This is a genomic window from Streptomyces sp. NPDC048389, assembly GCF_040706335.1.
GTDB lineage: Bacteria > Actinomycetota > Actinomycetes > Streptomycetales > Streptomycetaceae > Streptomyces.
In genome coordinates, this window is sequence record NZ_JBEZKP010000002.1 from 113817 (window position 1) to 169532 (window position 55716).

Sequence of the window (55716 nt, forward strand, 5' to 3'; positions counted from 1 at the left end):
GCCGATGTGCTGATCACCGCAGGCGGACAGTCGGCGCTGACCACCGCACTGCGCGCGCTGGCGCCACCCGGCGCGCGGGTCCTCGTCGAGTCGCCGACCTATCCGGGCATGCTGGCCATCGCCCGCGCCGCCGGACTGCGGCCCGTACCGGTGCCCGTGGACCCGGAAGGCGTGCGGCCCGACCTCCTCGCGGCGGCGTTCCGGGCCACCGGTGCGCGCGTCTTCGTCTGCCAGCCGCTCTTCCAGAACCCGACGGGCGCGGTCCTCGCACCCGAGCGCCGCGCCGGTGTGCTGCGCATCGCCCGCGAGGCCGGGGCCTTCGTCGTCGAGGACGACTTCGCCCGCCGTCTGGTCCACGACGATGCGGGCCCCCCGCCTCCTCCTCTGGTGGCGGACGACCACGACGGCGTCGTCGTGCACGTCAGTTCGCTCACCAAGGCGGCCTCGCCCAGCCTGCGAGTGGGCGTCCTCGCCGCGCGTGGCCCGGTGCTCGAACGGCTCCGCGCCATCCACGTCGTCGACAACTTCTTCGTTCCCCGCCCCTTGCAGGAAGCCGCTCTGGAGCTGGTCGGTGCGCCCGCGTGGAGCCGTCATCTGCGTACCGTCTCCGCCGAGCTGAAGAGCCGCCGCGACACCATGGCGGCCGCCCTCCGGCTGGAGCTGCCCGGACTCGCCCTGCCCCACGTCCCCGCCGGCGGCTACCACCTGTGGCTGCGGCTGCCCGACGGCACCGACGAGACCGCGCTCGCCGCCGCCGCGCTGCGTGCGGGCGTCGCCGTGGCCCCGGGCCGCCCCTACTTCTGCGCCGAGCCTCCCGCCGGACACGTCCGGCTGAGCTTCGCGGGCGTGGCGGGCCCGGCCGAGATCACGGAAGGCGTCCGCAGGCTGCGCGCCGCCTGCGGCGAGGCGGCGCACTGAGGCCGGCCGCGGCCCGGCTCCGCCCGGCTGCCCCCACGGCCACCCCCCGGTCCGGGGCGGGCAGTGCCCCGATCGGCAGGCGGCGGGCACGGCGGACACGAGACGCGCGGCGGCTGTGCCGGGAAACGTCCGGTACCCGTCGGTTTCCGCAGGCTGCGACCCCTTGACCTGTGCGGCGTCGGACCGCACCATCACGCCATGAGTGTCCGGGTCACATTGGTCGCAGCCGCGCGCACCTCCGCCCTGCTCACCGAGCGCTTCGACGACGAACGGCCGCTCGACTAGGCGGGCTGGCACGAGGTGCAGCTCGCCGCCCACGCTCTCGTACCGCTCAGCGCCGCCGAGCTGCGGTACTGCTCGCCGACTCCGCGAAGCCGGGCGACCGGTGAGGCCCTCGGCTTCGCGCCCCTGGCCCAGCCGGCGCTGCGGGACTGCGACATGGGCCGCTGGCGCGGGTTCACGCTCTCCGAGGTCACTGCCAGGGAACCCGCCGCCGTCGACGCGTGGCTGGCGGATCCGCGCAGCGCCCCGCACGGCGGGGAACCGCTGCTGGCGTTCATCTCGCGGATAGGGGGCTGGCTGGACACCCGTCCCGCGCTGGACTGCGGCTCCATCGTCGCCGTGGCAGAGCCCGCCGTCGTCCGGGCGGCGTTCGTGTACGCGCTGCGGGCGCATCCCTCGATGTACTGGAACGTGGACGTCCGGCCGCTGTCGACCGTCACACTGACCGGCGTACCGGGCCGCTGGCACCTGTGCCTCGAAGCCGCCGCCTGAGGCCCCTCTACCCGGGCCACCGCGACCGCGCGGTGGCCGCCTGAGGCCCCTCTACCCGGGCCACCGCGACCGGGCGGAGGGGCGCGCTACGGGGCCGGGCCGATCGCCGCCACCTGGTCGTGCAACGGCAGGACCCGGTGTTCGTCGGTCGACGCCGCGTCCGCCGCGTCACTGCGGAGGGCGTGACCGCTGCCTGATCCGGTACGGCCACGGCGTGCCCGGTCAGGCAGCGGGGCCGTAACCCGCTGGACGAGTTCGGCCTCCCGCAGCGTCCGTTCCCAATCCGGCAGGCACCGGGCCGTCACCGGCTCCCGTCCGTGCCGGACCCGGCCACCGGCTACGACCGGCGGCGGGGTTTGCCGCGCTTGCTTCCCTTGCCGCCCTTGGCGCCGGGCGATCCGCCGCGTGTGCGCTTCGCCCCCGGGGAGCCGGCCGCCGAGGCCCCGCGACGGGCCGCCCCCGTCCCGGGGCGCTTGGCCTTGGGCTGAGCCTCGGCCGGGGCGCGGCCCCGTGTGCTGTTGACCGTCCGTCCGCGGACGATCCCGATGAACTGCTCCACCAGATCGGTGGTCTCCTCCTCCGGCCACGACAGTGCGACGCGCGACTCGGGGGCGTCGGAGACCGGCCGGTAGGTGAGGTCGCGCCGGTGGTGCAGGCGGGCCAGCGACTGGGGGACGACCAGGACTCCCACCCCGGCCGCCACCAGCTCGATCGCGTCGGCCGTCGTGGCGGGGCGTTCGACGGCGGGCCGGCCCGGCAGGTGCTCCCACGCAAGTGTGTCGTCGAGCGGATGCAGCACCACGTCGTCGGCGAGATCGGCTGCGGTCACCTCGTCGACCGCGGCCACGAGGTGGTCCTTCGGGACCACCACGACCGTCGTCTCGGTGTAGAGGGGGATCGCGCTGAGCCCGGTCCGGTCGATCGGTGAGCGTACGAGTCCGGCGTCGGCGTCGCCGCGCCGCAGCACGCCGGGCGCTTCGGCGGCGGGCACCGCGACGAGGGTGAGGGGAACGTCGGGCACTCGCTCGTGCCAGATGCGGACCCACTTGGCCGGCGTCACACCCGGGACATAGGCGAGCCGGAACGAAGGGGGTGCTTCCGAGCCTGTCACCCCGCCAGGTTACCGGTCGTGCCCGCGGCCTCCGTGGCCGGAGGCATCGTGCACGCTCGATACCCTTGACCCCATGACCTCGCACCAGAGCACCCAGACGATGAAGGCCGCGACCGCGGCGAAGAAGCTGGGTGTGTACCTCCCGGCCACACCCACCGAGTTCCAGGAGGGCGTCGTCTCGCGCAGCGAGCTGAACGCGCTGCAGGCCGATCCTCCCCAGTGGCTGCAGGAGCTGCGCCGCAACGGCCCCCACCCCCGGCCCGTGGTCGCGGCGAGGCTCGGCGTCTCCATCGCGGGCCTCGCCCGCGGCGGGGTCACGGAACCGCTCACCACGGAGCAGATCGACGAGCTGAAGCGGGAGCTTCCGGGCTGGCTGCGGCAGGAGCGTGCCACGCAGGCCGAGGTCCGCAAGGAGGCCGAGCGCATCAAGGAGAAGAACGCGGCCCGGGAGGACCGGTCCTCCGAGGCGCGCTGACGGACGTCACCGGCCCCGTGCCGCGCGACCGCCCCGGCCCCGTGTCGGCGGAAGACTGTACGGCCCCGCGCATGTGCGGTGGATGGCGTCCCTGCCCCCACCGCTCCGGTGCGGGCCGCCACCGGTACTCCATTGCATAGATCTGCATTGCTGCGTATAGTCATGCCATCGCTGAGGAGGATTTCGATGACGGTACGAGCGGCAGTCGCAGGGGCGAGCGGATACGCGGGCGGGGAACTGCTCCGCCTGCTCCTGGCCCACCCCGAGGTCGAGATCGGCGCCCTGACCGGCAGCTCCAACGCCGGCCGGCCCCTCGGCGGCCTCCAGCCGCACCTGCTGCCACTGGCCGACAGGATTCTCCAACCGACCACCCCCGAGGTGCTCGCCGGCCACGACGTCGTCTTCCTGGCGCTCCCGCACGGGCAGTCCGCCGCCGTCGCCGAGCAACTCGGTGACGACGTGCTGGTCATCGACATGGGCGCCGACTTCCGGCTGAAGGACGCCGGTGACTGGCAGGCGTTCTACGGCTCCGAGCATGCCGGCACCTGGCCCTACGGCCTGCCCGAACTGCCGGGCGCCCGCGCCGCGCTGGAGGGGGCCAGGCGCGTCGCGGTGCCCGGCTGCTACCCGACAGCCGTCTCGCTCGCGCTGTTCCCCGCGTACCAGGCGGGGATCGCCGAGCCGGAGGCCGTGATCACGGCCGCCACCGGAACCTCCGGCGCCGGGAAGGCGCTCAAGCCGCATCTGCTCGGCTCGGAGGTCATGGGCTCCATGAGCCCGTACGGCGTCGGCGGCGGCCACCGCCACACGCCCGAGATGATCCAGAACCTGAGCGCGGTCGCGGGGGAGCGGGTCACCGTCTCCTTCACGCCCACGCTGGCGCCCATGTCCCGCGGCATCCTCGCCACCTGCTCCGTGAAGGCCAGGCCCGGAACCACCGCGCAGGACGTGCGGGCCGCGTACGAGAAGGCGCTCGCCGACGAGGAGTTCGTCCACCTGCTGCCGGAGGGCCAGTGGCCCGCCACCGCCTCCGTCCACGGCTCGAACGCCGTCCAGGTCCAGGTGGCGTACGACGAGAACGCCGGGCGCGTCATCGCCATCAGCGCCATCGACAACCTCACCAAGGGCACCGCCGGCGGTGCGGTGCAGAGCATGAACATCGCTCTCGGACTCCCCGAGAGCACGGGTCTTTCCACGATGGGAGTCGCGCCGTGAGCGACGCACGTGCAGCCGCCGGTCGGCAGACGAAGACGATGCCCGCGCTGTCGCTCCCCCTGCCCTCGGCGGCCGGGGCCCACAGCGCGGCCGGAATCGGGATTACCACCCAGGCGTCGGCTCTGGGTAGGAACGGAGAAGCACAGTGAGCGTGACCGCAGCGAAGGGATTCACGGCGGCCGGTATCGCCGCCGGAATCAAGGAGAGCGGCAACCCAGACCTGGCCCTCGTGGTCAACACCGGGCCGCGCCGAGCCGCCGCGGGCGTGTTCACCTCCAACCGCGTCAAGGCCGCCCCCGTCCTGTGGTCCGAGCAGGTCCTCAAGGGCGGCGAGGTGGCCGCGGTGGTGCTCAACTCCGGCGGCGCCAACGCCTGCACGGGTCCCAAGGGCTTCCAGGACACCCACGCCACCGCCGAGAAGGCCGCCGACGTGCTCGGCCACAGCGCCGGCGAGGTCGCCGTCGCCTCCACCGGCCTGATCGGTGTGCTGCTCCCCATGGACAAGCTGCTCCCCGGCATCGAGCAGGCCGCCGCCCAGCTGTCCGAGTACGGCGGCGAGAAGGCCGCCATCGCCATCAAGACCACCGACACCGTCCACAAGACGGCCGTCGTCCAGGGGAACGGCTGGACCGTCGGCGGCATGGCCAAGGGTGCCGGCATGCTGGCCCCCGGCCTCGCCACCATGCTCGTCGTCCTCACCACCGACGCCGACCTCGAGTCCCCCGCCCTCGACACGGCGCTCCGCGACGCCACCCGGCAGACCTTCGACCGGATCGACTCCGACGGCTGCATGTCGACCAACGACACCGTGCTGCTGCTGGCCTCCGGCGCGAGCGGGACCACCCCCGAGCAGGCCGACTTCGCCGAGGCCGTACGAGCCGTCTGCGACGACCTCGCGCGGCAGTTGATCGGCGACGCCGAGGGCGCGTCGAAGGACATCCGCATCGAGGTGATCAACGCGGCCACCGAGGACGACGCCGTCGAGGTCGGCCGGTCCATCGCCCGCAACAACCTCCTCAAGTGCGCCATCCACGGCGAGGACCCGAACTGGGGCCGGGTGCTCTCCGCCATCGGCACGACCAGGGCCGCCTTCGAGCCCGACCGGCTCAACGTCGCCATCAACGGCGTCTGGGTCTGCAAGCACGGCTCCGTCGGCGAGGACCGCGAACTGGTCGACATGCGCTACCGGGAAGTCAAGATCACCGCCGACCTCGCCGCCGGTTCCCGGTCCGCCGTGATCTGGGCCAACGACCTCACCGCCGACTACGTCCACGAGAACAGCGCGTACAGCTCATGAGTACGTCCCACAGCCCCACGAGGAAGCACACCGCACTGCCCAAGGCGCAGATCCTCATCGAGGCGCTGCCCTGGCTGACGCGTCACAACGGGAAGACCGTCGTCATCAAGTTCGGCGGCAACGCCATGATCGACGAGGACCTGAAGGCCGCCTTCGCCCAGGACGTCGTCTTTCTGCGCCAGGCCGGCCTCAAGCCGGTCGTCGTCCACGGCGGCGGACCGCAGATCTCCGCCGCGCTCGACCGGCACGGCCTGGTCAGCGAGTTCAAGGCCGGGCTGCGGGTCACCACCCCGGAGGCGATGGACGTCGTACGGATGGTGCTCGCAGGGCAGGTGCAGCGCGAACTGGTCGGCCTCCTCAACCAGCACGGCCCGCTGGCCGTCGGAATGACCGGCGAGGACGCCCACACCATCACCGCCACCAAGCACCAGCCGCAGATCGACGGTGAGCTCGTCGACATCGGCCGGGTCGGCGAGATCACCGCGATCGACACCGGCGCCATCACCGCGCTGCTCGCCGACGGACGCATCCCGGTCATCTCCTCGATCGCGCGCTCCCAGGACGACGGACATGTCTACAACGTCAATGCTGATACGGCGGCTGCGGCACTCGCTGCGGCGCTGGGTGCCGAGACCCTCATGGTCCTCACCGACGTCGAGGGCCTCTACGAGGACTGGCCCGACAGCGACGAGGTGATCAGCCGGCTCACCGCCGCCCAGCTCGAGAAGCTGCTGCCGGATCTGTCGAGCGGCATGGTGCCCAAGATGGAAGGCTGCCTGCACGCCGTGCGCAACGGGGTCAACACCGCCCGTGTGATCGACGGCCGGGTCCAGCACTCGATCCTGCTGGAGATCTTCACCGACGAAGGCATCGGCACCATGGTCGTGCCCGACGGACAGGGGGAATCATGAGCAACGACGAACTGACACGGCGCTGGCAGAGCGTGATGACCGACAACTACGGCACGCCGAAACTGTCCCTGGTACGAGGGGAGGGGACCAAGGTCTGGGACGCGGACGGCACCGAGTACACCGACTTCGTCGGCGGCATCGCGGTCAACGCGCTCGGCCACGCACACCCGGCCGTCGTCGAGGCCGTCACCCGTCAGATCTCCTCCCTCGGCCATGTCTCCAACCTGTTCGTGGCCGAGCCGCCCGTCGCGCTCGCCGAGCGGCTGCTCCAGCTCTTCGGCCGTCCCGGCCGGGTCTACTTCGCCAACTCCGGCGCCGAGGCCAACGAAGCCGCATTCAAGATCGGCCGGCTGACGGGCCGTCGGCACATGGTCGCCACCACCGGCGGCTTCCACGGCCGCACGATGGGTGCCCTGGCACTCACCGGCCAGCCCGCGAAACAGGAGCCGTTCCTGCCCCTGCCCTCCGACGTCACCCACGTCCCGTACGGCGACGCCGAGGCGCTGCGGGCGGCCGTCACCGAGGACACCGCGTTCGTCATCATCGAGCCCGTCCAGGGCGAGAACGGCGTCGTCGTCCCGCCCAGGGGCTACCTGGAGGCCGCCCGCGCGATCACCCGCGCCACGGGCACGCTGCTGGTGCTCGACGAAGTCCAGACCGGTGTCGGGCGGACCGGGCACTGGTTCGAGTACCAGGCGCACCAGGGCGTCGAGCCGGACATCGTCACCCTCGCCAAGGGGCTGGGCGGCGGGCTGCCCATCGGCGCCACCGTCGTCTTCGGCGAGGCGGCGGACCTGCTCAAGCCCGGTCAGCACGGCACGACGTTCGGCGGCAACCCCGTCGCCTGCGCCGCCGGACTCGCCGTCCTCGACACCCTTGCCGCCGACGGGGCGCTCGACTCGGTCAAGCGGCTCGGCGAGAAGTTGCGCGACGGAATCGAGGGCCTCGGCCATCCGCTCGTCTCCCACGTCCGCGGCAGCGGCCTGCTGCTGGGTATCGTGCTCACCGAGCCGCTCGCGCCGAAGGCGCAGCAGGCGGCTCAGGACGCCGGTTTCCTGGTGAACGCCCCCGCACCCGATGTCGTACGGCTCATGCCGGCCCTGACCATCGGCGACGCCGAGGTGGACGCGTTCCTCCGGGCACTGCCGGGCATCCTCGACGCGAGCAACGGGGAAGGACGAACCGGGGAATGAGACGACGATGACCGACGCGCAGGGCAACGAGCACGCCGGGCCCGCCGTGCCGCAGACCCGGACGGCCCGCCACCGCCGGATCGTGGACATCCTCAACCGGCAACCGGTGCGCTCCCAGAGCCAGTTGGCGAAGCTGCTCGCGGACAACGGCCTGCACGTCACGCAGGCCACGCTCTCCCGCGACCTCGACGAACTGGGCGCGGTCAAGATCCGCAACACCGGCGGCGAGCTGATCTACGCGGTGCCCAGCGAGGGCGGCTTCCGCACGCCGCAGGCGCCGCTCGGCGAGTCGGCGAAGGAGGAGCGCATGCGGCGCCTCGCCGGTGAACTGCTGATCTCCGCGGAGGCATCGGCCAACCTCGTCGTCCTGCGTACTCCGCCGGGCGCTGCGCAGTTCCTGGCGTCGGCCATCGACCAGGCGGAGCTGCACGACATCCTGGGGACGATCGCGGGAGACGACACGCTGATGCTGATCAGCCGTGACCCGGGGGGCGGGCAGGCGCTGGCGGACCACCTACTGCGACTGGCGCAGAACGACCGCTGACGTACGGCGCGGTCCGGGGGCCGAGCCCCCGGATCCGCGTTCCCGCGGCTTGATCCCGGCGCCCGTTGTTGTGGCTACGCCCCCCCGGGGGCCCGCGGGCTTCCGTCGCCCCCTATGACCCGGCGGCCGTGGGGCGGGCCCCCGCTCCAGCGACGTCCAGCAGGCCGGGTCGGCGAAGGGCAGCACTCGGTGCGGCGCCAGTCCCTCCAGCAGGTACCCGACGGCCTCTCGGCCCGCCGCATTCGTCCCAGCGCCTGCCCGTACCCCACGCCCCCTCGCTGTCATCCCGTCGCGCCACCGTAGGAGTCGCGGCACACCCCTGGCCGGCGCTTTTCACGGTCGATTGACAAAGCATACGGAGGACTGCATAGTTATACCCATCAGCGTATGCACCGTAAGGAGAAACCCGTGACCGAGCGCGTCGTACTCGCCTACTCGGGCGGCCTGGACACCTCCGTCGCCATCGGCTGGATCGCCGAGGAGACGGGCGCCGAGGTCATCGCCGTTGCCGTGGACGTCGGCCAGGGCGGCGAGGACCTGGACGTCATCCGCAAGCGCGCGCTCGCCTGCGGTGCCGTGGAGGCGGAGGTCGCCGACGCCAAGGACGAGTTCGCCGAGGAGTACTGCCTCCCCGCGATCAAGGCCAACGCCCTCTACATGGACCGCTACCCGCTGGTCTCCGCGCTCTCGCGGCCCACGATCGTCAAGCACCTCGTCGCCGCCGCGAAGAAGCACGGCGCGACCACCGTCGCCCACGGCTGCACCGGCAAGGGCAACGACCAGGTGCGGTTCGAGGCGGGCATTGTCGCCCTCGCCCCCGAGCTGCGGTGCATCGCCCCGGTCCGTGACTACGCGATGACCCGGGACAAGGCGATCGCGTTCTGCGAGGAGAAGCGGCTCCCGATCGCCACCACCAAGAAGTCGCCCTACTCCATCGACCAGAACGTCTTCGGGCGGGCCGTCGAGACCGGCTTCCTGGAGGACATCTGGAACGGGCCGATCGAGGACATCTACGAGTACACCTCGAACCCGGCCGAGCAGCGAGAGGCCGACGAGGTCGTCATCTCCTTCAAGGCCGGCGTCCCGGTCGCCGTCGACGGCAAGCCCGTCACCGTCCTGCAGGCGATCCAGCAGCTCAACGAGCGGGCCGGCGCCCAGGGCATCGGCCGGATCGACATGGTGGAGGACCGGCTCGTCGGCATCAAGTCCCGCGAGGTCTACGAGGCCCCGGGCGCGATCGCGCTGATCACCGCCCACCAGGAGCTGGAGAACGTCACCGTCGAGCGCGAACTCGCCCGGTACAAGCGGCAGGTCGAGCAGCGCTGGGGCGAGCTGGTCTACGACGGCCTGTGGTTCTCCCCGCTCAAGCGGGCGCTGGACGGCTTCATCAACGAGGCCAACGAGCACGTCACCGGCGACATCCGGATGACCCTGCACGGCGGCCGCGCCGTCGTCACCGGCCGGAGGTCGGACGAGTCGCTGTACGACTTCAACCTCGCCACCTACGACTCGGGCGACACCTTCGACCAGTCGAAGGCCCAGGGCTTCATCGAGATCTTCGGCCTGTCGCAGAAGATCGCGGCCAAGCGCGACCTGGCGTAACCCCTACGCGTTGTACAGACCGCCTCCCCCGCGCCGCAAGGAGAGGGTGAGGGTTCCCGGGGCGGAGCTCCGGGGGAGGCGGCACATCCACCCTCTTGAGGACTCCGAGGAGTTTCAGCTGTGAGCAGCAACAACGGTGACGTCCGGCTCTGGGGCGGCCGCTTCGCCGACGGCCCCGCCGAGGCGCTGGCGAAGCTCTCCGCGTCGGTGCACTTCGACTGGCGTCTCGCGCCGTACGACATCGCCGGCTCCCGTGCCCACGCCCGTGTCCTCAACAAGGCGGGTCTGCTCACCGACGACGAGCTGACCCGCATGCTGGCCGGGCTCGACCGGCTCGAGGCTGATGTCGCCGACGGCTCCTTCACCGGCACCATCGCCGACGAGGACGTCCACACCGCTCTGGAGCGGGGGCTGCTGGAGCGGCTCGGCCCCGACCTCGGCGGCAAGCTCCGCGCCGGCCGGTCCCGCAACGACCAGGTCGCCACGCTCTTCCGGATGTACCTGCGCGATCACGCCCGCGTCATCGGCGGCCTGATCGCCGACCTCCAGGACGCCCTGGTCTCTCTCGCCGAGGCCCATCCGGACGTCGCCATGCCGGGCCGTACGCACCTCCAGCACGCTCAGCCCGTCCTCTTCGCCCACCACGTCCTCGCGCATGTGCAGTCGCTGTCCCGGGACGCGGAGCGGCTGCGGCAGTGGGACACCAGGACCGCCGTCTCCCCGTACGGCTCCGGTGCGCTCGCCGGCTCGTCGCTCGGGCTCGACCCGGAGGCCGTCGCCGCCGACCTGGGCTTCGAGCGCGGCTCGTCCGGTAACTCCATCGACGGCACGGCCTCGCGGGACTTCGTCGCCGAGTTCGCGTTCATCACCGCGATGATCGGTGTCAATCTGTCGAGGATCGCGGAGGAGGTCATCATCTGGAACACGAAGGAGTTCTCCTTCGTCACCCTCCACGACGCCTTCTCCACCGGCTCCTCGATCATGCCGCAGAAGAAGAACCCGGACATCGCGGAGCTCGCCCGGGGCAAGTCCGGCCGCCTCATCGGCAATCTGACGGGGCTGCTGGCCACCCTCAAGGCCCTGCCGCTCGCCTACAACCGCGACCTGCAGGAGGACAAGGAGCCGGTCTTCGACTCCTGCGACCAGCTCGAGGTCCTGCTCCCGGCGTTCACCGGCATGATGGCCACCCTCACCGTCAACCGCGAGCGGATGGAGGAACTCGCCCCGGCGGGCTTCTCGCTCGCCACGGACATCGCCGAGTGGCTGGTCAAGCAGGGCGTCCCGTTCCGCGTCGCGCACGAGGTCGCGGGCGAGTGCGTCAAGGAGTGCGAGCAGCAGGGCATCGAACTCGACCAGCTCACGGACGAGCAGTTCGCCAAGATCTCCGAGCACCTCACCCCGGAGGTCCGCACCGTCCTGAACGTCCCCGGCGCGCTGGCCTCCCGCAACGGCCGCGGCGGCACGGCCCCCTCGGCCGTCCGGACCCAGCTCAACGAGGTCAAGGCCGATCTGGTGATCCAGCACGCCTGGGCCGGCGCCAAGAAGTAGCCCCACGCCGGGAAACAGCCCCACGCCGAGAGGCAGTCGACGGCACTACAGCGCCGCCGCCCAGTCCGCGAGCGTGTCGAAGTCCGGCCGGGTCAGACCGATCCGCGGGTCGATGCGCAGCAGCAGGGCGGCGGCGAGGTGGTTCTGCTCCACGTACTCGTGGTCGAACCGGTTGATGTCGTCGTCGATCCACGCGAACGGGCGCCCGGACGCGTACTGGAGGATGTACTGCGTCTTCCAGAACGTGCCGCGCGGCGCCCGTCCGTGCATCTGCGGCCAGTCGATGAACGGCAGCACGGGCAGTCCGAGATGCGGGCCTATCCAGTCGTTCGCCTCGCCCTTCCAGGTGGTCGCCCACACCAGCTCGTAGTGCTCGGCGAGAGCCAGCAGCTCCACGCCGTGGCCGTGGTCGAGCCACACCCGCAGCGGCTTGCCGTCCGTCCAGCCCGTCGGCCGCATCCGGTGGGTGCTGTAACCCTCCGGCCTGCGCTGCGCCTTCGCGGCATACGGATTGAGCGGGCCGTCGACGTCGATCAACAGCAACGGCTTCACGGGCGCACCCCTGGAGGACTGGAAGGGTAAGCGGCTCAGTCGATCCACTCGCAGATGTCGGTCGTCGGTCCGTGGGCCAGGGTCACGGTCTTGCAGCCGGACGAGCTGATGTCCATGGCGTACACGCCGGCGGCGATGTACAGGCCCCGGTCGAGACTACCCGCGCCCTCCCCGACGCCGACGAGCACCGGTCCCGGCACCGCCCAGAACCGCGAGCCGTCGGAGCGGTGGGCGACGAGCGCCGAGCCGCTCACGTCCGCGTCGTGGGCCGCGCACCTGCATCGGCCGGCTCCGCGCCCGGCCGGGGCCGTACGGACTACGCGTCGGCACCCGGCACGGGGAGGGGATGCGGCCGGCTGTTCCCGGACGACAGCGGGCGACGCAGATGGTGCAGCCTCGGGACCTGCGGAGATGAGACATCCAGCTCCTGAATGAGACATTGGTGTCTCATATGGTTTACAGTCGTCCCATGGCTATGGATCGAGAGCACGTCCTGCGCGCCGCCGCCGCCCTCCTCGCCCGTAAGTCGACCGCGACCATGGACGAGGTCGCCCGTGCCGCGGGAATCGGCCGAGCCACCCTGCACCGGCACTTCGCCGGTCGCGACGCGCTGGTCAGGGCACTGGAACAGCACGGCATCCAGAAGTTCGAGGCAGCCCTCGACAAGGCGCGCCTCGACGAGGGCGGCGCGGGGGTCGCCCTGCGACGGCTGATCGGTGAGGTGGAACCGGCCGCCGACCTGCTTGCCTTCCTCTGCACCGAGAACCAGCTGTTCGAGGGCGACGAGGTCGACGAGGGCTGGGCCCGCCTCGACGCCCGCGTCTCCGCCCTGTTCCGGCGTGGCCAGGAACAGGGCGAGTTCCGGATCGACCTGACACCGGCCTGGCTGACCGAGGCGCTCTACGCCCTCATCGGCTCCTGCGCCTGGGCCGTCATGGACGGCCGCGTCGCCCAGAAGGACTTCCAGCACATGACCGCCGAGCTGCTGCTCGGCGGCGCAGTACGGAGAGTGGATCAATGACCAGCACCGTCCGGGCCACCGGCGGATCGGACAAGACCGCGTACCGCCCCGGGCGCTGGCCGGCGCTCGCGGTCCTGGTCCTCGCCGTCCTGCTGGTGGCCGTCGACGCCACCGTCCTGGGTCTGGCGACCCCCTTCCTCAGCGAGGACCTGAAGCCGACCGGGGCGCAGCTGCTGTGGATCGGCGACGTCTACTCGTTCGTTATCGCCGGCCTGCTGGTCTCCATGGGCAGCCTCGGCGACCGCATCGGCCGCAAGAAGCTGCTGCTGACCGGCGCCGTCGCCTTCGGCGCGGTCTCCGTGCTCAACGCGTACGCCACCACTCCCGAGACGATGATCCTCGCCCGTGCGCTGCTCGGCGTCGCCGGCGCGACCCTGATGCCGTCCACCCTGGCGCTCATCCGCAACATCTTCCACGACCCGAGGGAACGCAGCCTCGCCATCGGCATCTGGGGAGCCACGGCGTCCGCGGGCGCGGCAGTGGGCCCGGTCGTCGGCGGCCTGCTGCTGGAGCACTTCTGGTGGGGGTCCGTCTTCCTGATCAACCTCCCCGTGATGGCGGTCCTGGTCGTCGTCGGCGTCAAGCTCCTGCCGGAGTCGAAGAACCCGGTCACCGGTCCCTGGGACCTGCCCAGTGTGGCGTTGTCCCTCGTCGGCATGGTCGCCGTCGTCTACGCCGTCAAGGAGGCCGCCACCCACGGAGCGAGCTGGGAGACGGGCGTGGCGGCGCTCGTCGGCGTCGCCGGCCTGTACGGATTCGTCCGGCGCCAGCTCACGCTGAGCGCACCGCTGCTCGACATGCGGCTGTTCCGGCACCGGGGGTTCTCCGGGGCCGTGCTGGCGGATCTGCTGACCATCCTCGGTCTGTCGGGTCTGGTGTTCTTCCTGTCCCAGTTCCTGCAACTGGTCCAGGGCCGCCAGCCGTTCGAGGCGGGGCTGGCCGAACTGCCCGCGGCGATCGGCGCGGTGGCCACCGGCCTGGTGGCCGGCAAGGTCGCCCGCCGGTTCTCCGTGCGGGCGGTGGTCGCGGGTGGCCTCGCGGCGGTCGGGCTGTCGCTGGCCGTGCTGACGCTGCTCGGCAAGACCACGGGCTACCCGCTGCTCGGTGCGGCCCTGCTGGTCGTCGGCGCGGGCGCGGGATTCTCGTTCTCGGTCACCGCGGACGTGATCCTCTCCAGCGTCCCCAAGGAACAGGCGGGCGCCGCCTCGGCGGTCTCCGAGACCGCCTACGAACTGGGGGCCGCGCTCGGCATCGCCCTGCTGGGCTCCATCGTGACAGGCGTCTACCGCGACTTCAGCGCACCGGACGGCACTCCGGCGGGTGTCTCGTCGGCCGCCCACGAATCGCTCGGCGGCGCCGTGGAGGCGTCCGCGGTGCTGCCGCCCGCACAGGCGGAGGCGCTGGTGGGTGCGGCGCAGGAGGCGTTCGTCGACGGACTGCGGCTCGCGGCGGGCGGGGGAGCGGTGGTGCTGCTGGCAGCGGCGGTGGCCGCCTGGTTCCTGCTGCGGGGTCAGACACTGGCGGACACGGTCGACCACTGACGCCCCTGCGGTGCGTCTGCGGGCATGTTGCCCTGGCCGCCCCCTGCCCGCCGCACCGGATGTGCGGCTCGCCGTGCAGCGGGCTCCGTCGGCGGGGTGTCCTGGGCTTGGTGCGGGCTCCGTCGGCGAGGTCCTGGGCTTGGTGCGGGCTCCGCCTCCGGGGTTCCGCTTTACGGAGAGCTCCGGCCTCCGGGGCCCGGGCTTCCTGGGGACTCCGCCCCCGGGTCCCGCCTTGCGGAGGGCTCCGCCCCCGCACCCCCGCGCCTCGGTCTCCTCCTCCGCCCGGTCGGCCGTGGCAGGTGCCGCAGCGAGGCGCACATGCCGCGCAGCGGCATTTCAGCCCGTCCGGCGATCGAGGACACCGCGGGCAGCGCGGTACCGGTCCGGGCGGAGCCCGGTTCGGGAAGGGGCCGGGCCGGGGGAGACGCCCCCGCGAAGTGCAAGCGCTACGCGGCCTTCGCCTTCGTCGCGTACATGTCCACGTACTCCTGCCCCGACAGCCGCATGACCTCCGCCATCACGGAATCCGTCACCGCCCGCAGCACATAGCGGTCCCGGTCCATCCCCTCGTACCGCGAGAACTCCATCGGCTCGCCGAAGCGGAGCGTCACCCGGCCCGGCCGGGGCAGACCCGCGCCGCCCGGCTGGAGCTTGTCGGTGCCGATGACGGCGAACGGGACGACCGGCGCACCGGTCATCAGGGTGAGGCGTGCGATGCCCGTGCGTCCCCGGTAGAGCCGGCCGTCGGGGGAGCGGGTGCCCTCCGGGTAGATGCCGAAGGCTTTGCCCTCCTCCAGCACCCGGCGGCCCGTCATCAGCGCCGCCACGCCGCCGTTGGCGCCGTCGCGGTCGACCGGGATCATGCCGCTGCCGGTGAAGAACCAGGCCATCGCGCGGCCCTTGACGCCCTTGCCCGTGACGTACTCGTCCTTGCCGATGAAGTACACCGGGCGGTCGCAGACCAGCGGGAGGATCATCGAGTCGATGAAGGTGAGATGGTTCCCGGCGAGGATCACCGCCCCGTCCGCGGGGATGTTCTCGGCGCCTTCCACACGGGGGCGGAACATCAGGCGCAGGATCGGCCCCAGCACTGCCTTGATGAGTGTCAAGCGGGACAACGGGTCCTCCGGTGTCATGGGACGGGCGGTTATGACCGTGAAATCTCTGCAGGTGAGGACGATACTCGCGGGTCGCCCCCGATCGCACATCGGGTTCACGCAGGCGACACGCCGTGTTGACACGCGTTTGCACGGCGTTCGTGCAGGGTCTGCCGCAGGTAAGACGCAACTGCCTACCATCAGGCGTCGCTTGGCAGGTGCGGGACATCACAGGACAACGCATGGAGGAACGTTTCATGACACAGGGTGCGAGCAGCAGTCCGGCGCGCCGCAGCGTGCTGGGAGCAGCCGTCGGGACCACCGCCGCGCTCGGCGTCGGCGTCGGCGCGGCGGCGACGGCGCGGGCGGACGGACGTCACGGCGGTGGCCGCCCGTCCGGCAGGGGCCGGTGGCAGCTGCCCGTGCCCGCGGTGATCGCCCACCGCGGCGCGAGCGGCTACCGGCCCGAGCACACGATGGGCGCGTACCGGCTCGCCCTCGACATGGGCGCGCACGTCATCGAGCAGGACGTCGTGCCCACGAAGGACGGCCATCTCGTATGCCGACACGAGAACGACATCACGGGCACGACGGATGTCGCCGACCACCCCGAGTTCGCCTCCCGCCGGACCACCAAGTCCGTCGACGGTGTCAGCCTCACCGGCTGGTTCACCGAGGACTTCACGCTCGCCGAGCTGAAGACGCTGCGCGCCAAGGAGCGGATCCCGGGCACCCGCCAGGAGAACACGCTCTACGACGGCCGCTGGACCGTGCCCACCTTCGAGGAGGTGCTGCGGTGGGCAGAGAAGGAGGGCCGTCGCCGCGGCCGCCCGGTGTGGCTCCACGTCGAGACCAAGCACCCCAGCTACTTCCGGGGCATCGGCCTCGGCCTGGAGGAGCGGCTGGCGAAGCTGCTGCGCCGGTACGGGCGGCACCGCGCGGACTCGCCGACGTTCCTGCAGTCCTTCGAGCCGACGAGCATGGAGCGCATGGCGCGCCTGGTGGCCACCCCGCGGGTCGTCCTGCTGTGGACGCCGGACGACCGCCCGTGGGACTTCCGCGAGGCGGGCGACCCGCGCACGGTCGCCGACCTGATCACGGGTGAGGGCCTGGACTGGATCGCCCGATTCGCCCAGGGAATCGGCCCGCTGCTGGACCTCGTCATCCCCAAGGACGCGGACGGCCGGCTCACCGAGCCGACGACGCTGGTACGGGACGCCCACGCGCGCGGCCTGGTCCTGCACCCGTACACCATGCGCAACGAGAACACCTTCCTCCCCGCCGACTTCCGGCGCGGCACCGACCCGGACGCCTACGGCGACGTCTTCGGGGCGTACCGGGCGTACTTCGCGACGGGTATCGACGGCATCTTCACCGACAACCCGGACACCGGCCTGCTCGCCGCGTCCGACGTCAGGGGCTGAGGCCCCGGCGCCGGAGCGTCAACACCCGGCGATCCGTGAGGTTGACGCGCCGTCACCGCCGCGGGCACCGGGAAGCGGCGTTCGCAGCGCCGCCGTACGGGTGACGGCGGCCGGACCGGGCAACCGGAACACGGTCCGGCGCCGTCCCGCCCGGCATGACCGCATCCCGAGAAACAGCCACCTCCGGCCAGGTCGTCGGCGCCCTCCAGGCGCTGGTGAGCGCCGAGGCGACAGCGGAAGCGTCCGCCGCCGCGATCGAAGCGGGCGACCTGGAACAGGCCGTCTGGGTACGGCTCCTGGAGCGGCTCGACGGCGACGGGCCACCGGCCGACGCCGCCCGCTGGGTCAGGACGGCCGTACGGGCGGAGGCGCGCCGCGCCCGCCGCACGGCCCGGCGGGAAACGCCGCACCGCCACGACCCGTCCGCCGACGGCGCGTGCGGCCCGGAACGTGCCGCGCTGCGCAGCGAGCGCCGCCGCGCGCTGCGGGCCGCCGTCGCGCGTACCCCGGGCAACTGCCCCCGCCTGCTGACTGCGATGTTGTCGCCGCAGGACCTCACCTACCGGGAAATCGCAGGGACGTTGGGTATCTCACAAGGAAGTCTGGGGCCGATGCGTTCCCGTTGCCTGGGATGTCTGCGCAGAATGCTGACGGCAGAGGTTGCAGCTCCTGAACATGTGGGAAAGGAGCGGTAGACAACCGGCGGTGACAGGTGAGCGGGAGGCATGCGCACATGGGCATGAGCGTGACCATCTCGGCGGCGGCGGAGGCCGACGCGGAGCACATCCTCAAGCTGCAGTATCTGTGCTATCAGACCGAGGCCGAGCTCTACGGCGACTACGGCATCGAGCCGCTGACCCAGTCGCTCGCCGGCCTCCGCGCCGAGCTCATCCAGGGCCCCGCGCTCGTGGCCAGGCTCGGGGACGAGGTCGTCGCCTCGGTACGCGCCAGGATCGACGACACCGGGACGGCCCGTATCGCCAAGCTCATCGTCCATCCGCGGATGCAGCGGCACGGCCTGGGCGGTCGGCTGCTCGACGCGATCGAGGCCCGCTTCGCCGGGGACCCGGCCGCGAAACGGTTCCAGCTGTTCACCGGCCACCGCAGCGAGAGCAATCTGCGGCTGTACCGCAGCCGCGGCTACGTCCCGGTCTCCCGCGAGCAGACGGGCCCGCGGCTGACCGTGGTCACGCTGGAGAAGGAGTCCGAAGCCGGCTCGTACGTCACCAGTACCTGAGCTGCCCCTCGGGAAGCCGGCAGGCTGTCAGGAGGACCGGGAGCGCCGCAGCCAGAGCATCCCGGTCACCGGCAGCAGCACCGGGATGAAGACGTAGCCCATCCCGTAGGCCGACCACACCGTCGAATCCGGGAACGCAGAGGGCTCCAGCACCGTCCAGGTCCCCACGATCAGGACGCCCGCCAGCTCGGCGGCGCAGCACACCAGCGCCGCCTTGCGGGCCGTCTCCCCGCCCCGCACCAGCGTGTAGGTGATGAACGCGTACACGACGGCCGCGACGGCCGACAGCACATGAGCGAGCGGTGCGCTGCCGAAGTCGTCGATGATCTGGTAGACGGACCGGGACACGGCGCCGACGGACATCACGCCGTAGAGCCAGACCAGCAGCAGCCCGGGCCCCTTGACCAGCTTCGTCCGGTTGTCCTTCGCGGCGACCCGGGTCACTGTCAGCCTCCCCAGATGTCGTGGAGCCGCACTTCGAGCACCGCCAGCACCACCGCGCCGGCAGCGACCGTCGCGGACCCCCAGCGGGTCCGCTCCGCCAGCGACAGGAACCCGGCCGCCGGTACGGCGAGGGCCGAGCCGACGAGGTACGACACGAAGATCGCGGTGCCCTGCCCGGGCTCCTCGCCGCGCGCCAGCTGCACGATGCCGACGACCAGCTGCGCCACCGCCAGTACCGTCACCACGGCCATGCCGATGAAGTGCCAGTCCTTGGTGGGCTGGTCCCGGAAGGCGGCGAGGCCGCACCAGGCGGCGAGGGCGAGCGCGGTCACAGCGACCGCGACCGTCAGGGCGTCAAGCATGGGCCCGAGGGTATTACGGGCCAAAGGCCGCGATGCGCGCGGCCCCGGTGCAGGACGGACGGCCCCGACCCGCTGGGCGCGTACCCGCTCCCCGGTGCGGGACCGCCGCCGCCGCGCTGCCCGGCCCGCAGCCTGCCGAGCCGCTCGCCCCGTCCCTCGCCGACCCGCGCCGGACCCGACACCGGCACCGCCGTTCCCGACCTTGCCGCGGTGTCGGTACAGGTGGCGCCGGAGGGCTTCGGGATCACCGCGGCGGAGTGATCCGTCCACATGGCGCGACGCTTCCGTCCGCTATACGGACAGGGGCGGAGCCCTGTCGGGCCTGTCTGTTTTACTTGCGGCCATGACCACGACGAGCAGCCGCACCCCTGCGACCGAGGCGGACACGACGCCCGGTGCTCGCCGTATGTGTCGAATGTGCGCCATCTGAGGGCCCCCTGCCTGTGACGGCACCCCGGCCGAAGGCCGGGGGCTCGCGCCCCGAAGCGAGACCGACAGCCGCACCGCGTCCGACCGTTCCCGTAGATCGGGAACGTCCCGGACCGAGCCTGCCCCGCGCACGCGTCGCCCCGGCCACCGGCCGAGCCCGCCCGTGCCGTGTCGGAACCGAAATGCCCCGTGCCCGGCGGACACCTCGCCGTGCACTCGACAGTGACGGAAAACCTGTGATCACCACTACGGGCCTGACCAAGGTCTACCAGTCGCGAGGCGGCCGCGAGGTCACCGCTCTGGACGGCGTCGATCTGCACGTCCGCGAGGGCGAGGTCTTCGGAGTCATCGGACAGAGCGGCGCCGGCAAGTCCTCGCTGATCCGCTGCGTCAACCTCCTCGAGCGCCCCACCTCCGGCACCGTGACCGTCGCCGGTGAGGACCTCACCGCGCTGGCCGGCCGCGGCCGGCGCGCCTCCAGGGAACTGCGCCAGGCGCGCAGCCGCATCGGCATGGTCTTCCAGCACTTCAACCTGCTGTCCTCGCGCACCGTCCGGGACAACGTCGAACTGCCCCTGGAGATCCTCGGCGTCCCCGGCGCCCGGCGCTCCCGCAAGGCCCTCGAACTCCTCGACCTGGTCGGCCTCGCCGACAAGGCCGGGTCCTACCCGGGGCAGCTCTCCGGCGGACAGAAGCAGCGCGTCGGCATCGCCCGCGCTCTCGCCGGCGACCCCAAGGTGCTGCTGTCCGACGAGGCGACCAGCGCCCTCGACCCGGAGACCACCCGCTCGGTCCTCCAGCTGCTGCGGGACCTCAACCGGCAGCTCGGCCTCACGGTCCTGCTGATCACCCACGAGATGGACGTCGTCAAGACGATCTGCGACTCGGCCGCCCTGATGAAGAAGGGGAAGATCATCGAATCCGGAACGGTGAGCGAACTGCTCGCGACCCCCGGCTCCGAACTCGCCCACGAACTCTTCCCGGTGGGTGGTGAGGCGTCCGGCCCCGACCGCACCGTCATCGACGTCACCTTCCACGGCGAGGCCGCCACGCAGCCGGTCATCTCCCAGCTGTCACGCACCTACAACATCGACATATCGATCCTCGGTGCCGCCATGGACACCGTCGCCGGCCGGCAGATCGGCCGGATGCGCATCGAGCTCCCCGGCCGCTACGAGGAGAACGTCGTCCCGGTCGGCTTCCTGCGCGAACAGGGCCTCCAGATCGACGTCCTCGACACCGATGCCGCCCCCGCCCCGGCGCAGAACCGGCCCGCGCTGGTCAAGGAGGCCGCGAAGTGACCTGGTCCGAGATGCAGCCCCTGCTGAGCCAGGGCACCCTGGACACCCTCTACATGGTGCTGTGGTCCACCCTCGTCACCGTGGCCGGCGGACTGCCGCTCGGTGTGCTCCTCGTCCTCACCGACAAGGGCGGACTGCTCCAGAACACGCCGGTGAACAAAGTCGTCGGCGTGATCGTGAACATCGGCCGCTCGCTGCCGTTCATCATCCTGCTGATCGCGCTCATCCCGTTCACCACTCTCGTCGTCGGCACCTTCATCGGCCCCACCGCGATGATCGTGCCGCTCGCCGTCGGCGCCATCCCCTTCTTCGCCCGGCTCGTGGAGACGGCGGTCCGCGAGGTCGACCACGGACTGGTCGAAGCGGTCCTGGCGATGGGCGGCTCCGTCCCCACCGTCGTGCGCAAGGTGCTGCTCCCGCAGGCCCTGCCCTCCCTCGTCTCCGGCGTCACCACCACCGTGATCGTCCTCGTCGGCTACTCGGCGATGGCCGGCGCGGTCGGCGGCGAGGGTCTCGGGTCCAAGGCCGTCACCTACGGGTTCCAGCGCTTCGAGACGCAGTTCATGCTCATCACGGTCGTGATCCTGATCGCCCTCGTCACGATCGTGCAGCTCGTGGGCGACGGTGTCGTACGGCTTCTCGGCCGCCGCGGACACGCCGCGAGCTGATCCCGCAGACCTTCTCCCCACACGGCCCGCACTCCTTGTCCGGGCGACGCACCACCACAGAAAGAGGCACTTTTCGTGCGCAGCAACATCAAGTTCACCGTGGCCGCCGCCGCCACCGCCGCCCTCTCCCTCGGCATCACCGCCTGCGGCACGGCCTCCGACCCTGCCGCAAAGGCCGATTCCGGGTCCAAGGGCGACGCGTCCAAGGCCCTCGTCGTCGCCGCGTCCCCGACGCCGCACGCCGACATCCTCAACTACGTCAAGGACAACCTGGCGAAGGAGGCGGGCCTGACTCTCGAGGTGAAGGAGTTCACGGACTACGTCCTGCCGAACACCGCCACCCAGCAGGGCCAGGTCGACGCCAACTTCTTCCAGCACAAGCCCTACCTGGACGACTTCAACAAGAAGAACGGGACGACCATCGTCCCCGTCGTCGACGTCCACCTCGAGCCCCTCGGCCTCTACTCCAAGAAGGCCAAGGACATCAAGGACATCAAGGCCGGCCAGACCGTCGCCGTCCCCAACGACACCACCAACGAGGGCCGCGCGCTCGCCCTGCTCGCCGACAACGGCCTCATCACCCTCAGGGACGGCGCCGGCACCGACGCCAAGCTCTCCGACATCGCCGACGCCAAGGGCCTGAAGTTCAAGGAGCTCGAGGCGGCGACGCTGCCCCGCGCCCTGAACGACGTCGACGCCGCCGTCATCAACGGCAACTACGCCATCGAGGCCGACCTGGAGCCCGCCGAGGACTCCCTGGCGCTGGAGAAGGCCGACGGCAACCCGTACGCCAACTTCCTCGCCGTCAAGGAGGGCAACGAGGACGACGTTCGCGTGCAGAAGCTGGTGAGGCTGCTCAACTCGCCCGAGGTGAAGAAGTACATCGAGGAGAAGTACGCCGGTTCCGTCGTCCCCGCGTTCGGCGCCGCCAAGTAGGGCCCCGGCACCTCCACTTGACGGCGGCCCCGCGCACCTACCAAGGTGCGCGGGGCCGCGGCGTACCCCCACCCGGCCATGCGCGGCCCGCACCCGATGTTGCATGCTGTGCCTTTACGGCTACGGCAACCCAACGGCTTTGACCATTTATCGACAGTCTTCGGCATGGAGCTGCGCATGACTACCACCTTCCCGGACGTGTCCATCAGCACGGAGCGGTTGGTGCTGCGCCCCTATGAGGACGCGGACATCGCGGCCCACACCGAGATGATGAACGACGAGATGGTCACCGCCTGGACCTCCGTGCCGCACCCGTACACGACGGCGAACGCCGAGGACTGGGTCCGCAGGATCGCTCCTGCCGAACGGACCGAGGGGCGCGGCATCGTCCTCGCCGTCACCGAGTTCCTCACCCAGCGGCTCGTCGGCGTCGTCCACCTGCGCAACACCGACTGGCGGACCCTGTCCACCGAGGTCTCCTACATCACGGCCCCCTGGGCGCGCGGCGAGGGGTACGCCACCGAGTCGGTCCTCGCCGTCGCCCAATGGCTCTTCCGCAACCAGAAGTTCGAACGCATGGAACTGCGCACCGCGGCCGACAACACCGCCTCCCAGCAGGTGGCGCAGAAGATCGGCTGCATCAGTGAAGGCGTCCTGCGCAACGCCTGGATAGCGCGCACCAGGCCCGACGACGGCACCGGGAGCTGGACGGACATCCGCACCGACCTGATCGTCTGGAGCCTGCTGCCGGAGGACCTGGAGGCCGACCGGATGGCCGAGGCCGGCTACCGCTCCTTCACCGACTGGAACTGACTCCCCCCGGCGACGGACGCCCTCCGCACGGCCCCCGGCCACAGCCGACAGGTACGCTCACGGAGCGACGCATACCCGCGGTACTGCCCCCACCTGCGACAACTGACGGAGACTGACGACGATGGCCGACCGGGTCACGGTGATCGGCTGGGACGGTTCCCCGCTCGGCCGAGCAGCCGGGTCCGCCCTCTCCGCCGCCACTCTGGTGGCCGGCGCCGCCCACCACCTGGCGCTGCCAGAGGTCCCGCCGACCGCCGAGCGCATCCGGCTCGGCAGCGTCGGCCTCGCCGCCCGGCGGATCGCCGGACACCGCGGCAGCGCCGTCGTCCTCGCCGACGGCGACCCGGGCTTCTTCGGCGTGGTACGCACCCTGCGCGCGCCCGAGTACGGCCTGGAGGTGGAGGTCGTCCCCGCCGTATCGTCCGTGGCCACGGCTTTCGCCAGGGCGGGTATGCCCTGGGACGACGCCCAGATCGTCGTCGCACACCCCCGTACTCTGCGCCGCGCGGTCAATGTGTGCCGCGCCCACACCAAGGTCGCGGTCCTCACCTCGCCGGGCGCCGGCCCCGCCGAGCTGGCGCTCCTGCTCGACGGCATCCACCGCACCTTCGTCATCTGCGAGAAACTGGGCACGGCCCGCGAGCAGGTCACCGTTCTCACCTCCGACAAGGTCGCCGACCACATGTGGCGCGACCCCAATGTCGTCATCGTCATCGGCGGCACCGGCAGCGCGTCCTCCCTCACCCGGGCCGGTGGCTGGATCGCCGGCCGGGACCCGGCCCACCCACCGGCAGAACGCGGCTGGGCGCTGCCGCCCGCCGAGGTGCCCGCCCGCAGCGAGGGCGAGTACGCCGGGCTGCGGGCCGCCCAGCTGGCCAGGCTCGGCCCCCGCACCGGCGACCTCGTCTGGGACATCGGCTGCGGCAGCGGCGCGTTCGCCGCGGAAGCCGGCCGCTTCGGCGCCGCCGTCATCGCCGTCGACAACGACCCGGAAGCCTGCCGCCGCAGTGATGCGGCGGGCCGGCGCCTCGGTGTCCAGCTCCAGGTCGTGCACGGGCGCGCACCCCACGTGCTCGAACGGCTGCCCGAACCCGACGTCGTACGCATCGGCGGCGGGGGAGTGCCGGTGGTCACCGCCGTCGCCGACCGCAGGCCGGAGCGCATCGTCACCCATGCCTCCACGCGCGACGAGGCGGAGGCCCTCGGCGCGGCCCTCGCCGCCGGCGGATACACCGTCGAATGCGCGCTGCTCCAGTCCGTCGAAATGGACACCTCCGACTGGTCGGAGCGGGAGCGCTCCGTGGTCTTCCTGCTGTGCGGAAGGCAGTCCGGCCCTCGGCCCCGGGCCCCCGTGACAGACGGTCCGGGGTAGGCTGGCCGATCGTCGTACCGCAGCCGGGCGTTCGTCGCTTCGTTCGTCAATGTCCGGAAAAGGGAGTCACTTTGGTTCCCGTATGTGGTACGTCGGTACCGGGGGGTCGCGCGACGTGGCGCAGCCCACAGCGAACCACGGCGGATCTTGCTGCCGTGGTGGCGAACGACCGCGACAATGCTTTGGTCCGTGGGTCGATCGTGCCGCGCGGCGCACACGCTCGTTCTTGTTCACGGGCGTCAGGTGTGCCGCTGTCGGACGCCCCGGGCGAAGGGCGTAAGGAGCAACCGATGGGCGAGGGGTACGCGCATGACTGACACCGGCCAGATCCCGGGCGAGGGGCTGCCGGAGAACGCAGGCATGGTGGAGCAGCCGGGCATCCCCGCTCCGGGCGCGTACACCTACCTCGACAACTCCGAGAACAGCCCCGAAGAAGACGACCTGCTGCTGATGCCGGGCTCCCAGGGGGCGTGGAGCGACGCCCAGCACGCGCCTCCCGCCCCGGGCGCGCACGCGCAGAGCGCGCCTGCCCCCGATCAGTACGCGGCCGCGCCCGCGGCCGTTCACGCGACGGCGCATCACGAGGCCGGACCGCAGCACCACAGCGGCGAGTACCGGACGGACCACGGCGCGACGGGCTATACGCCCCACGACTACCAGGCCGCCCCGGTCGTGCACGGAGCGCATCAGCCGGCGGCGGAGCCCGTACATCAGGGCACGGAGAACGCCGCCGCGCCCGCGCCCGAGTTCCCCGAAGGCACTCAGGCAGCCGGAGCCTCCGGTTACGCACAGCAGCCCGGGTTCCACGAGGTCCAGGCCCAGGAGGCGGCGGCCCACGAGTCGCTGGCACAGGTGCAGGGGACCATGTCGGTCGTTCCGGGCGTGGCTCCGGCGGACGCCGAGCCCGCGGTTGCCGCGGAGGGCGCGGCGGTCACGGAGGCCGCACCCGTCATGGAGGCCGCGTCCGCCGTGGAGTCCGCGGCCGTCGCGGAGGGGACACCCCGGCAGGCAGCCCGGTCCGTGGCGGCGGAGGCCGCGGCGCAGGCGGTGGTCCACGAGACCGGGGCCCACGAGGCGGGCGGCCGTGATTCCGGCGCCGTGGACCTCGGTGCCGTGCGGACACCGGCCGCCGCGACCTCCGCCATGCCGACGCCGGCGCCGGCGCGCCGCCCGCTCCACATGGGACCTCCCGTGCCCGACACCTCGATCGGTGTGGTCCGTTCGCTGGCCGACCGGGGACCGGCCGGTACGCCGCCGCACCCGATGGTCGTCCGCGCTCTGCAGACCCAGGCCGCCACCACCGGCGTGGAGTACCTCGACGTGCCCCGGGAGGACCCGGCCGCCGAGCTGCCCGGGCCCCAGCTGGGCGAGATCCCGCCGCAGGCCGGCGCCCCCTGGGACCCCCAGCCGCCCCAGGAGCAGGCCGCGGCCCCCGCAGAAACGGTCGTCCCGTCAGCCCCGGAGAACGCGGAAGCCACCGTGCCCGCGCCCCGGGCCGGCAGCGCGGACCCGTCCGTGGTCCCTGAGAGCGCCGTGCCGGACGTGGCCGCCGCCGCGGACCCGTCCGTGGTCCCGGAGATCGCCGTACCGGACGTGGCCGCCGCCGAGCCGGACGTCCCGACGCCCGTCGCGACGCCGGCTCCGGTCGCCGAGCCGGTCGCCCCGGCCGTGGCCGACACGCCGGAGAACGCCGAACCCGAGACCGCCGTGGCTGCGGCGTCGACCGCGCAGGCCGAGAGCTCCGCCGAGGCGCAGCCGGCGCCCGCCGCGCCGGAGGCGGTGGCCACCGCCCAGGCCGCGGTCTCCGAGCCGGCACAGCAGCCGGAGCAGCAGGCAGACGCGCCGGAAGCCGCTGCCGCTCAGGGCGTCCCTGTGACGGCCCCGGCGGGCGGCACGGTGCCACCGACGCAGGACCCGGCGCCGGCCACCCCCGATACGCACGGTGCGCAGCCCGTTGCCGCCGCCCCCGCAGAGACGGAACCGGAGCCCGTCCCGGCGGCCGAGGCCCCCGCGTCCGGCACCGCGCCGGCACCCGAGGCGGCCGCGTCCGCCGTGCCGCCCGGCGACTCGCAGACACCGGAGGCACAGCCCGCGGTGGCTGCGGTGGCAGCGCCCGGCGACACGAGCCAGGCAGGCCCGGACGCGCCCGACGCGCGGCCCGCGGGCGAGGTGAGCGAGCCCGCTCCCGTGGACGCCCCGGCCCTCGTGGACACCCCGGCCCCCGCGCCCGCCGACGACACCCGGGCGCCGCACGCGGCACAGCCCGCCGCCCTCCCCGCCGCCGAGGCGCCCGTGCCCGCAGAGGCCGGCCAGGAGGCAGCGCCCGGGTCCGGCGACGCCGGACCGGGCGACGCGGCATCGCCGGAGAGCGGTCCCGACGCCGCCGCGCAGACCGAGCCCGCCCCGGCCGATGCCGAGTCGTCGCCCGCGACCCGCCCCGTCGGGCCACCGGCGCCCGGCTACGGCGACGCCGAACGCGAGGCCGTTCTGCGCGTCATGCGCGAACGGCGCGACATCCGCAACGGCTTTCGCAGCGACCCCATCCCGCACGACGTCCTGCTTCGCGTTCTCGAAGCCGCCCACACGGCGCCCAGCGTCGGCCACTCCCAGCCGTGGGACTTCGTCGTCATCCGCTCGGCGGAGACCCGTCGCACGATGCACGAACTGGCTCAGCGCCAGCGCGAGGCGTACGCCAAGTCGCTGCCCAAGGGCCGGGCGAAGCAGTTCAAGGAACTGAAGATCGAGGCCATCCTCGACACCCCGGTGAACATCGTCGTCACCGCCGACCCCACCCGCGGCGGCCGCCACACCCTCGGCCGGCACACCCAGCCGCAGATGGCCCCGTACTCCTCCGCCCTCGCCGTCGAGAACCTGTGGCTCGCGGCCCGCGCCGAGGGACTCGGCGTCGGCTGGGTGTCCTTCTTCGACGAGCGTGAAATGGTCCGTACACTCGGCCTGCCCGAGCACCTCGAGGTCGTCGCCTACCTCTGCGTCGGGTACGTCGACGAATTCCCGGAGGAGCCCGAACTGATGCAGGCCGGCTGGTCCAAGCGCCGTCCGCTGTCCTGGGTGGTCCACGAGGAGACCTACGGCCGCCGTGCGCTGCCGGGCGAGGAGCCCCACGACCTCCTGCGGGAGACCGTCACCAACATCCGTCCGCTGGACGCCAAGGCACTCGGCGAGGCGTGGGAACGCCAGAAGCGGATGACGAAGCCCTCCGGCGCGCTGGGCATGCTGGAGATCATCTCCGCGCAGCTCTCCGGGCTGTCCCGGATGTGCCCGCCGCCGATCCCGGAACCCGCGGCCGTCGCGATCTTCGCGGGCGACCACGGCGTGCACGCCCAGGGCGTCACGGCCTGGCCGCAGGAGGTCACCGGGCAGATGGTCGCCAACTTCCTCGGCGGGGGAGCGGTCTGCAACGCCTTCGCCAACCAGGTGGGTGCCGAGGTCTGCGTCATCGACGTCGGCGTGGCGTCCGACCTGCCCGCCACCCCGGGCCTGCTGCCGCGCAAGGTCCGCGCCGGCACCGCCGACTTCACCACCGGGCACGCCCTGACCCGTGAGGAGGTCCTCTCGGCGATCGAGGTCGGCATCGAGACCGCCCGTGACCTGGTGGCCGCCGGTAACAAGGCGCTCCTCACCGGCGAGATGGGCATCGCCAACACCACCACGTCCGCCGCGCTCATCGCCGTCTACACGGGCGTCGACCCGTCGGAGATCACCGGCCGCGGCACGGGCATCAACGACGAGATGCACGCCCGCAAGGTCGACGTCGTCCGCCGTGCCCTCGAGCTCCACCAGCCCGACCCGGCCGACCCGATCGGCGTCCTGTCGGCCGTAGGCGGCCTGGAGCACTGCGCGCTGGTCGGCCTCATCCTCGGCGGCGCGTCCCTGCGCACACCGGTGATCCTCGACGGTGTCAGCACCGGCGCCGCGGCCCTGGTCGCCCGCGCCATCGCCCCGGAGGCGCTGGCCGCCTGCATCGCGGGCCACCGCAGCGCCGAACCGGGCCACGTGGCGGCGCTGAACAAGCTGGGCCTGCGCCCCATGGTCGACCTGGACCTCCGCCTCGGCGAGGGCACGGGAGCCCTGCTGGCGCTCCCGGTGGTCCAGAGCGCCGCTCGGGCCATGCACGAGGTGGCGACGTTCGACTCGGCCGGAGTCACCGAGAAGTAGCACGAGCCCCGCGCCACGCGTCTGCGGCACGCACCCGGTCCGCCTGGCACCGGGTGCGTGACGAACTCGGAGGCTACCGTTCCGCAACGGCCCCGACAGCTCGCTGAACGGGGCCGTATCGTGGTCGCCAGGACCCCTCACCCGTCCCCACCAGCCGCTCCACCGTCGCAGCGGCGTCACTCACGCACTGCCCCGCCCGAGGAGCCGCACCGCCATGGCTGAGCACGTCCCGCCCGCCGAGTACCCCGCCTACCCCGTCGGCCTGCGACTCGCCGGGCGCCGCGTCGTCGTCATCGGCGGCGGGCAGGTCGCCCAGCGCAGGCTCCCCGCCCTGGTGGCGGCCGGTGCCGACGTCACCCTGATCTCCCCGTCCGCGACACCCTCCGTCGAGGCCATGGCCGAGTCCGGCGAGATCACCTGGACCCGTCGCCGCTACGAGGACGGCGACATCGCCGACGCCTGGTACGCCCTCGTCGCCACCAGCGACCCCGACGCCAACATCCGCGCCTCCGAGGAGGCCGAGCGCACCAAGACCTGGTGCGTACGCAGCGACGACGCGGACGCCGCCACCGCCTGGACCCCGGCCACCGGCCGCAGCGACGGGGTCACCGTCGCCGTCCTCACCGGCCGCGACCCGCGCCGCTCCGCCGCCGTGCGCGACGCGATCGTGGAGGGGCTGCGCGACGGCACCCTCGCCGCGCCGCACCGCCGCAGCCGTGCCCCGTTCGTCGCCCTCGTCGGCGGCGGTCCGGGCGACCCCGACCTGATCACGGTCCGGGGCCGCCGCCTGCTCGCGGAGGCGGACGTCGTCATCGCCGACCGGCTCGGCCCGCGCGACCTGCTGGACGAACTTCCGCCGCACGTCGAGGTGATCGACGCGGCCAAGATCCCGTACGGGCGGTTCATGGCCCAGGAGGCCATCAACAACGCGCTCATCGAGCACGCGAAGGCCGGCAAGGCCGTCGTACGGCTGAAGGGCGGCGACCCCTACGTCTTCGGCCGAGGAATGGAGGAGGCCCAGGCGCTCGCCGAGGCGGGTATCCCCTGCACGGTCGTCCCCGGCATCTCCAGCTCCATCTCGGTCCCGTCCGCGGCGGGTATCCCGGTGACCCACCGCGGGGTCGCGCACGAGTTCACCGTCGTCAGCGGCCATGTCGCCCCCGACGACCCGCGTTCACTGGTCGACTGGAAGTCCCTCGCCCGGCTGCGCGGCACGCTCGTGATCCTCATGGGCGTCGACAAGATCGGTGCCATCGCCCAGGCGCTCATCGCGCACGGCAAGGCGCCCGACACCCCGCTCGCGCTCGTTCAGGAAGGGACGACCGCGGCCCAGCGCAGGGTGGACGCCACGCTCGCGACCGTCGCGGAGACCGTCAAGGCACAGGACGTGCGTCCGCCGGCCGTCATCGTCATCGGCGACGTCGTCTCCGTCGGCCTACCCGAGTAACCATCGGTAACCCGACTTTGCGGGAACCGTTGGCACCGCACATCCAAGAAGGCAGTATCACCCCGTGGCCGATCTCATCACCATCGACGACCCCGACGACCCCCGACTGCACGACTACACGGGCCTGACCGACGTAGAACTTCGCCGCCGCCGCGAACCGGCGGAGGGGCTGTTCATCGCCGAGGGTGAAAAGGTCATCCGCCGTGCCGGACAGGCCGGTTACGTGATGCGCTCCATGCTGCTCTCCGCCAAGTGGGTCGACGTCATGCGCGACGTCATCGAAGAGGTCCCGGCCCCCGTGTACGCGGTCGACCCCGCCCTCGCCGAACGCGTCACCGGCTACCACGTGCACCGCGGCGCCCTCGCCTCCATGCAGCGCAAGCCACTGCCGGACGCCGGGGAGCTGCTCGGCACGGCGCGCCGGGTGGTGGTGATGGAGTCGGTCAACGACCACACCAACATCGGCGCCGTCTTCCGCAGCGCGGCGGCCCTCGGCATGGACGCCGTACTGCTCTCGCCGGACTGCGCCGACCCGCTCTACCGCCGCTCGGTCAAGGTCTCCATGGGGGCGGTCTTCTCCGTCCCGTACGCCCGCCTCGACACCTGGCCCAGGGGCCTCGAAGCGGTCCGAGACGCAGGCTTCAGACTGCTCGCCCTCACCCCCGACGAGAAGGCGTCCTCCATCGACGAGGCCGCCCCGCACCGCCTGGGCCGTGTCGCACTCATGCTCGGCGCCGAGGGCGACGGGCTGTCCACCAAGGCACTCATGGCCGCCGACGAGTGGGTACGCATCCCCATGGCGCACGGCGTCGACTCGCTCAACGTGGGCGCGGCGGCGGCCGTAGCCTTCTACGCGGTCGCCACCGGCCGCCCCGCCTAGCCGCTACAGCTTCTGCGCCGCGGCGATCCCCAGCGCCACGATCAGGGTCACCACGAAGAAGACGGTGATCCGCTGGCGCAGCAGCCTCGGATTGGCCGGCCGTCGGCCGGTCGACGTCGTCCGCACTCCCGGCCGGGTGCCGCCGCCCTGACGGCCGTTCGTACGGCCCGCGGTACGCGGCCGCTGAGGCCGGGAACCGCCGCCCGTGCGGGCGGGCGCCTGCGGCCGCGACGACCCACCCGTCCGCCGCTCGGTGCGGTCCGTCCGCTCCGGGTAGCGCGCGGTCGGCCGGTTCGACTCGACCCGCTCCCGCTCACGGTCCCGCTGCGAAGGCGGCCGGGCGTCGTGCTGCAGCCCGTGCGCCTCCCTCGCCGCGATCTCCTTCAGCCGCATGGACAGTTGCAGTGTGCTGGGCCGTTCCTCCGGGTCCTTCGCCAGGCATGCCGACACCAGCGGTGCCAGCGCGTCGTGGACCCCGTGCAGCTGCGCCTCCTCGTGCACGACGCGGTACAGCATGACCTCGGAACTGCCGTGCCCGAACGGAGAGTCACCCATCGCCGCGTACGCCAGCGTCGCGCCCAGCGCGAAGACATCCGTCGCGGGCGTCACCGCCGCGCCGCGTACCTGCTCAGGCGCGAGGAATCCGGGAGAGCCCACGGCCGTGCCCACATGGGTCAGCGTGCTCGCGCCCGTCGCCCAGGCGATACCGAAGTCGATGATCCGGGGCCCCTTGGGGGACAGCAGGATGTTCGACGGCTTCAGATCACGGTGCACCACACCGGCCTCATGGACCGCCACCAGCCCCTCCGACAGCGCGGCCCCCACCGCGGCCACGTCGGCGGCCCGCAGCGGGCCCTCCTCGAGCACCTTGTCGTGCAGCGACGGTCCCGGGACGTACTGGGTCGCGAACCACGGGCGGTCCGCCTCCAGATCGGCGGCCACCAGCCGGGCGGTACAGCCGCCGCGGATACGCCGCGCCGCCGACACCTCACGGGCGAACCGCGACCGGAACTCCTGGTCCTCCGCCAGGTCCGGCCGGATCACCTTCAGCGCGACCCGCTGCCCGCGCCGGTCGGAGCCCAGATACACGACACCCATGCCGCCCGCACCGAGCCGCCGGTGAATCCTGAACGAGCCGACGACTCGCGGGTCCTCGCGCCGGAGCCGCATCATCGCCATGTCCGTCCCCTACCTACGGTGGGGAGGCCCCACCCCGCTGCCCGGTCGTCCGCTTGTGACGTGCCACAGCTTACGTACCCCCGAGCCGGTGCGCTCATAGGCCGCGCCCTCCCGGCCGGATCGATTGTCAGTGCGCGATGGGACACTTGAGGGGTGGTCAGAGGAGGGCGGATCTCCCTCCTTCGACCCGTGCGAGATCTCAACGACTCGTCACAGAAGGGGCATTGGATCGATGAAGGGCGACCGCGTGGAGATGGTCGTGGACGCGGGGGACACGACGCGTACGTACGAAGTGGTGGCAAGCCGGGCGGGCCGCAGGGTGGAGACCGCGGTGCGCAGAGGAGCGGTCGAAGTGAGCGAAGTCACTCGCTGCGGCTCCGTCGTCCGCACGGCCCGTTTCATGGCGACCCGGGTGCTCGCCCTGGTCGAACAGCCCGTCCCGCGCGAGGACACCACCGACTGACCGGGCCCCTTCCGGGAAGACCCCAAGACCCGGAGCCCCGTCTCCACCCAGGGGAGTACACCGGGGGGTGACGGCTCATCCTCCGGGAGGCCAGGCAATCGGTACGAGGGCATGACGTCCCGGCCCCGCCGTTTCCCTAGTGTTGATGTCAAGCGGCGGGTGCAGTAACTCGTCCCCCGAGGTCAGACACCCGCCGCTGCCAACCACGACAGGAGAAGGATCATGGCGGACACGGCATCGCGGACGGTGATCCGCACGCAGGGACGCAAGGCATCCGCCGCGTTCGGCGGCCGTCAGTCCGGCACGCGCCACCCGCTGGTGGCGACGGCCATGGTCCTTCCCCTCGCGGCACTGCTCGTGGTCGTCTTCGGCGGCTGGGAGGCAGTGGTCACACAGGCGTCGTCCGTGGGCGTGATGCTGGGGCGCTGAACAGCGCCCCGGGCCCGGAAGAGCGGTCCGGGTCGGGGACATCCGGCCAACAACCCCGTGGGGACGGGGGTGCGGCGGACGGCAGCGTTTGGCCGGTCAGCTGGGGAGCTGACCGGCCATCGCGCGTTGCCCTTGCGCGGGCGGACCGGCCGGATCACGTCTCCGGGCGCGGTCGGCCCGGTCCGGGTCCGGAGCTCCTGGAGAGGGGCCCGGCTGGTCCTGGCTGTGTTTCCGACGTGGCCGGTCCGGGGAAGCCCGCGGCGCCACCCGGAGCAGTGTGCCTCTTCGCCGGCTGTGAAGGACAACTTCCGCCTCCGGACGTCGAAGTCCCGCCCGCATGTCGACCACGGACATCCCCGCTGGGCTCCCGCACCGCGGTGGTGCGCCCACCGGGGCCGGCGCCGAGAAACGACAGCATCGAGGTGCGCGCCCGTACCCGGCGCCGCAGGGCCCGGACGCCACCCTGACGCTTCGCGGGCCCTCGTCGCACCCCGCGACGGGACTCACCGGCTACGCGCCGTAGGTGACGGTGGTCATCATGCCGGATTCCGAGTGGTAGATGTTGTGGCAGTGGAGCATCCAGTCGCCGGGGTTGTCGGCGTCGAAATCGAGGACGAGCTTGTTGTGGGGCAGGACGGTGGCGGTGTCCTTGCGGGCGCCGCTGGAGTCGATACCGGCGAGGGCGTAGGTGTGGCCGTGCAGGTGGACGGGGTGCCACATGTCGGTGGCGTTGACGACGACCAGCCGTACCCGTTCGCCGCGTTCGATGCGGTGGACGCGGTCGGGGGAGTAGGGGCGGTGGTCGGTGCCCCAGTCGAATTTCTCCATACCGCCGGTGAAGGTGACTCTGACGATGCGGTCGGGTCTGCGCCGGTCGAGTTCGACGGATTCGTGCGGCCTGAGCCGGCGGGCCGAGGGCAGGACGGCGCGCCGTAGTTCGGCGGGACGGGTGGCGGGGCCGGGAAGCGCACCACTCGCTGTGCGCAGGACGGCCATCGCGGCGCCGTTCTTGCCTTCGGCCAGTGCGGTGAGCGGGAAGACGCCGTCCTTGGCGGTGATCAGTACGTCGTAGCGTTCGCCCATGCCGAGGAGTAGGGAGTCGGTCCGGTGGTGGCGTACGGGAAAGCCGTCGCTGTGGGTGACTGTCAGCCGGTGTCCGCCGAGGGCCACCCGGAACGGGGTTTCTGCGCCCGCGTTGATGATGCGCAGCCGGATCCGGTCGCCGGGTCTGGCCCGGAACTGGGTCGGGTCGTCGGGCGTGCGCCCGTTGATCAGGTAGTGCGGGTAGGCGATGTCGCCGGCATGGCCGCCGAGCAGCGGGCTGCTTGCGCCGGTCAACAGCCGGCCGGGGCCTCTGCTCCGCTCCGGTGAGGGCGACACGTCGTCGCGGGCCGGCGCGTCGCCGGGCTGTGGCGCGTGGGCGCCCGGCGGACCGTATCCGGCCGCGATTCCTCCGGAGGGTTTGGCGGGCCGGGCGCCGTGGTCGTGCCCGCGCTGGTGCGTGGAGCCGTGTCCCATGGCGGGCTTGCCCTTGCGAAGCTGGTCGAAGACGTCCTCGGGGCTGGAGCCGCCGACCCCGTCGATCCAGTCGTCCAGCAGGACGATCCACTCCGCGTCGTAGGGGAGGGGCTCGTTGGGGTCGTCGACGATCAGCGGCGCGTACGTTCCGCGGTCGATCTGCAGGCCCAGGTGGGGGTGGAACCAGTAAGTGCCGGGGTGCGGCACCTGGAAGCGGTAGGTGAACCTCTTGCCCGGCGCGATGGGCGGCTGCGTCAGGTCCGGCACGCCGTCCATGTCGTTGCGCAGGGCGATGCCGTGCCAGTGGACCGTGGTGGGTTCGGGCAAGTGGTTGGCGAGCGTCAACTCGAGAGTGTCGCCGGCGGTGATCCGTACCTCCTTGCCGGGCAGTTCGCCGTTGTAGGTGGCGGTCCTGACGGTACGTCCGCCACCGATCTCGACCGTGGCCGGTGTGGCGGTGAGGGTGAGGCCGCGGAGTTTGCCCTCGGGGCTGGGTGTCCAGGTGGGCCGCACCTTCGTGCCCGCCGCGGAGTCGGAGCCCCGGGGGCCGGCGGCCCCCTTTCCCGCTGAGGAGTCCGCTCCGCTACCGGAGCAGGCGGTGAGCAGCGCAGATCCCACTGCGGCGATCCCGGCGCCGAGCACAGCGCGCCGGGTGGTCGAGGTCGGACTGGGGTGATCCTGCCTGTACATGGTCCTCCGGTCGTCGAACATGCGCGCATTCCGCCCCGGGTGGGCCTGACGCGGGCAGGACCAGCATGGTGCACGGCGCCGGAAACATCTGGTAAGTGACTATCTGCCTGTCTTGTCTGCCTTGTCGGGTAGGCCGCCCACCGGCGGCGACGGGGCGACGGTGTCGTGCGAGGGCCCCTGCGTGCGGTGGTGTGCGAGGGGCCGCCGCCGGCCGCGGCCGACTTGCCGGGACGCGCACCCGGCCACCGCCGTCCAGCAGTCATGCGCGAGAGTGCGCGAGACGGTCGTGCGGTGTGATCGGTCTTGCCGGCCTTTGGCAAGCGGCTACGTGCGAACCTTCGAGCACGTGTTCAACCTGCCCGGCACGGCGGCCGCCCGGCCGACGCCCAAAGGGGCCCCGGCGTCAACGGCCCGGGCCCGCCTCCCCGGTGAGGGGGAGACGGGCCCGGGCGCGTGCCGGCTGCCGGTGCCGGCGGTCACTTCTCCGGGTGGAGCACGACTGGCAGTTCCGCGAGGCCGCGGAAGGCGGGGAAGGGGACTTCCATCCACTTCGGCAAGGCATCGGGTGCGGCCGGAGTGATCCCGGGGAACCGGCTGAACAAGCTGGTGAGGGCCAGCTGCATCTCCAGCCGTGCCAGCGGGGCGCCCAGGCAGTAGTGGCTGCCGTGGCCGAACCCCAGATGGGTGCTCTGCGCGTTCCCCGGCCGCCGCACATCGAACTCGTTCGGGGAGTCGAACTTCAGCGGGTCGCGGTTCGCCGAAAGCAGCGAGATCTGCACCAGGGCTCCCTTGGGGATCCTGGTGCCGCCGATCTCCACGTCCTCGGTGGCGTACCGGAACGTCGCACTCTCCACCGAGCCGTCGTAGCGCACCAACTCGTCCACCGCGGGGCCGAACAGCTCCGGGTCCTCCTGCACGGCGCGCAGCTGTGCGGGATTGGCCAGGAAGTGGTACACGGCGTTGCCGATGAGGTACGCGGTCGTCTTGTGCCCCGCGAACATCAGCAGGAACGCCGTCGAGACCAGCTCGCTCTGCGTGAGGCCGCTGTCCTTGCCCTGAACGTCGGTGAGTGCGCTGAGCAGGTCCTCACCAGGGTGCTCGCGCTTGCGCGCGACCAGGTCGGTGAAGTAGGAGTGCAGGTCCTCCTCCGCCTTCTGCTGCGCCTGCTTGGACTCCTTGCTGAAGCCCGTCTGCGCCACCGTGGTGGACAGGTGCTGCATGTGGGCCCGCTCCTCGGGCGGCACGCCGAGCAGTTCGCAGATCACGGTGATCGGCAGCGGGAACGCGAACGCGGGCAGCAGGTCCAGCGGTTCACCGGTGGGGCACGCGTCGAGCAGCCGGTCGATGATGTCCTGGATCTTCGGCCGCAGCGCCTCGACGCGGCGCGGGGTGAACTCGGAGCTGACGAGTCTGCGCAGCCGGGTGTGTTTGGGCGCGTCGGCGTTGAGCATGTTGTCGTCCAGCGAGACCGACGAGTCGCCGAAGATCCTCCGGTAGGCGTCCATGGCCCCGTACATGTCCTTGCTCAGCCGGGGGTCGGACAGTGCGGCACGGGCGTCCTCGTACCGTGTGATGAGGTACGTTTCGACGCCGTGCGGCGGCTTCATCGGGCAGACGGGCGCCGTGTCCCGGAGGGCGGCGTAGACCGGGTGCGGGTTGCGCCGGAAGTCGGCGGTGCACAGCTCGGCTGTGGTGACGGGGTCCTGCGTTGTCGTCACGGACGGCTCCTGAGGTCGAAGAGGGCCTCGGCGTTGCCGCCGAGGATGAGCTGCTGGGACGCCTTGTCCACAGGCAGCTTCTCGATCATGTGGATGAGGTCCTCCAGCGGCGCCGACAACGGCGGCGAGTCGCTGCCGAAGAGCATCCGCCCGGGTCCGAGGACCTCCGCGTTGAGGCTCAGGTGCGCCGCGCTGAACGGGCTGGTGTCGACGTACATGCGCTGCAGGGCCGCGGCGGGGTCGGCAGATGGCGGGGCGGAGGGCGCGGCGGGGTCCGCCGGCCGGGTGGCCGGGGCGGCGGAGGGCTGTGCTCCGCCGCCCCAGTGCCTGGGGCGCGCCGCCGTCAGTAGGCGCTCCGGCAGCAGCGCCACCGCGCCGCCGCCGGTCGCGCCGATCAGCCGCAGGTCCGGGTACTTGTCCAGCCATCCCGCGAACGCGATCATGGCCATGCCCAGGGTGACGTCGCCGAACCGGCCGATCTGCTCCACGAAGCCGACGGTGCCCACCTTCTCCGTGCCGACCGGTTCGGCCGGTGCGTGCACCAGGACCGGGACTGCCGCCTCCGCGGCCAGCGCGAAGAAGGAGTCCGCCCGCGGCGAGCCGAGCAGCTCGCCGTGGACGCTGGACGTGGTGATCAGGCCGACGAACGCGGGGTCCGCCAGGGTTTCACGCACGCCTTCCAGGTGATCGTCGTCGCCGAACGGGTTGGCGTAGACGTACCCGCGCAACTGGTCGGGGAACCGGGAGATCAGACCCGACATCCAGGCGTGGAATCCACGCAGCCGGTCACGCGGCTGCTGGTAGTTGTCCACGCCCGGGACTCGCGCCATGGCACCGGCGCCCACCGGGCTGCCGATGATGGTGAGGTCGATACCGGCCTCGGCGCGGGCCGCGAGCATGCCGTCGACGTCGGTCAGGCTCGGGGGCATGGGGAAGCGTCTGGCCGCTTCCGGCGGGGACAGATGTCCGTGGATGTCGATGATCATGTGTGGGTTCCCGGTTCCGGTGTGACTGCGCGGGTCACCGCGGCGCAGTCCTCGTCGCCAAGCCCCTGCTCGGTGGCACGGGCGTGGGTCTGGGCGGCTGCGGCGGTGAGCGGAAGGTGCAGGCCTGCCGCGGCCGCCTGCTCCTCAGCGAGCATGAGGTCCTTCGCCATCAGGCGCAGCCGGAAGTCCGGCTCGTCGAAACGCCCGCTGGCCAGGCGCCGCGACTTGAAGGACATGACCGGCGAGGCGAAGCCGCTGCCCGCGATCGTCCTGAGGACGAGCTGCTTGTCGAGGCCGCAGGAGGCCGCCAGTTCGGCGGCCTCGGCCATGGCCTGGACCTCTATCCCCATGAGGAGATTGAGGAGCAGCTTCATCCGCATGCCGGAACCCAGTGCGCCCAGATGGACGACCTCCTTGCCCAGCATCTCCAGCAGCGGCCGGCCGGCGGTGAAGACGCGCTCCTCGCCGCCGACGAACAGTCGCAGTTCGCCGTCGCGGGCGTGGTCGCGGTTGCCGAGCATGCCGACGTCCATGACGGAGGGCACGTCCCCGGCAAGCCGGACGACCTCCTCGGGAGCGACGGTGCTGGCGCAGATCAGCGCACCGGGGTAGGTGCCCCTGGCCAGGACGCCGTCCGGACCGCGCAGCACTGTCTTGAGGGCGTCTCCGTCAGCGACCGTGCAGATGACGGCGCTCGTGCCCTCGACGGCTTCGCTGGGACGCCCGACGGCGACGGCGCCGGCCCGGGCGAGCGGCTCGGCCCGCTCCGGACTGCGGTTCCAGACCCGCACTCGTACCCCTTGCGCGAGCAGACGTGAGGCCAGGCCGGAGCCCATCGTGCCGAGGCCGAGGACGGCGACGGGGCCGGAAGTGTTGATGGTGGGCGTCATGACTTCTCCTCCACGGTCTCCTTGACGACCCGGAACCGCAGTGACTGCGTCGAGTCGACCCAGTCGCGGAGCGGAGCCACCAGTGCCCGGTGGTCCTCACTCTGCTGCCAGGCGAAAAAGTGCTCGGGGGTCTCCCACTCGCTGGTGATCACCCACTGGCGGGAGCCGTCGACCGGTTCTCCCAGTCGTTCGACGATGTGCCCCGGGGTACGAGCGACGGATTTCCGCATCTGCTCGTACATCTCCAGGAATCCTTGCTCGCCGCCCTCGATCACACGGACCGCGAAAACCACGGACAGCCTTTCGGCCGTCCGGCCGTTCTGAACTGTGCCCATGCATCCTCCTGATGTTGAGATCCGGCAGGACACGCTTTCCAAGGACTCATGCGCTCAGTGGCGACGCAACTCCATTGGGGGCACGGCCCAGTCGCGGGAAGGGCCGTGCCCTGAGGGATAGCCCGTTCAGGTGACTGGTGAAGGGGTCCTCGGCCAGGCGGATTTGAGCGGCGGACCAACGAAGGCGTGAAGACGCCAAGGGCGTGGACCGGTCGGCCGGGCCCCGGTGTCCGGTCCGAAGGCGTCTGCGGTCCGGTCGCGTCCGCGGTCCGGTGGTGTCCGCGGTCCGGTGGTGTCCGGTCCGAAAGGCGTCCGCGGTCCGAGTGCGGGCGGATCTGCGGGACATCACCCGTGAACGTCGTGGGCGCCGTCGGCAGCGCGGTGCATGACGTCTCTCCCGACGTTCCCCGGTGGCCGGCATCGCCGCGGCCGCCGTGCCGGCTTTCGCGTGAAGTGCCGCCGGCCCTCGCCCCGGCCGGTCGGCCGGGGCGAACGCCTCTCCCACTGCTCGACGGGTACGGGCAGGGTGCCGCGCTCCGGGGACTCGGCCCCGCACCCACCATCGACGCAGCGGGCCGCTCCCGGGGCACCGGCGCGCGAGGCGCTCCCGCTACGCTCCCTCCGTGACCGCCTCAGTCCTCCGCGTACTCGCCTCCGTCGCCCGGAGCGCCGCCCACCTGGCGGCACCGCGCGGGACTTGCACGGCGTGCGGGGCCGCCCAGGACGGACAGACGCTCGCCGACCGGCCCGACGGCATCGTCGTGCGCCATGGCTCCGCCGTCGCCAAGGCGCACGCCCCCGGGACCGATCCGGTCGCCCACCGTGCGCGTCTGGACCTGGCGGCCCACCCGGCGCTGGCGGCCATCCTCCTGCCGCCGCTCCCGCACCTGGCGAGCGCCCCGGCGCGGGGCCGCCCCGTCACCGTCTGGCCCTACGGCGCTCCCGTCGACGCGACGGACCCGGACGCCGCGCCCTGGGAGGACGCGGCGGTCCTGCTTGCGCGCCTGCACCGCCTCGAGCCCGCCGGGCTGCCCGGTCCGCTCCCGCCGATGCGGGGCCCGGCGAAGGCCGCCGCCGCGGTGGCCCGCATGGAGGCGGCCGCGGCGGACGACCCGGCCGCCTGCGACGTCCGGCGTGCCTGGGCACGTCTGCCGGCCTGGGCCCGCGGCGAGGAGCCACTCACTCCCTCCGGCACTGCGCGCCAACGCGTGTGCCACGGCGACTTCCATCTCGGTCAACTCGTGCGCCACCCCGCCCCCGACGGCCCGTGGCTGCTGATAGACGTCGACGACCTCGGCCTCGGCGACCCGGCCTGGGATCTCGCCCGCCCGGCCGCGTGGTTCGCCGCGGGGCTGCTGGCGCCGGAGGTCTGGCAGCGGTTCCTCGGCGCGTACACGGCCGCCGGCGGCCCCGCGGTCGCTTCCGCGGACGACCCCTGGCCTCAACTGGACGTGCCTGCCAGGGCGCTGGTGCTCCAGACGGCGGCGCTCGCGCTGGCGAAGTCGGCGGCGGAGGGCCGTCGGCCGGACGAGTGCGAACGGGCGGTGCTCGACGCCTGTACCCGAATCGGGACACTCACAACCGAGTTGGACCCCGGTGCCCGGTCGTAGGGTGAAGGTCTCGTCGCCGGGCATGCTTCCCGGTGACGTCGACGAGACGGCGAGGAGCTGACCAGACGATGCAGTGTCCCAAGTGCCATGCAGCGATGCACACGTACAACCGCAATGGCGTCCAGATCGAGCAGTGCAGCGGCTGCCGGGGCATATTCCTCGACTACGGCGAGCTGGAGTCGCTGACCCGCCTCGAGTCGCAGTGGACCCAGCAGGCGCCGCCTCCGCCGCCGGCCCCGCAGGCATACCCGGCCGCTCCCGCCCCCGCGGCGCCGGCCTGGGGCGCGCCGCACCACGGTGGTCACCACCACGGCCACCATCGCCAGCGCAGCTTCGGCCGGATGCTCTTCTCCTCCTGACGGGCGGGGAAGGGGGCATGACAAAACCCCCGGTCGTCGAGACGACCGGGGGCTTGGGCTGGTGCGCGATACTGGGATTGAACCAGTGACCTCTTCCGTGTCAGGGAAGCGCTCTCCCGCTGAGCTAATCGCGCAGGGCAGCAGGACGACTACATCACCTGCGTTACTGCGTACAGCGTGCGCGATACTGGGATTGAACCAGTGACCTCTTCCGTGTCAGGGAAGCGCTCTCCCGCTGAGCTAATCGCGCTCGGGTCCTCGCGGACCCAGTGGACGATACTGGGATTGAACCAGTGACCTCTTCCGTGTCAGGGAAGCGCTCTCCCGCTGAGCTAATCGTCCTTGGAGGTGGAGACGGGATTTGAACCCGTGTAGACGGCTTTGCAGGCCGTTGCCTCGCCTCTCGGCCACTCCACCCGGAGTGCGGGGGGTCGGGAAGATCCCCCACTTCTCGAGCGGACGACGAGATTCGAACTCGCGACCCTCACCTTGGCAAGGTGATGCTCTACCAACTGAGCCACGTCCGCTTGTCGTTTCCGTTCCGCTTGCGCGTCCCGGCGACGAGTTGAACTCTAGCGGATTCCCGGGCCAGTACAAAAACGCGTTTGTGCAGCTTGCCGCCGTGTGTCCACGTCGCGGCAGCACACCGGCGGCTCACCGGGCGCCCGTCCCCGCCGCATCCGCGCCGGTCATACACTCACAGACGTGCACGACCTTGCTCCTCTGGCCCGCTTCGGCTCCCTCGTCGCCACCGACCTCAGGGACGTCACCAGCGACCCCGCGGCCCTCGACTCCACCGGCTTCTGGGCCGTCGTGGCCGACTTCGAGGGCCGTCTGACCTGCGCCCGCTTCGGCGATGTCCGCAGCGAGCCGGTTCCCGAGCCCGTCCCGGGGCGCTGGCGGGGTCCGGCGGCCGACGCGTGGACGTCGTCACTGGACCGTGCCGCCTACACCGCAGGCGTGCGACGTGTCCGGGAACACATCGCGGCAGGCGAGGTCTACCAGGCCAATCTGTGCCGGGTACTGTCCGCACCGCTGCCGGAACCGGACGCGGCGGACGTGGACGAGCTGACGGCCCTGCTGGCGCGCGGCAACCCGGCCCCGTACGCAGGAACGATCCGGCTGCCCGCGCACGGCGTGGAGATCGCCACCGCCTCGCCGGAGCTGTATCTGCGCCGCGCGGGACGCACCGTCGAATCCGGCCCGATCAAGGGAACGGGCCGCACCGCCGGTGATCTCCTGGAGAAGGACCACGCGGAGAACGTCATGATCGTGGACCTGGTCCGCAACGACCTCGGCCGGGTGTGCGCCACCGGCAGCGTGACCGTGCCGGCCCTCTGCGCGATCGAGCCGCACCCCGGACTCGTGCACCTCGTGTCCACCGTCCGCGGCGACCTCGCACCGGGAGCCGGCTGGGGCGAACTGCTGGCCGCGACCTTCCCCCCGGGTTCGGTCACCGGCGCCCCCAAGTCCAGTGCACTGAAGATCATCGAGGCGCTGGAGACCACACCCCGCGGCCCGTACTGCGGCGGCATCGGCTGGGTCGACGCCGACCGGGGCGCGGCCGAGCTGGCCGTCGGCATACGCACCTTCTGGATCGACCGCTCCATGAGCGCCCTGCGGTTCGGCACCGGTGCGGGCATCACCTGGGGCTCCGACCCGGAGCGCGAGTGGGCCGAGACGGAACTGAAGGCTTCGAGGCTGCTGGCGGTAGCGTCGGGCGCGTACGCGGCAATCGGAAGGACGGCTCCATGAAGGTTTGGGTAGGCGGCGCGCTCTCGGAGCTCGAGGACGCCCGGGTGTCCGTACTCGACCACGGCATGACCGTGGGCGACGGCATCTTCGAGACCGTGAAGGCCGTCCACGGCCGGCCCTTCGCCCTCACTCGCCATCTGGAACGGCTCGCCCGCTCCGCCGAGGGCCTCGGGCTGCCGGAACCCGACCTCGACGAGGTCCGCCGCGCCTGCGCCGCCGTGCTGGCCGCCAACCCGATGCCGCTCGGCCGGCTGCGCATCACCTACACCGGCGGGCTCTCCCCTCTCGGTTCCGACCGGGGCACCGACGGCCCGACGCTGGTCGTCGCGATCGGCGAGACCTCCCGCCGCCCCGACACCACGTCGGTCGTCACGGTCCCCTGGACCCGCAACGAACGCGGTGCGCTGACCGGCCTGAAGACCACCTCCTACGCCGAGAACGTCGTCGCCCTCGCCAGGGCCCACCAGCACGGCGCCTCCGAGGCACTGTTCGCCAACACCGTGGGGCGGCTCTGCGAAGGCACCGGCTCGAACGTCTTCGTCGTCCTCGACGGCGAGCTGCACACCCCGCCCCTGGCCTCCGGCTGCCTCGCCGGCGTCACCCGCGCGCTCACCGTCGAATGGACGGGCGCCAAGGAGACGGACCTGCCTCTCGAAGTGCTCGACGGCGCCGAGGAGGTCTTCCTGACCTCCACGCTCCGCGACGTCCAGGCGGTCGTACGCCTCGACGGGCGCGGCATCGGGGAGGGCCCGGGGCCGGTGGCGGCCAAGGCGATGCGCGTCTTCGAGGAGCGCGCGGCGGCGGACCCGGACCCCAAGTCCGTCTGACCGGCCCGCGACGGGCAGGAAACCGGCCCCCGACGGGGAGGGAAACCGGGTGTCGGACGGCCGCGTGCCAGGTAGAAACTCTTCGATGACCACAACTCTGCGGCCCACCGGGCCGATCCAGCGCGAGGAGTCCGGCGCCACCTCCCGCAGCTACGACGTGTGCGTGAACGGCAGACCCGTCGGCGCCGTCGAGCTCACCACCGCCCCCGGCGCGGGCCGCCCCGTCGGCTACCTGCGGTCGCTGCGCATCGACGACGCCGACCGCCGGCGCGGCCGCGGCACCGTCGCCGCGCTCGCGGCCGAGGAGGTGCTGCGCGGCTGGCGGTGCAACGAGATACGCACGTCCGTCCCCGCCGACGCCGTCCCCGCACTGCGACTGGCCGGCGCCCTCGGATACACGGAACGCGGCCGCAACATGATCAAAGAGGTGACCGCGCCGCCGCCCTCACTGCCCGGGGGCACCGAGAGCCGCCCCATGACCGAGGACGAGTTCGACCGCTGGCGCTCCCATGCGGTACGGACCTTCGCACGCGATCTGTCCTCCTCCGGAGCTCCCGAGGACGAGTGCCTGGCGCAGTCGGAAGCCGTCCATGCCCGCCTCCTCCCGGACGGCCGCGCCACTCCGGGCACCCACATCCACACCCTCCTCGCCGACGGCACCGCGGTCGGCCACATCTGGGTCGCCGAGCAAGAGGTGCGCCCCGGCGAACAAGGGGCGTACGTCTTCGACGTCGAAGTGGCCGAGCCCTACCGGGGCCGCGGCCACGGGCGGGCCCTGATGCTGCTCGCCGAGCGGATCGCTGCCGACGCCGGGCGACCCCTGATCGCTCTGCACGTCTTCGAGGGCAACGAGCGGGCACGCACCCTCTACGAATCCCTCGGCTACCGCACCACCCACCGCAACTTCGTCAAACGGCTCCTTTAGGGCCGCGACAGGGCAGACCTTGCCGGAGGGGCACAGGTCTGCTCATCGCCCGGCCAGCAGCCGGTCGGTGATCTCCTCGATGCGCGCCCGCAGCCCCTTCTGGCTCTTGCCGCCATCCAGACGCTCGCCGCCGATGACGTACGTCGGCGTGCCCGTCACACCGATCGCCTTGCCCTCCGCCTGGTCGGCGTCGACGATCAGGATGTGCCGACCGTCGATCAGGGCGGTGTCGAACTCCTCGTCGTCCAGGCCCAGTTCCCGCGCGACCTCCAGCAGAAGCGGCTCGCCCCGCGTGGCCAGCTCCTCGGTGCGCGCCAGCACCGCCTCCACGTACGGCCACGTCTGACCCTGCGCCGCCGCCTCCTCCGCGGCCTGCGCGGCGGTGAACGCGTGCTTGTGCTTGTCGAGGGGGAAGTGCCGCAGCCGCAGTTCCAGCCGGTCGCCGTAGCGGGCACGCAGGGCCCGCAAGTCGTCCAGGGCGCTGTGGCAGTCGGAGCACTGGAGCTCGCACCAGACGTCGAGGACGACGGGGGAGCCGGTCGGGGATTCGCTCATGCGGCCAGTGTCCCAGTCCGGCACCTGCCGCCCCAAAACGGGACCTGGGGAGGAGACCGTCCCCGAGATGTCCCCCAGATGTCACCGGTGCCGGCCCCCGACCGTGGCCCCGGACCCCTTGAGCAGTGCAGGATGGAAGGGACACAACCGTTCAAGCCGCCTATGCCTGGAGGACCGGATGCTTGCCGAGACCATTTGTTCCGCGGTGTCCGCGGCGGGCCTGGGCATCGCCGCGATCACGGCGTACCGCAGGCGCTTCCTCGCCGCGGCGCGTATCGCGGCCTACTCCCTGGTCCCCGTCGCACTGGTGATGACCGGTGCCGTCGAGTGGGCCGTGGGCACGGCCTTCAGTCCGGTCGCGTGGGCCGGATTCGGTCTCCTGGGCCTCGCGTGGCTGCTGTTCATCACGACCAGGGCCGCCGAGCGCCGGGCGGGCGGCACCCGGAAGGAACGCAGGGCCGGTGCCGAGGCGGCCCGCCGGGACACCGTCGAGCCGGCCGCCTCCCGCCCGTCCCTCGGCGGCTCCGCCCCGGCAGCGGAGAAACCGAAGGCGGCCCGGCCCAAGGCGTCCGCTGCCGACGACGACTTCAGCGACATCGAGGCCATCCTCAAGAAGCACGGCATCTGACCCGCCCCCGGCCACGGCACTCGACACCGCGGCGCCACGGGATGTGATGAACAACCCTGCCCGCGGGGCGTGTTGGTCGATCATGGGCGTCCGGGCTGCGTCATCATCACCCCGAGATGCTCGATACCTCGCGGGACCGTCCTCCCGCACCGACCCAGGAGCCGCGCGGATGCCTTTTCGCGCTCTCCCAGCCGCCCCTGATGATCTTCCTCGGGGTGATCGGCGTCCTGCTGCTCATGGCGGCCGTCCACGACCTCTTCTGGCTGTGAGGCCACGATGAGGCGCTGCCCTCTCAGCCCGCCGCCGCCTCCCGGCGGCGAGCCCGGTACGCGGCGACATGCAGACGGTTGCCGCACGTGCGGCTGTCGCAGTAGCGGCGTGAACGGTTACGCGACAGGTCCACGAACGCGCGCCCGCAGTCCGGGGCGTCACAGCGCCGCAGCCGCTCCTGCTCGCCGGCGACGACGATGAAGGCCAGCGCCATCCCGCAGTCCGCCGCGAGATGGTCCGCCACCGACGCACCCGGTGCGAAGTAGTGCACATGCCAGTCGTGGCCGTCGTGGTCCGTGAGCTGCGGCGTCGTGCCCGCCGCCGCCACCAGGCGGTTGATCGTCTCGGCGGCGGCTCGGCTGTCGGTCGCCGCGAACACCTGCGCGAACAGCGCGCGGATGCCGTGCACCGCCTTGAGATCCCGCTGGGTCAGCTCCCCCACGCCGCTGACCATGTGCTTCCTGACGAAGTCGTAGAGCGCTTCGACGTCCGCCAGATCGTCGTCCTGACCGCTCTCCGGTGCGGTGTTCATCAGGTCGACGACGGTGTCGAGGGCACTACGGGTGTCGTGGGGGATCAGCACGTAATTCGCTCCCTGGCCGGATGCGGGCCGGTGCCCGCCGAATTGCGCTGACTCTAGCGGTTCGTGCCGAGAGCGCACCGGCGCCGTCGCCGCGGTGGATTCCGCGATGACGGCGCCGGTGTTTGCCATATGCGGTTGTCCACGCGGCGCCGTCTCCCCGAGACGGACGGCGCCGTGCGGTTTTCAGCCGGCCGGACTGAAGTCAGTTCTCGGCCAGAATGTGCGACAGCTCCGTGTCGAGATCGAAGTGCCGATGCTCGGTGCCGGGAGGCACCGTGGCGTCCGTCCGCTTGAGGAACGATTCCAGGGCCCGCGCCGGGGCCTCGAGCAGTGCCTCGCCCTCCGGGGAGCTCAGCGCGATGCAGACGACGCCCTGGCCATGGCTGCGTGACGGCCAGACACGTACGTCGCCCGCGCCGGTGGGCCTGTGCAGACCCTCGGCGAGAAGGTCGCGGGCGAAGACCCACTCGACCGTCTCTTCGGCTCCGGTGTGGAAGGTGGCGTGCACGGCATAGGGATCGGCCGTGTCATACCGCAGGCCCGCGGGTACAGGCAGTGAGGACTCGCTCGATACAACGAGGCGCAGGTGCAGCTCGCAGCTGACCGTGGTGTTCATAAGCGCCAGGGCCTTTCGCTCAGTGTGCGCTCGGGGATTCGCACGTCGGCGAAATCGACATGCCACCCGGGGTGCCGTTGTAAACCCCTCTGACCGTTTTGGGGTCCTTCAGGTCGCTCGTACGGCGGTGTATTACTTTGCGTTATACGGCCATTCCGGTGATCGAGGTCGATCCGGTAGGTTTGGAGCTATGAACGCGCAGAGTGACGAGCGGGGCGAGGCCGCCGCGGCGACGGCGGCCCTCCCCGTGACGGGGGACGTGACGACGGGGACGGCGGAGCGGGTCCCGGCGGTCGTGAAGGAGGAACGAGCGCTCGGCTCCAGGGCGCCGCACTTCATCAAGCGATCCAGGCCGCTGCATGTGAGCTGGCAGGTCGGTGTCTTCGTCGTCGGTCTCGCCGTCGTCCTCGCCGGCGTGTCCATGCTGGTGCTCCCCGGCCCCGGCTGGGTCGTGATCTTCGGCGGCATGGCGATCTGGGCGACCGAGTTCGTCTGGGCCCAACTGGTGTTGCGCTGGACCAAACGCAAGGTCACCGAGGCGGCACAGCGCGCGCTCGACCCCCGAGTCCGGCGGCGCAACATCATCCTCACCACGACCGGTCTCGTCATCGTCACGGTGCTCTGCGCCGTCTACCTCTGGAAGTTCGGTCTCGCCATGCCGTGGAAGGTCCGTTGGTGACCGTTGAAACGGTCCGGGGCACCCGCTGACATGCGGTAATGTTTGCCGTGCGCCCGGGCGATTAGCTCAGTGGGAGAGCGCTTCGTTCACACCGAAGAGGTCACTGGTTCGAACCCAGTATCGCCCACCACCCGGACCGAACGCCCCGGAGACTTCCGAGTCTCCGGGGCGTTCGGCATCCAGGCATCAGGCCCCGCCCGTCACCGCATTCTGCTCAGGCGGTCCCGCAGCCTGCGGGCGTCCCGCAACCGCTGCTCGTACGTCGCCCCCACCGCGAGCAGCAGCAGTCCGGCGAAGGCCGGCGGCAGCCAGCGGGGCAGCGCTCCGACGACCTGCACCACGTACGGCGCCAGCTCGTGCAGCGCGACCGATGTCAGCACGGTGCCGCCGAGCACCAGCAGCGCCTGCAGCCGCCACCGGGCCCCCGCCAGGGTCACCGCCAGCGCCCCGAGCCCCAGCAGCAGCGGACGCGGCCAGTGCCCGTCGCCCCAGGCGGCGACGAGGCTCGGCACCAGGGTCGCGGCCAGGCCGGGCCCGTACGCCGCCCACGACGACGCCAGAGGGTCCCTGCGGCGCCGCAGCACGCCGATGGCGAGCGCCGCGGCGGAGACGGGCAGCGTGTACGCCTCGGGGGACGCCACGTCCGAGGCCGCGAGCCGCACCCACGTCGCCGCCACGAACAGGACCGCCGCGACGATCCCGGCGGCCGGGCGCCGCTCCGGGCGGACGGCCGTACCCGCGGCGATCACGCCGGCCAGCGCGAGGACCAGCGCCAGCGCCGGTGCGTCCCCGGCCGCGAGGGCCGTCGCGACGAGACACACGGCCGCGCCGGTGATCTCCACCGGCAGCGCGGCCGGGCGGCGCCGCAGTACGGCACCGAGCAGGGCGGTCACCGCCGGCACGGCCAGGAGGAGCAGCGCGGCGCGGTGCGGCGGCAGCTCCCGGGCCGCTGCCGCCGCACCGGTGAAGGCGGCCCCGTAGAGCGTCGCCGCGCAGGCGAGCAGCGCCTGCACGGCGCCACGGGTGCGCAGCGCGGCGGACGCGAGCGCCAGGACCAGGGCACCGAGCACGGCGAAGGTCCCCGGCCGCGTCGCGAGCGACAGCAGGGCGACGCTCACCGACCCGCCGAGCGCACACACCAGCGCGGTGGTCGCCACGGTGCCGGACCGGCGGACTCCGACGGCGAGGACCGCCGCCGTCAGCACCAGCTGCCACGTGACGGCCGCGGCGTGGACGAAGCCGAACACGACCGGCACGACCGTGAGCGCCGCCCACGCCGACACCAGGGCCCCGCACCGAGCGGCACCGCGGAGCGGGCCGCCCCGCCGCGCGGCGGACGGTGGCCGGGGCCCGGGAGTCCCGGCAGCCGGCGCGGTGGACGCGATCGGCGGAGCGGTCGCCGGGCCGTGGTGACGCGAGGCCGCGACCAGGACCGCCGCGGTGATCAGCAGCACGACAGGGGACGGAAGCAGACTCGCCGCCGTCGTATCCGGCTCCAGCAGCGACGGCACACCGGACCAGATGTCCGCCGAGGTGGCGGCCGGCCCCGCGAGCGCCAGCACCGCAAGGGGCAGCGCCGTCACCACCGCGGCCAGGTGCACCGCCCCGGCCGCGACCGCCGCACCGGGCAGCAGCCGCCCCGGCAGCACGGCGCGCGCGGCAGCCAGCGCGGCCACCGCGCACAGCAGGCAACCGGTGACCGCCCAGCCGTCCGGCACCGCCGTGCGGACCACACCGCCGACGCCCGCCACCACCGCCAGGACCGACACGGCGGAGACCCAGCCGGCGGCAGGCACCCGCCACGCGGCGAACAGCGCGACCGCCGCCGCCACGACCAGCAGCACAGCCGGCCCCGCGGCACCCGCCGCACCGTCCGCCACCCACGTCAGGAACACCCCCATCAGCATCGCCCCGCCACCCGTCGCGGCAGCCCCCGCCCACGCGACGGCCCGCACACCGCCCGGCCGCGTCCACAGCGCCACTGCCATGGCCGGCACGGCGGTGAGCAGCAGCGCCCACTCCATGGGCGGTGCGGCGGCGTCCGCGGTCAGCGCCCACAGGGGCAGCGGGAGCTGGGCGGCCGCCACGGCCGCCGGCAGCGGCGAACGCAGGCGGGGCAGCGACACCCCGTACCCGGACCACAGCGTTGCCAGTGCCGCCGACGCCAAGGACGCGTAACCGAGCCCGTCCGTGCCCGCCAGCACCGTCCGGTGCAAGGCGTACGCGTCGAGCACCGTCAGCACCAGACCCAGCACGGCCACGGACTCCGCCGTGGCGACCAGGCCCCGGTGCAGCAGGACGGCCGGCGTGCCGAGGGCCGCGACCGTCACCACCCCCAGGACCGCGGCGCGCCCGCCGATGCCCATCTCGCCCCAGCTGACCAGGGTGAAGGCGATCGCCGCGATGGCCAGCAGCAGGCCGCCGAGCGTCAGCAGCAGGTTCTGCACACCCGGAGCCGACGTCTCGGGCGCCGTGGGTGACGCGACCGGTCGGCCGAAGCCGGCCGGCGGCGTCGCGGGCGGCGCCGCAGCAGGGCGCAGCGCGGCGAGCAGCCAGGCCCTGCGAGCCAGCAACTGCCCGCGCCGCGCGTCTAGTCGGCGCAGCTCACGGTCGAGTATCGCCAGTTCCTCCGCCGGTGACGGCACGTTGTTCATGGCGGCAGTGTGGCCCCCACCACAGTCACCGGCATGGGTGCGGATACTCAATTCCCGCTGAGTACGGGCCCCGAGGGGCGCAGACTGGGCCCATGGACTGGTGCCGATACCGCTTCCGCAGCGACTGGAACCTGCCCGCCGAACCCGGCAGGGTCTTCGACGTTCTGTCCCGGGCCGAGGACTATCCCCGCTGGTGGCCGCAGGTGCGGGAGGTGACACCCGCCGACGACGACTCCGGCACCGCCCGCTTCCGTTCCCTCCTCCCGTACGACCTGCACGTCAGCGTGCGCGCGCAGCTCCGCGATCCGGCGGGCGGGGTACTGGAGATCCGGATGGCCGGAGACCTCGAGGGCTGGTCGCGATGGACCCTGCGGGCAGGCGGCAGAGGCACCAGGGTCCGGTACGAGCAGGAGGTCGTGGTGCGCAAGCCTCTGATGAGACGGCTCGCCGTTCCCTGCCGCCCCTTCTTCCGCGCCAACCACGCCTTGATGATGCGCGCTGGACGGCGAGGGCTGGAGACGTACCTCGAAGCAGTTTGAACCAAGCCCGCGGAGCCCTGTATGGTTCGGTGCGTTCCCGGGCGATTAGCTCAGTGGGAGAGCGCTTCGTTCACACCGAAGAGGTCACTGGTTCGAACCCAGTATCGCCCACCGGGAGAGGCCGGTCCGTCGCAGACGGGCCGGCCTTGTTCATGTCCGCGCTCAAGTCCGCCCGCGCTCAGGCCGCGGCAGGCAGGTCCGGACGCAGCGGCCACGCGGGATCGACCGCCTCCGGCGCACCACTGCGTGCGAACCACGCCTGCAGCCCCCGTGCCTGGGCCGCATGCCACACCGCCTGCAGCGTGTGCAGCTCCGCCGGGGACAACCGCTCCAGCCGGGCGTTGAAACGCCGCCCGACCGCCCGTACGACCTCCAACGCCGCCAGTGCGTCCGCCGCCGCGTCATGGGCGCCGTCCAGCACCACCTCGTAGTGCGCGCACAGATCCGTCAGCGTCCGGCGGCCCTTGCGGTAGCGGTCCAGGTGCTTGTCCAGCACCCGCGGATCCAGCACGCACAGCGGCGACCGGTCCAGACAGCGGCTCAGCGACGATGCCCGATGGCGCCGGAGCTCCCGGTCCAGCAGCGTCAGATCGAACGGCGCGTTCATCACCACCAGCGGCCGGGCAGCCGCACACTGCTCCGCCAGCGACCTCGCTATCTCCTCCATCACAGGCGCCGGCCAACGGCCGTTGCGCTGCAGGTGATCCTCCGTCAGGCCGTGCACCTCGACGGCGCCCGGCGGGACCGGCACCCCCGGATTCACCAGCCAGCGCCTGATCCTCGGCCGTCCGCCGGGCGAGTCCTGGACCACGACCGCCGCCGACACGATCCGGTCCTCCTCGACGTCCACTCCGGTTGTCTCTGTGTCAAATGCGGCCAGTGGGCCGTCGAACCAGTCCGTCATCCCCGAACTCCTCGCCCGTAGCCGGCAGATGGCGTAAGCCACTGCCCGAATCGGTGATACCCGGGCTGTTTGCACCGTACGCAGGCAGGTGACAACACAGATGACGGGGAAGGAAATTGCCATGGCGCTCGCCCAGCCCGAGCAGGGAGGGCTGTCCCCCGCAAGCGGGAGGGGCACCCAGCCGCAGCGGACGCCCCCGCTGCGCGGAGCACTCGCCACCACCGCCTGCATGGAGACGCTTCAGGTGGGCTATCTGCATGCCGTCGCGGCCGCCGCCGGCTGCTCGCTCTCCCAGCCGTTTCCGGACAACGGCATCGACTGGCACGTCAGCCACGGTTCCGCCGGACACGAGGTCGACGACGAAGTGACCATCAAGGTGCAGCTCAAGTGCACCTACCAGATCCCGCCGCACCCGCCGGGGCCCGCCTTCTCCTTCACCCTCGACAACGACCATTTGGTGAAGCTCGCCCGGACCCCCGTCTCCGTGCACAAGATCCTGGTGGTGATGCTCGTCCCCAGGACGCAGGACGAATGGCTGCGGGCCGGCCACGACCGGCTCGAGCTGCGGCACTGCTGCTACTGGACCAACCTGGCCGGTCAAGGAGTGACCGGCAGGCGCAGGACCACCGTGCGCATCCCGACCTCGCGGATCTTCGACGACCGGGCGCTCTGCGAGATCATGACGCGTGTCGGGGCGGGAGGGAGACCCTGATGCACCGGCCCTTCGACGACCACGTGCGCCCCCATCCGAGCACCGCGGAACCTCGCGGCCCCCGGCTCGGCGCGGCCGAACCCGACCCCGCTGACGTCGACCCCGTCGTCCTCGGCGCGCTCCTCGACCGGCACGGCTGGCGCCGCCGCGGCGGCGCCGCAGGCCGCTACACCCGCTGGACCCCGCCGGGGCCCGCCACCGGGGGCACCAGCCTGCTGGTCCCCGAGAGCCGGGCCTTCCCCGACTGCGAGGACCTGCTCGGCGAGGCCATCGCCGCCCTCGTCCACAGCGCCGCGCCCTCCGCCAGGGAGGTGCTCGTCGGACTCACCGTCCCCAGCGACGAGATCCGCTGGTGGCGCGACACCCCCCACGGCGGGCCCTCCGGCACCGCCTCCTGGACCGTCCAGGAACAGTTCCGCTCCGCAGCCCGGCAGATGCTGCTCGCCGGGGCACTGGCCGCGCGCGAACGCGCCGGCTACTACGGCGCACGCCACCGCAGAGCCGCGCAGGCGCTCCTCGAAGGCGTCCTGGTCGGACCGGCGCCGGGCGGCCGTTCCCTCACCGCGTTCGTACCCGTGGGGACAGGGCGCGCCCTCGCCGTCCGGCTGAGCCACGCCCTCCAGGCCACCAGGGAAGCCATCGACTACCAGCGCGCGACCGGCGGCACCGAGGCGTTCGACGCGGCGGTCAGGGCAGGCGTCAGCCGCGAACTCACCGAGTCCGTCATCGCCCTCGTACGCGGCTGCGAAGGGGCCCGGGTCGCTCTCGCATGGTCACCGGCCGCCGGAGTACCGCCGGGCTGCGCCGCCCGTATGGAACCCGTCGAGTTCTCGCCCGGCGACCTTCCCGCGCTGCGGGCCGCCGGCGCCCGCTACCTCCAGGGCGAGCCGTCCGTACCCGTGCGGATCACCGGCACGGTCGTCCGGATGCGGCGCTCGGGCCCGTGCGGCGCGGGAACCGTGCGCCTGCGGGTCCTGGCCGGCGCCGACGTGCCGCATGTCCGGGTGGCGCTCGACGAGGAGGCGTACCGCACCGCGGGCCACGCCCACCTGGCGGGGCTGCCGATCCGGGTGGCGGGCCGGCTGGAGAGCAGGGGCGGGTTCCGCCGGCTCACCGACGCCTCCGGGCTCGTAGCGGTACCGGTGGACGAGGCGGAGCGCGACCGCCTGATGAAGTCGCTCCAGGAGAATCCCGACCTCTTCGGGGAAGCGGGCGAGCAGGAGCCGGACGGATAGGCGCCGCCTCGGGGCGCCGTAACCGTTTCGCGAGCGGTCCCTCCGGCTCGGTACGATTCCGAGTGCGTACGCAACACGAATCGCGTACGCGTCCGCCTTCAGTCAGGAGAGACCGGTGTCAGACGTCCGTGTGATCATCCAACGCGATTCCGAGCGGGAAGAGCGCGTGGTGACGACGGGCACTACGGCCGCCGACCTCTTCCCCGAGCGCACCGTCGTCGCCGCCCGCGTGGCCGGCGAGCTGAAGGACCTGGCGTACGAGTTGAAGGACGGCGAGGAGGTCGAGCCCGTCGAGATCTCCTCCGAGGACGGCCTGGACATCCTGCGCCACTCCACCGCGCACGTCATGGCCCAGGCCGTGCAGGAGCTCTTCCCGGAGGCCAAGCTCGGCATCGGCCCGCCGGTCAAGGACGGCTTCTACTACGACTTCGAGGTCGAGAAGCCCTTCCACCCCGATGACCTCAAGGCCATCGAGAAGAAGATGCAGGAGATCCAGAAGCGCGGCCAGCGCTTCTCGCGCCGCGTCGTCACGGACGAGGCCGCGCGCGAGGAGCTCGCGGACGAGCCGTACAAGCTGGAACTCATCGGCCTCAAGGGCTCGGCGTCCTCGGACGACGGCGCGGACGTGGAGGTCGGCGCGGGCGAGCTGACCATCTACGACAACCTGGACGCGAAGACCGGCGAGCTGTGCTGGAAGGACCTCTGCCGCGGTCCGCACCTGCCGACGACCCGCAACATCCCGGCGTTCAAGCTGATGCGCAACGCAGCGGCGTACTGGCGCGGCAGCGAGAAGAACCCGATGCTCCAGCGCATCTACGGCACCGCCTGGCCGTCGAAGGAAGAGCTGAAGGCGCACCTCGAGTTCCTCGCCGAGGCCGAGAAGCGGGACCACCGCAAGCTCGGCAGCGAGCTCGACCTGTTCTCCGTCCCGGAGCAGATCGGCTCCGGCCTCGCGGTCTTCCACCCCAAGGGCGGCATCATCCGCCGGGTCATGGAGGACTACTCCCGCAAGCGGCACGAGGAGGAGGGCTACGAGTTCGTCTACACCCCGCACGCCACGAAGGGGAAGCTCTTCGAGACCTCGGGCCACCTGGACTGGTACGCCGACGGCATGTACCCGCCCATGCAGCTCGACGAGGGCGTGGACTACTACCTCAAGCCCATGAACTGCCCGATGCACAACCTGATCTTCGACGCGCGAGGCCGGTCCTACCGTGAACTGCCGCTGCGTCTCTTCGAGTTCGGGACCGTGTACCGGTACGAGAAGTCGGGCGTCGTGCACGGTCTGACCCGTGCCCGCGGCTTCACCCAGGACGACGCGCACATCTACTGCACCAAGGAGCAGATGGCGGACGAGCTCGACTCGACG

The 55716-nt window shown here is 72.1% G+C and carries 54 protein-coding genes, 7 tRNA genes and 1 pseudogene (2 of these 62 running past the window's edge); 40 read left to right on the forward strand and 22 right to left on the reverse strand.

Annotation, left to right across the window (positions count from 1 at the left end):
- Positions 1-918: the 3' portion of a PLP-dependent aminotransferase family protein gene (locus AB0903_RS02270; RefSeq protein ID WP_366698081.1), read on the forward strand. The gene continues 519 nt to the left of window position 1, outside the view; 918 of the gene's 1437 nt are visible here — the last part of the coding sequence; its start codon lies beyond the left edge, outside the window; it ends in the stop codon at positions 916-918.
- Between the two features lie 198 nt (positions 919-1116).
- Positions 1117-1692 (forward strand): annotated as a pseudogene (locus AB0903_RS02275) (histidine phosphatase family protein).
- A gap of 337 nt (positions 1693-2029) precedes the next feature.
- Here the strand turns inward: AB0903_RS02275 and AB0903_RS02280 are convergent.
- On the reverse strand, positions 2030-2803 hold the full coding sequence (locus AB0903_RS02280) for a LysR substrate-binding domain-containing protein (protein ID WP_366698083.1): 774 nt from the start codon (positions 2801-2803) through the stop codon (positions 2030-2032).
- Between the two features lie 73 nt (positions 2804-2876).
- On the opposite strand from AB0903_RS02280, the gene AB0903_RS02285 reads away from it, so the two are divergent.
- The 8 genes from AB0903_RS02285 to argH all read left to right on the forward strand — a co-directional run bounded on the left by AB0903_RS02285 (position 2877) and on the right by argH (position 11588).
- Positions 2877-3278 carry a DUF5997 family protein gene (locus tag AB0903_RS02285; protein ID WP_366698085.1) on the forward strand — a complete coding sequence of 134 codons (402 nt, stop codon included), beginning with the start codon at positions 2877-2879 and terminating at the stop codon, positions 3276-3278.
- Positions 3279-3464: 186 nt separating this feature from the next.
- Entirely contained in the window at positions 3465-4493 is a 1029-nt protein-coding gene (gene argC / locus AB0903_RS02290; protein ID WP_366698087.1) for an N-acetyl-gamma-glutamyl-phosphate reductase, read from the forward strand.
- A gap of 145 nt (positions 4494-4638) precedes the next feature.
- Positions 4639-5790: a bifunctional glutamate N-acetyltransferase/amino-acid acetyltransferase ArgJ gene (gene argJ / locus AB0903_RS02295; protein ID WP_366698089.1), complete on the forward strand. Its 1152-nt coding sequence runs from the start codon at positions 4639-4641 to the stop codon at positions 5788-5790.
- A complete protein-coding gene (gene argB / locus AB0903_RS02300; RefSeq protein ID WP_366698091.1) occupies positions 5787-6701 on the forward strand; it encodes an acetylglutamate kinase in 915 nt (304 codons plus the stop codon). Before argJ ends, argB begins: the two co-directional genes overlap by 4 nt.
- Positions 6698-7894, forward strand: coding sequence for an acetylornithine transaminase (locus AB0903_RS02305; RefSeq protein ID WP_366698093.1), 1197 nt, complete (start codon positions 6698-6700; stop codon positions 7892-7894). The genes argB and AB0903_RS02305 overlap by 4 nt, the downstream gene beginning before the upstream one ends.
- 7 nt (positions 7895-7901) lie before the next feature.
- A complete protein-coding gene (locus AB0903_RS02310) occupies positions 7902-8438 on the forward strand; it encodes an arginine repressor (RefSeq protein WP_366698095.1) in 537 nt (178 codons plus the stop codon).
- 408 nt (positions 8439-8846) lie between these two features.
- Complete coding sequence (locus tag AB0903_RS02315; RefSeq protein ID WP_366698097.1) at positions 8847-10040, forward strand: argininosuccinate synthase; 1194 nt, start codon at positions 8847-8849, stop codon at positions 10038-10040.
- Positions 10041-10160: 120 nt separating this feature from the next.
- Positions 10161-11588: an argininosuccinate lyase gene (gene argH, locus AB0903_RS02320; protein ID WP_366698099.1), complete on the forward strand. Its 1428-nt coding sequence runs from the start codon at positions 10161-10163 to the stop codon at positions 11586-11588.
- Positions 11589-11633: 45 nt separating this feature from the next.
- On the opposite strand, the gene AB0903_RS02325 is transcribed toward argH, so the two are convergent.
- Complete coding sequence (locus AB0903_RS02325; RefSeq protein WP_366698101.1) at positions 11634-12140, reverse strand: HAD domain-containing protein; 507 nt, start codon at positions 12138-12140, stop codon at positions 11634-11636.
- Positions 12141-12175: 35 nt separating this feature from the next.
- The gene (locus AB0903_RS02330; protein ID WP_366698103.1) at positions 12176-12394 is read right to left on the reverse strand and encodes a hypothetical protein; all 219 of its coding nucleotides are present in this window, start codon (positions 12392-12394) and stop codon (positions 12176-12178) included.
- Between the two features lie 9 nt (positions 12395-12403).
- Between AB0903_RS02330 and AB0903_RS02335 the strand changes: the two genes are divergently transcribed.
- From AB0903_RS02335 to AB0903_RS02345, 3 genes are read left to right on the forward strand one after another with little or no spacing between them, the layout of a single operon-like run.
- A complete protein-coding gene (locus AB0903_RS02335; protein WP_366698104.1) occupies positions 12404-12571 on the forward strand; it encodes a CGNR zinc finger domain-containing protein in 168 nt (55 codons plus the stop codon).
- A gap of 38 nt (positions 12572-12609) precedes the next feature.
- Positions 12610-13161, forward strand: a complete 552-nt coding sequence (locus tag AB0903_RS02340) for a TetR/AcrR family transcriptional regulator (protein WP_366698106.1) — start codon at positions 12610-12612, stop codon at positions 13159-13161.
- Positions 13158-14702 carry an MFS transporter gene (locus AB0903_RS02345; RefSeq protein ID WP_366698108.1) on the forward strand — a complete coding sequence of 515 codons (1545 nt, stop codon included), beginning with the start codon at positions 13158-13160 and terminating at the stop codon, positions 14700-14702. Before AB0903_RS02340 ends, AB0903_RS02345 begins: the two co-directional genes overlap by 4 nt.
- Before the next feature lie 446 nt (positions 14703-15148).
- Here the strand turns inward: AB0903_RS02345 and AB0903_RS02350 are convergent, their stop codons facing one another.
- Entirely contained in the window at positions 15149-15910 is a 762-nt protein-coding gene (locus tag AB0903_RS02350; protein WP_366698401.1) for a lysophospholipid acyltransferase family protein, read from the reverse strand.
- A 146-nt stretch (positions 15911-16056) separates the two neighbouring features.
- On the opposite strand from AB0903_RS02350, the gene AB0903_RS02355 reads away from it, so the two are divergent.
- From AB0903_RS02355 to AB0903_RS02365, 3 genes are all read left to right on the forward strand, one after another.
- Positions 16057-17223 (forward strand): glycerophosphodiester phosphodiesterase, encoded by a 1167-nt coding sequence (locus AB0903_RS02355; protein WP_366698110.1) that lies wholly within the window; start codon positions 16057-16059, stop codon positions 17221-17223.
- A 155-nt stretch (positions 17224-17378) separates the two neighbouring features.
- Positions 17379-17918, forward strand: a complete 540-nt coding sequence (locus AB0903_RS02360) for a sigma-70 family RNA polymerase sigma factor (RefSeq protein WP_366698112.1) — start codon at positions 17379-17381, stop codon at positions 17916-17918.
- 38 nt (positions 17919-17956) lie between these two features.
- On the forward strand, positions 17957-18460 hold the full coding sequence (locus tag AB0903_RS02365; RefSeq protein WP_366698114.1) for a GNAT family N-acetyltransferase: 504 nt from the start codon (positions 17957-17959) through the stop codon (positions 18458-18460).
- A gap of 27 nt (positions 18461-18487) precedes the next feature.
- Here the strand turns inward: AB0903_RS02365 and AB0903_RS02370 are convergent, their stop codons facing one another.
- A complete protein-coding gene (locus tag AB0903_RS02370) occupies positions 18488-18910 on the reverse strand; it encodes a hypothetical protein (RefSeq protein WP_366698403.1) in 423 nt (140 codons plus the stop codon).
- Complete coding sequence (locus AB0903_RS02375; RefSeq protein ID WP_366698116.1) at positions 18907-19266, reverse strand: hypothetical protein; 360 nt, start codon at positions 19264-19266, stop codon at positions 18907-18909. Before AB0903_RS02375 ends, AB0903_RS02370 begins: the two co-directional genes overlap by 4 nt.
- Before the next feature lie 665 nt (positions 19267-19931).
- Between AB0903_RS02375 and AB0903_RS02380 the strand changes: the two genes are divergently transcribed.
- The 8 genes from AB0903_RS02380 (at position 19932) to AB0903_RS02415 (ending at position 31288) form a co-directional block, all read left to right on the forward strand.
- Positions 19932-20996: an ATP-binding cassette domain-containing protein gene (locus tag AB0903_RS02380; protein ID WP_366698118.1), complete on the forward strand. Its 1065-nt coding sequence runs from the start codon at positions 19932-19934 to the stop codon at positions 20994-20996.
- Complete coding sequence (locus tag AB0903_RS02385) at positions 20993-21664, forward strand: methionine ABC transporter permease (RefSeq protein WP_366698120.1); 672 nt, start codon at positions 20993-20995, stop codon at positions 21662-21664. The genes AB0903_RS02380 and AB0903_RS02385 overlap by 4 nt, the downstream gene beginning before the upstream one ends.
- A 75-nt stretch (positions 21665-21739) precedes the next feature.
- Complete coding sequence (locus AB0903_RS02390) at positions 21740-22600, forward strand: MetQ/NlpA family ABC transporter substrate-binding protein (protein ID WP_366698122.1); 861 nt, start codon at positions 21740-21742, stop codon at positions 22598-22600.
- Positions 22601-22765: 165 nt separating this feature from the next.
- Positions 22766-23413 carry a GNAT family N-acetyltransferase gene (locus AB0903_RS02395; RefSeq protein WP_366698124.1) on the forward strand — a complete coding sequence of 216 codons (648 nt, stop codon included), beginning with the start codon at positions 22766-22768 and terminating at the stop codon, positions 23411-23413.
- A 121-nt stretch (positions 23414-23534) separates the two neighbouring features.
- On the forward strand, positions 23535-24785 hold the full coding sequence (cbiE, locus tag AB0903_RS02400; RefSeq protein ID WP_366698126.1) for a precorrin-6y C5,15-methyltransferase (decarboxylating) subunit CbiE: 1251 nt from the start codon (positions 23535-23537) through the stop codon (positions 24783-24785).
- A 309-nt stretch (positions 24786-25094) separates the two neighbouring features.
- The gene (gene cobT, locus AB0903_RS02405; protein WP_366698128.1) at positions 25095-28961 is read left to right on the forward strand and encodes a nicotinate-nucleotide--dimethylbenzimidazole phosphoribosyltransferase; all 3867 of its coding nucleotides are present in this window, start codon (positions 25095-25097) and stop codon (positions 28959-28961) included.
- Positions 28962-29175: 214 nt separating this feature from the next.
- On the forward strand, positions 29176-30408 hold the full coding sequence (gene cobA / locus AB0903_RS02410) for a uroporphyrinogen-III C-methyltransferase (RefSeq protein WP_366698130.1): 1233 nt from the start codon (positions 29176-29178) through the stop codon (positions 30406-30408).
- 64 nt (positions 30409-30472) lie between these two features.
- The gene (locus tag AB0903_RS02415; protein ID WP_366698132.1) at positions 30473-31288 is read left to right on the forward strand and encodes an RNA methyltransferase; all 816 of its coding nucleotides are present in this window, start codon (positions 30473-30475) and stop codon (positions 31286-31288) included.
- Positions 31289-31291: 3 nt separating this feature from the next.
- Here the strand turns inward: AB0903_RS02415 and AB0903_RS02420 are convergent, their stop codons facing one another.
- A complete protein-coding gene (locus AB0903_RS02420) occupies positions 31292-32467 on the reverse strand; it encodes a serine/threonine-protein kinase (protein WP_366698134.1) in 1176 nt (391 codons plus the stop codon).
- Between the two features lie 232 nt (positions 32468-32699).
- Between AB0903_RS02420 and AB0903_RS02425 the strand changes: the two genes are divergently transcribed.
- A complete protein-coding gene (locus tag AB0903_RS02425) occupies positions 32700-32930 on the forward strand; it encodes a hypothetical protein (RefSeq protein ID WP_366698136.1) in 231 nt (76 codons plus the stop codon).
- A gap of 222 nt (positions 32931-33152) precedes the next feature.
- Positions 33153-33359: a hypothetical protein gene (locus AB0903_RS02430; protein ID WP_366698138.1), complete on the forward strand. Its 207-nt coding sequence runs from the start codon at positions 33153-33155 to the stop codon at positions 33357-33359.
- Positions 33360-33869: 510 nt separating this feature from the next.
- Here AB0903_RS02430 and AB0903_RS02435 read toward each other — a convergent pair.
- The 5 genes from AB0903_RS02435 to AB0903_RS02455 all read right to left on the reverse strand — a co-directional run bounded on the left by AB0903_RS02435 (position 33870) and on the right by AB0903_RS02455 (position 39496).
- Positions 33870-35567, reverse strand: coding sequence for a multicopper oxidase family protein (locus tag AB0903_RS02435; protein WP_366698140.1), 1698 nt, complete (start codon positions 35565-35567; stop codon positions 33870-33872).
- Positions 35568-36043: 476 nt separating this feature from the next.
- A complete protein-coding gene (locus AB0903_RS02440) occupies positions 36044-37285 on the reverse strand; it encodes a cytochrome P450 (RefSeq protein WP_366698142.1) in 1242 nt (413 codons plus the stop codon).
- Complete coding sequence (locus AB0903_RS02445; RefSeq protein ID WP_366698144.1) at positions 37282-38271, reverse strand: amidohydrolase family protein; 990 nt, start codon at positions 38269-38271, stop codon at positions 37282-37284. The genes AB0903_RS02440 and AB0903_RS02445 overlap by 4 nt, the downstream gene beginning before the upstream one ends.
- Entirely contained in the window at positions 38268-39161 is an 894-nt protein-coding gene (locus AB0903_RS02450; RefSeq protein ID WP_366698146.1) for an NAD(P)-dependent oxidoreductase, read from the reverse strand. The genes AB0903_RS02445 and AB0903_RS02450 overlap by 4 nt, the downstream gene beginning before the upstream one ends.
- Positions 39158-39496: an antibiotic biosynthesis monooxygenase family protein gene (locus AB0903_RS02455; protein WP_366698148.1), complete on the reverse strand. Its 339-nt coding sequence runs from the start codon at positions 39494-39496 to the stop codon at positions 39158-39160. The genes AB0903_RS02450 and AB0903_RS02455 overlap by 4 nt, the downstream gene beginning before the upstream one ends.
- A gap of 623 nt (positions 39497-40119) precedes the next feature.
- Here AB0903_RS02455 and AB0903_RS02460 point away from each other — a divergent pair.
- Entirely contained in the window at positions 40120-41106 is a 987-nt protein-coding gene (locus AB0903_RS02460) for a phosphotransferase (RefSeq protein WP_366698150.1), read from the forward strand.
- Between the two features lie 68 nt (positions 41107-41174).
- Positions 41175-41465, forward strand: a complete 291-nt coding sequence (locus tag AB0903_RS02465; RefSeq protein ID WP_366698152.1) for a zf-TFIIB domain-containing protein — start codon at positions 41175-41177, stop codon at positions 41463-41465.
- A gap of 59 nt (positions 41466-41524) precedes the next feature.
- Here AB0903_RS02465 and AB0903_RS02470 read toward each other — a convergent pair.
- From AB0903_RS02470 to AB0903_RS02490, 5 genes are all read right to left on the reverse strand, one after another.
- Positions 41525-41599 (reverse strand) — tRNA-Val (locus AB0903_RS02470).
- Between the two features lie 44 nt (positions 41600-41643).
- Positions 41644-41715: transfer RNA gene (locus AB0903_RS02475), tRNA-Val, on the reverse strand.
- 20 nt (positions 41716-41735) lie between these two features.
- Positions 41736-41807: transfer RNA gene (locus tag AB0903_RS02480), tRNA-Val, on the reverse strand.
- A 1-nt stretch (position 41808) separates the two neighbouring features.
- A tRNA-Cys gene (locus tag AB0903_RS02485) sits at positions 41809-41882 on the reverse strand.
- A gap of 37 nt (positions 41883-41919) precedes the next feature.
- Positions 41920-41992, reverse strand: a tRNA-Gly gene (locus AB0903_RS02490).
- Positions 41993-42170: 178 nt separating this feature from the next.
- Between AB0903_RS02490 and AB0903_RS02495 the strand changes: the two genes are divergently transcribed.
- The 3 genes from AB0903_RS02495 (at position 42171) to AB0903_RS02505 (ending at position 44972) form a co-directional block, all read left to right on the forward strand.
- Positions 42171-43220: a chorismate-binding protein gene (locus tag AB0903_RS02495; RefSeq protein ID WP_366698154.1), complete on the forward strand. Its 1050-nt coding sequence runs from the start codon at positions 42171-42173 to the stop codon at positions 43218-43220.
- Positions 43217-44047 carry an aminodeoxychorismate lyase gene (locus tag AB0903_RS02500; protein ID WP_366698156.1) on the forward strand — a complete coding sequence of 277 codons (831 nt, stop codon included), beginning with the start codon at positions 43217-43219 and terminating at the stop codon, positions 44045-44047. The genes AB0903_RS02495 and AB0903_RS02500 overlap by 4 nt, the downstream gene beginning before the upstream one ends.
- 85 nt (positions 44048-44132) lie before the next feature.
- Positions 44133-44972 carry a GNAT family N-acetyltransferase gene (locus AB0903_RS02505; protein ID WP_366698158.1) on the forward strand — a complete coding sequence of 280 codons (840 nt, stop codon included), beginning with the start codon at positions 44133-44135 and terminating at the stop codon, positions 44970-44972.
- A gap of 42 nt (positions 44973-45014) precedes the next feature.
- Here the strand turns inward: AB0903_RS02505 and AB0903_RS02510 are convergent, their stop codons facing one another.
- Complete coding sequence (locus AB0903_RS02510; RefSeq protein WP_366698160.1) at positions 45015-45527, reverse strand: DsbA family protein; 513 nt, start codon at positions 45525-45527, stop codon at positions 45015-45017.
- 178 nt (positions 45528-45705) lie between these two features.
- On the opposite strand from AB0903_RS02510, the gene AB0903_RS02515 reads away from it, so the two are divergent.
- Positions 45706-46155, forward strand: coding sequence for a hypothetical protein (locus AB0903_RS02515; protein ID WP_366698162.1), 450 nt, complete (start codon positions 45706-45708; stop codon positions 46153-46155).
- Between the two features lie 116 nt (positions 46156-46271).
- Positions 46272-46424, forward strand: a complete 153-nt coding sequence (locus AB0903_RS02520) for a hypothetical protein (RefSeq protein ID WP_366698164.1) — start codon at positions 46272-46274, stop codon at positions 46422-46424.
- Positions 46425-46447: 23 nt separating this feature from the next.
- On the opposite strand, the gene AB0903_RS02525 is transcribed toward AB0903_RS02520, so the two are convergent.
- Positions 46448-47008, reverse strand: coding sequence for a CGNR zinc finger domain-containing protein (locus AB0903_RS02525; RefSeq protein WP_366698166.1), 561 nt, complete (start codon positions 47006-47008; stop codon positions 46448-46450).
- A 202-nt stretch (positions 47009-47210) separates the two neighbouring features.
- Positions 47211-47624, reverse strand: a complete 414-nt coding sequence (locus AB0903_RS02530) for an SsgA family sporulation/cell division regulator (protein WP_366698167.1) — start codon at positions 47622-47624, stop codon at positions 47211-47213.
- A 190-nt stretch (positions 47625-47814) separates the two neighbouring features.
- Here AB0903_RS02530 and AB0903_RS02535 point away from each other — a divergent pair, with 190 nt between their 5' ends.
- Positions 47815-48303: a TIGR02611 family protein gene (locus AB0903_RS02535; protein WP_366698169.1), complete on the forward strand. Its 489-nt coding sequence runs from the start codon at positions 47815-47817 to the stop codon at positions 48301-48303.
- A gap of 55 nt (positions 48304-48358) precedes the next feature.
- Positions 48359-48433 (forward strand) — tRNA-Val (locus AB0903_RS02540).
- Between the two features lie 70 nt (positions 48434-48503).
- Here AB0903_RS02540 and AB0903_RS02545 read toward each other — a convergent pair.
- Entirely contained in the window at positions 48504-50957 is a 2454-nt protein-coding gene (locus AB0903_RS02545; RefSeq protein WP_366698171.1) for a hypothetical protein, read from the reverse strand.
- Positions 50958-51049: 92 nt separating this feature from the next.
- Between AB0903_RS02545 and AB0903_RS02550 the strand changes: the two genes are divergently transcribed.
- Together AB0903_RS02550 and AB0903_RS02555 are read left to right on the forward strand one after the other, a co-directional pair.
- The gene (locus AB0903_RS02550; protein ID WP_366698173.1) at positions 51050-51496 is read left to right on the forward strand and encodes an SRPBCC family protein; all 447 of its coding nucleotides are present in this window, start codon (positions 51050-51052) and stop codon (positions 51494-51496) included.
- 39 nt (positions 51497-51535) lie between these two features.
- A tRNA-Val gene (locus AB0903_RS02555) sits at positions 51536-51607 on the forward strand.
- A 67-nt stretch (positions 51608-51674) separates the two neighbouring features.
- On the opposite strand, the gene AB0903_RS02560 is transcribed toward AB0903_RS02555, so the two are convergent.
- Positions 51675-52400 (reverse strand): 3'-5' exonuclease, encoded by a 726-nt coding sequence (locus tag AB0903_RS02560; protein WP_366698175.1) that lies wholly within the window; start codon positions 52398-52400, stop codon positions 51675-51677.
- 121 nt (positions 52401-52521) lie between these two features.
- On the opposite strand from AB0903_RS02560, the gene AB0903_RS02565 reads away from it, so the two are divergent.
- The 3 genes from AB0903_RS02565 to thrS all read left to right on the forward strand — a co-directional run.
- Positions 52522-53112 carry a DUF4365 domain-containing protein gene (locus AB0903_RS02565; protein WP_366698177.1) on the forward strand — a complete coding sequence of 197 codons (591 nt, stop codon included), beginning with the start codon at positions 52522-52524 and terminating at the stop codon, positions 53110-53112.
- On the forward strand, positions 53109-54347 hold the full coding sequence (locus AB0903_RS02570; RefSeq protein WP_366698405.1) for a hypothetical protein: 1239 nt from the start codon (positions 53109-53111) through the stop codon (positions 54345-54347). The genes AB0903_RS02565 and AB0903_RS02570 overlap by 4 nt, the downstream gene beginning before the upstream one ends.
- A 115-nt stretch (positions 54348-54462) precedes the next feature.
- A protein-coding gene (gene thrS, locus AB0903_RS02575) for a threonine--tRNA ligase (RefSeq protein ID WP_366698179.1) crosses the window boundary here: on the forward strand, positions 54463-55716 show its 5' portion. 720 nt of this gene lie beyond the right edge of the window; the window shows 1254 of its 1974 coding nt (coding positions 1-1254); the start codon lies at positions 54463-54465; its stop codon lies beyond the right edge, outside the window.

Bases quoted from the DNA above. Each gene is read 5' to 3' on its own strand.
- AB0903_RS02285 (WP_366698085.1), top strand. From the start codon at position 2,877: ATGACCTCGCACCAGAGCACCCAGACGATGAAGGCCGCGACCGCGGCG.
- argC (WP_366698087.1), top strand. From the start codon at position 3,465: ATGACGGTACGAGCGGCAGTCGCAGGGGCGAGCGGATACGCGGGCGGG.
- argB (WP_366698091.1), top strand. From the start codon at position 5,787: ATGAGTACGTCCCACAGCCCCACGAGGAAGCACACCGCACTGCCCAAG.
- AB0903_RS02305 (WP_366698093.1), top strand. From the start codon at position 6,698: ATGAGCAACGACGAACTGACACGGCGCTGGCAGAGCGTGATGACCGAC.
- AB0903_RS02310 (WP_366698095.1), top strand. From the start codon at position 7,902: ATGACCGACGCGCAGGGCAACGAGCACGCCGGGCCCGCCGTGCCGCAG.
- AB0903_RS02340 (WP_366698106.1), top strand. From the start codon at position 12,610: ATGGCTATGGATCGAGAGCACGTCCTGCGCGCCGCCGCCGCCCTCCTC.
- AB0903_RS02345 (WP_366698108.1), top strand. From the start codon at position 13,158: ATGACCAGCACCGTCCGGGCCACCGGCGGATCGGACAAGACCGCGTAC.
- AB0903_RS02350 (WP_366698401.1), bottom strand. From the start codon at position 15,910: ATGTGCGATCGGGGGCGACCCGCGAGTATCGTCCTCACCTGCAGAGAT.
- AB0903_RS02355 (WP_366698110.1), top strand. From the start codon at position 16,057: ATGACACAGGGTGCGAGCAGCAGTCCGGCGCGCCGCAGCGTGCTGGGA.
- AB0903_RS02360 (WP_366698112.1), top strand. From the start codon at position 17,379: ATGACCGCATCCCGAGAAACAGCCACCTCCGGCCAGGTCGTCGGCGCC.
- AB0903_RS02365 (WP_366698114.1), top strand. From the start codon at position 17,957: ATGGGCATGAGCGTGACCATCTCGGCGGCGGCGGAGGCCGACGCGGAG.
- AB0903_RS02375 (WP_366698116.1), bottom strand. From the start codon at position 19,266: ATGCTTGACGCCCTGACGGTCGCGGTCGCTGTGACCGCGCTCGCCCTC.
- AB0903_RS02395 (WP_366698124.1), top strand. From the start codon at position 22,766: ATGGAGCTGCGCATGACTACCACCTTCCCGGACGTGTCCATCAGCACG.
- cbiE (WP_366698126.1), top strand. From the start codon at position 23,535: ATGGCCGACCGGGTCACGGTGATCGGCTGGGACGGTTCCCCGCTCGGC.
- cobT (WP_366698128.1), top strand. From the start codon at position 25,095: ATGACTGACACCGGCCAGATCCCGGGCGAGGGGCTGCCGGAGAACGCA.
- cobA (WP_366698130.1), top strand. From the start codon at position 29,176: ATGGCTGAGCACGTCCCGCCCGCCGAGTACCCCGCCTACCCCGTCGGC.
- AB0903_RS02420 (WP_366698134.1), bottom strand. From the start codon at position 32,467: ATGGCGATGATGCGGCTCCGGCGCGAGGACCCGCGAGTCGTCGGCTCG.
- AB0903_RS02425 (WP_366698136.1), top strand. From the start codon at position 32,700: ATGAAGGGCGACCGCGTGGAGATGGTCGTGGACGCGGGGGACACGACG.
- AB0903_RS02430 (WP_366698138.1), top strand. From the start codon at position 33,153: ATGGCGGACACGGCATCGCGGACGGTGATCCGCACGCAGGGACGCAAG.
- AB0903_RS02435 (WP_366698140.1), bottom strand. From the start codon at position 35,567: ATGTACAGGCAGGATCACCCCAGTCCGACCTCGACCACCCGGCGCGCT.
- AB0903_RS02445 (WP_366698144.1), bottom strand. From the start codon at position 38,271: ATGATCATCGACATCCACGGACATCTGTCCCCGCCGGAAGCGGCCAGA.
- AB0903_RS02450 (WP_366698146.1), bottom strand. From the start codon at position 39,161: ATGACGCCCACCATCAACACTTCCGGCCCCGTCGCCGTCCTCGGCCTC.
- AB0903_RS02455 (WP_366698148.1), bottom strand. From the start codon at position 39,496: ATGGGCACAGTTCAGAACGGCCGGACGGCCGAAAGGCTGTCCGTGGTT.
- AB0903_RS02465 (WP_366698152.1), top strand. From the start codon at position 41,175: ATGCAGTGTCCCAAGTGCCATGCAGCGATGCACACGTACAACCGCAAT.
- AB0903_RS02500 (WP_366698156.1), top strand. From the start codon at position 43,217: ATGAAGGTTTGGGTAGGCGGCGCGCTCTCGGAGCTCGAGGACGCCCGG.
- AB0903_RS02505 (WP_366698158.1), top strand. From the start codon at position 44,133: ATGACCACAACTCTGCGGCCCACCGGGCCGATCCAGCGCGAGGAGTCC.
- AB0903_RS02510 (WP_366698160.1), bottom strand. From the start codon at position 45,527: ATGAGCGAATCCCCGACCGGCTCCCCCGTCGTCCTCGACGTCTGGTGC.
- AB0903_RS02515 (WP_366698162.1), top strand. From the start codon at position 45,706: ATGCTTGCCGAGACCATTTGTTCCGCGGTGTCCGCGGCGGGCCTGGGC.
- AB0903_RS02520 (WP_366698164.1), top strand. From the start codon at position 46,272: ATGCTCGATACCTCGCGGGACCGTCCTCCCGCACCGACCCAGGAGCCG.
- AB0903_RS02530 (WP_366698167.1), bottom strand. From the start codon at position 47,624: ATGAACACCACGGTCAGCTGCGAGCTGCACCTGCGCCTCGTTGTATCG.
- AB0903_RS02535 (WP_366698169.1), top strand. From the start codon at position 47,815: ATGAACGCGCAGAGTGACGAGCGGGGCGAGGCCGCCGCGGCGACGGCG.
- AB0903_RS02545 (WP_366698171.1), bottom strand. From the start codon at position 50,957: ATGAACAACGTGCCGTCACCGGCGGAGGAACTGGCGATACTCGACCGT.
- AB0903_RS02550 (WP_366698173.1), top strand. From the start codon at position 51,050: ATGGACTGGTGCCGATACCGCTTCCGCAGCGACTGGAACCTGCCCGCC.
- AB0903_RS02560 (WP_366698175.1), bottom strand. From the start codon at position 52,400: ATGACGGACTGGTTCGACGGCCCACTGGCCGCATTTGACACAGAGACA.
- AB0903_RS02565 (WP_366698177.1), top strand. From the start codon at position 52,522: ATGGCGCTCGCCCAGCCCGAGCAGGGAGGGCTGTCCCCCGCAAGCGGG.